Below are 55372 nucleotides of genomic sequence, written 5' to 3'. Positions count from 1 at the left end.
CCGCGCATCGTCACCAGCATCGGCATCGGGCAGCGATGGATGTGACTTAGCGACAGCATGTTGATGCAGTTGCCGACGCCCGAGGACTGCATCAGTAGCACGGCTTTGTCGCCGCCCAGCCAGGCGCCCTGCATCAGGGCGATGCCTTCTTCCTCGGTGGTGAGCGTGGTGACCGTGATCTCGTTGTCGGCCAGGCAGCGCTTGATCAGGCGGGAGTGACCGGCATCCGGCACCAGGCAGACCTGGCGGATCTCATGCTTCTTCAGCAGGTCATAGATCTGGTCGGGCCAGGCGGCGGCTGCGTCCGGCGCCTTGTCGATCGCGTTGGGATCCATTCGTTTCCTCGAAAATCGGCTCCAGAGCATCCTAGGGCGAGGCGAGAGGCTGGCAAGACCGCCACTCGGCGCGGCATCATGGGGCTACCATGCCCTTCACGCAGACCATCGGCGGCACGCGCTTCGTCTTCGACGACCTGAAAACCCTGCTGGCGCGGGCCACGCCGCTGCGTTCGGGCGACGCCCTGGCCGGGGTGGCGGCCGAGAGCGCCGCCGAGCGCATCGCGGCGCAGCGGGCGCTGGCCGACCTGCCACTCGCGCATTTCCTCAACGAGACGGTGATCCCCTATGAGGCCGACGAGGTCACGCGGCTGATCATCGACCGCCACGACGCCGCTTCCTTCGCCCCGGTGCGGCACCTGACCGTGGGCGGCTTCCGCGACTGGCTGCTCGCCGCCGACCCGGCGGCGGTCACCGCCTTGGCGCCGGGATTGATGCCGGAGATGGCGGCGGCCGTGTCCAAGATCATGCGCGTCGCCGACTTGATACAGGTGGCCGCGAAATGCCGCGTCGTCACGCGCTTCCGCAACACCATTGGCCTGCCGGGGACGCTGTCCATCCGCCTGCAGCCGAACCACCCGACCGACGATCCGCACGGCATCGCGGCGGGGGTGCTCGACGGGCTGCTGCTTGGTGCGGGGGATGCGGTGATTGGCATCAACCCCGCCACCGACAATGTCGAGGCGGTGATGCGCGTGCTCGACATGCTCGACCGTGTGCGTGACCGCTACGAGATCCCCACCCAGACCTGCGTGCTGTCGCATGTGACGACGACGATGCTGGCGATGGAACGCGGCGCCCCGGTCGATCTGGTGTTCCAGTCGATCGGCGGCACCGAGGCCACGAACACCTCCTTCGGCGTGTCGCTCTCGGTGCTGAAGGAGGCGCGGGAACAGGCGCTGGCGCTGGGCCGCGGCACGCTGGGCGACAACGTCATGTATTTCGAGACCGGCCAGGGCAGCGCCCTGTCCGCCGAGGCGCATCACGGCGTGGACCAGCAGACCATCGAGGCGCGCGCCTATGCGGTCGCGCGGGAATTCGCGCCGCTGCTGGTCAACACCGTGGTCGGCTTCATCGGCCCGGAATACCTGTTCGACGGCAAGCAGATCCTGCGCGCGGGCCTCGAGGACCACTGCTGCGGCAAGCTGCTCGGCCTGCCGATGGGCGTCGATGTTTGCTACACCAACCATGCCGAGGCCGACCAGGACGACATGGACACGCTACTGACCTGCCTCGCCGTCGCCGGCGTCACCTATGTGATGGGCGTGCCGGGGGCGGATGACGTCATGCTCGCCTACCAATCCACCTCCTTCCATGATGGGCTCACGGCGCGGGCGATGCTGGGCAAGCGCGCGGCGCCGGAGTTCGAGGCGTGGCTCGCGCGCATGGGCATCGGGCTCGACGCGGAACACATCCCCGCGCGACTGTCGCCGGCGCTGATCGGGCTGGCATGAACGCGCGCGACGATGCCGCGTTGAACCGGCCGTCCCACGCGCCCGCCCTCTGGCGCGACCTGCGACGCTTTACCGACGCCCGCGTCGGTTTGGGCCGCGCCGGTACAGCGGTGCCGACCGCGGCGCATCTCGACTTCCAGGAAGCGCATGCGCGGGCACGGGATGCGGTGTGGTCGGCGCTGGACGTGCCGGCGCTGGCGGCCGCGATCGGCCTGCCGGTGACGCTGGTGCACAGCAGCGCGCCGGACCGGCGAACCTATCTGCTGCGACCCGACCTTGGTCGCCGGCTGGCCGATGGCGTGACCTTGCCGCACGCGCCGGGCAGCGTCGCCCTCGTCGTAGCGGACGGCCTGTGCGCCATCGGCGTGCAGCGCCACGCGCCGGCCGTACTGCAACGCCTGCTGCCGATGCTGCCGTTGCCAGCGGGCCCGGTGGTGATCGCCGAACAGGCCCGCGTTGCGCTCGGCGACGACATCGCCGAGCGCATCGGTGCGGCCGCCGTGGTGGTGATGATCGGCGAACGCCCGGGCCTGTCCACCACCGACAGCCTGGGTCTGTACATCACCTGGGCGCCGCGGCGCGGCCGCACTGATGCCGAGCGCAACTGCATCAGCAATGTCCGCCCCGGCGGCATGGGCTATGACGACGCCGCGGCCAAGGCCGCCTGGCTGCTGCGTGCCGCGCAGGGGCTGGGCGCCACCGGTGTCGCACTGAAGGACGAGATGCCCGCCACCGCATTGCCCGCACCATGATGATCCGCGTCACTGCCCGCATCGCCATCGAGGAGGATGAGCTGCAGGAGGATTTCCTGCGCGCTTCTGGCCCCGGCGGTCAGAACGTCAACAAGCTGGAAACCGCAGTGCAGCTGCGGTTCGCGGCCATGGCCTCGCCTAACCTGCCGACGGCGGTGAAGGAACGCCTGGTCACGCTCGCGGGCCGGCGCATGACCAAGGACGGCGTGCTGGTCATCACCGCCCAGCGCCACCGCACGCGCGAACGCAACCGCGAAGATGCGCAGGAACGGCTGCTGGAACTGTTGCGCGAAGCCGCGACGCCGCCGCCGCCGCCACGGCGGGCGACCAAGCCGTCCCGCGCCGCCAAGGCGCGCCGCGTTGACGAAAAGACGCGCCGCGGCACCACCAAGCGCCTGCGCGGCGGCAAGCCAGGAGACGAATGATGCCGACTCGCGACAGCCGCACCCTGACCGTCCGCATCGAACGCGATGCCGGCATCGTCTATGCGTTCGCCTCGCAGCCGGAGAATTTGCCACGCTGGGCGGCCGGCCTGGGCCGTGGGTTGACGCGCGCGGGCGAGGGCTGGCTGGTGGAATCCCCTCTCGGTCGCCTGAAGCTGCGCTTCGCGCCGGCCAATGCCTATGGCGTGCTGGACCACGCCGTCACTTTGCCCGACGGCACGGAAGTCGATGTGCCGATGCGTGTGGTGCCGAACGCGACGGGGGCGGAGGTGATGTTCACCCTGTTCCGCCAGCCCGCCATGTCGGCGGAGGATTTCGAGCGCGATGCAGGCCTGGTCGCCGCCGATCTCAACACCCTGAAAGGCCTGCTGGAGGCCGGCCCTCGCTGACCGGCCATTGCCGCGGCTGCTGCATGAAGCGCTGGTGCTGCCAGTCGTTCATGCTTCGCATTAGGGCTGCGCGCGCCTGTCGCGGCCCTGTCAGCTCAGCATCTGCCCGCCATCTACGATGATGGTCTGCCCGGTCACCCAGCGTGCCAGCGGGGAGGCCAGGAACAGCACCACATCCGCCACTTCCTCCGGCTCGCCGAGCCGGCCGAACGGGATGCCCGCCAGGATGCGGTTGTACAGGGCCGGGTCATCCGTGCGCCGCCTTTCCCAGGACCCGCCGGGGAACTCGATCGAACCGGGCGCCACCGCATTCACGCGGATGCCGTCTGGCGCGTACATCGCCGCCTGCGAGGCGGTGTAGTTGATCACCAGCGCCTTCACCGCCGCATAGGCCGGCGAGCGCGTCGACGGCGCATAGCCCGAGATCGAGGTGGTGTTGACGATGCACCCCTTCGACGCGCGCAGGTACCCCAGCGCGGCGTGCGTCGCACGCACCGTCGCCATCACATCGACATCGATGCCGCGCTTCCAGGCTTCCTCGGTATCCGGCGCGCCGAAGCCCGAGGCGTTGTTGACCAGCACATCGATCCCGCCCAGCGCCTTGGCGGCCGCCTCGACCCAGCTGGCGATCTGGCCGGCATCGGCGAGGTCGGTCGGCTGGACATGGGCAATGCCCTCGGCCTTCAGCGAGGCGAGGCCTTCCGCACCACGCGCGCAGGCCGACACGGTCGCCCCCGCCTGGGTGAAGCCGAGCGCGATCGACCGCCCGATCCCGCGGCTGCCGCCCGCCACCAACACCCGCTTGCCTGCAAAATCGAAGCTCATCGTACACCGTCCCGTATCGTGGAGGCCGGCATCCTGGCCCGTCCCGCCACGCCCGGCCAGGGACCAGGTTGCCTGCCCGCCGGAATGCCGGCATCAAGCGACCAGGCGCGACAACGGGAGACGAGGCGCGTGGTCCAGGCGCTGTTCATCCACCAGAACTTCCCGGGGCAGTACCGGCACCTCGCGCCGCTCATCGCCAAGCGGAAGGGCGCCCGCGTCATCGGCCTCGGGGAACGCGCCAACCAGTCCCCGCCCGGCCCGATCCATATCCGCTATGCCGCGCCGGAAGGGGCGGGGGAGAAGACCCATCGCTACCTCCGCCCGGTCGAGGCGGCGGTGCGGCGCGGTCAGGCTGTCGCGCGCACGCTGGTGGGGCTGAAGCAGAAGGGCTTCGTGCCCGACATCATCTGCTGCCATCCGGGCTGGGGCGAGGGGCTGTTCCTGCGCGACGTGTTTCCCGATGCGAAGCAACTGCAATATTGCGAGTACTACTACCAATCGACCGGCGGCGATGTCGGCTTCGACCCGGCGCAGGAGGTCACGCTCGACGAGATGGCCCGCGTGCGCACATTGAACATGACGCAGACGCAGTCGCTGGAAGCGACGGATTGGGGCATTTCGCCCACGCTGTGGCAGCGCAGCCGGTATCCGGAATTCATCCGCGCCAAGACCTCCGTCGTCCATGAGGGCGTGGATGCGAATTTCGCGACGCCCAACGGCCCGTCCAACGTCAAGCTGCCCGATGGTTTCGTGGCCTCGAAGCAGGAGGAGATCGTCACCTTCGTCTCGCGCAACCTCGAACCCTATCGCGGCTTCGACATCTTCATGCGCGCCCTGCCCGAGATTCTCGCCCGCCGGCCCGGCGCGCATGCGGTGATCGTCGGCGGCGACGAGCGTGGCTATGGCCGCCTGCCCGCCGACGGGAAATCGTGGAAGGCGACAATGATGGCGGAGGTCGGCGACAAGCTCGACATGTCACGCGTTCACTTCACCGGGCGCATCCCGCATGAAGGGCTCGTCGCGCTGTTCCGTCTGACCAAGGCGCATGTCTACTACACCTACCCCTTCGTACTCTCCTGGTCGCTGGTCGAGGCGATGGGCTGCGAGGCGCTGGTCATCGGCTCCGACACGCCGCCGCTCGCCGAGGTCATGCAGCACGAGAAGAACGGCATCATGCTGCCCTTCTTCGACCATGCCCACATGGCCGAGGCGGTGGTCGACGCGCTGGCCAACCCCGATCGCTACATGCCGCTGCGCAAGGCGGCGCGCCGCACCATGCTCGAACGCTTCGACCTGCACGCCCATTGCCTGCCCCAACAGGTCAAACTGTTCGATGCGGTGCTGGAGGGTCGCCCCGGCACCGACGCCATCCCCCTGCCCGAGGCCACGCCATGACCTTCGTCCCCCTCGCCGAGATCCGCCGCGGCGGCATCCTCGAAAGCCTGCATCACGGCGTCGCCGTGGTCGCCGATGCGGATGGACACATCCTGCAATCCTGGGGCGACCCGTCCTTCGTCACCTTCCCGCGCTCCTCGCTCAAGCCGTTCCAGGCGATCCCGCTGGTGGAGACTGGCGCCGCCGATGCGGCGGGGCTGACCGAGGAACACCTGGCCCTCGCCTGCGCCTCCCACAGCGCGGAGGATTTCCAGGTCGCGCTGGTGCGCGGCTGGCTCGACCGCCTGGGCCTGACGGAGTCAGCACTGGTCTGCGGCCCCGACATGCCGCGCAGCCAGGCCGACCAGGCGGCGATCTGGCGCGCCGGCGGCGACCGGTCGCGCGTCTATCACAATTGCTCCGGCAAGCATTGCGGCTTCCTGACGCTGACCAAGCATCTCGGTGCGCCTGTCGCCAGCTACAATGATCCGGCGCATCCGGCGCAGCGCCTGTATCTCGAAGCCTTCTCGGAACTGCTCGGCGAGGATGCGGCGAAGCTGCCGCGCGGCACCGATGGTTGCGGCCTGCCGGCGGTCGCCCTGCCCATGGCGGCGATGGCGAAGGCCGCCGCGCGCTGGGCCGCGGCCAAGGTCGCAACCGAATCCCGCCGTACCGCGATCCGCCGCCTGCAATCCGCCATCCGCGCCTTTCCGGACCATCTGTCCGGACGTGACTCCGCCACGGGGAAGATCGTGCGCGCGACGCAGGGCCGCGTGCTGCTGAAGGGCGGCGCGGAGGGCTTCGTCGTCGGCTTCGTGCCCGAACAGGGCCTCGGCATCGCGGTGAAATTCGCCGACGGCGCATCGCGCGCGAAAATGGGTGTCTTCGCGACGCTGTTGGGCCGCCTTGGCCTGGTGGATGCCGCCGAAGCCCTCGCGCAGGCGGTGGAAGGCGAGATCCGCGACAGCAACGGCAATCCGGTCGGCTCGGTCGTCGCGACACTGCCGGCCTGACGACCCGCTACTCGGCCTCGCGGCCACCCAGTTCGGCGGCCGCGAGTACCTCCATCACCGCCACCACGCGGGGGGAGGGACTGCGGCGCGCCTCCCGCCACACAGCGTCATCGGCATCGAGCCGCATCACGGCTTCCTGCACCTCCGCCGCGGTGGGCCCGATCCGCAGCAGGTCGGCGAGCACGACCTCATCCACCGAGCCCAGGATCTCTCGGATATCCGCCGCGCCGGCGGGGGTGGTTCCCGACATCGTCCGATCCCCTCTCAGTCGTGACCGGCAGCCACGGCATGCACGGCACTGGCCTGCGGGCCCTGCTCGCCCTCGGTGACCGCGAGGCGCACATGGTCGCCAACGCGCAGCTTGCCGAAGGCGTTGTTCGCGACCGCATGGCGGTGGAAGTACACTTCCTCCCCATCGCCGGTCTCGATGAAACCGTAATCCCCGCCGGCGACGAAGCGGGCGACGCGGCCCGTGACGAGTACCGGTTCATGATGCTTCACCGAGCCGCCAAGCTTGCGGACATGGTCCTCGAGCCGCCGTGTCGCGGCGGCGAAGGAATCGCGTATCGCGACATAGGCGTCTTCATGCGCATGGTCCTGCGGGCCCTCATGGCCCGTGACGATGCGCCCCTGCGGGACGTCGAGCTCGACCCTCGCCTGGTACATCCTGCCTTGATGGTGATGCTGGTGCGGGGCCTCCACGGTGACGTGGCACCGCAGGATGAAATCCGCGAAGCGTTCGAGGCGCGCTGCCTTCGTGCGGATGCGCGCCTCCAGCGCCGGCGATGGGTCCATGCCCTTGAATGTGACCTGGAGCGGGATGGCCATTCAGTCCTTCCTCCCGTTGCGGCGCCGCGCGTCGGCTGCGCCATCATGCGATCGGCACACTGGCGCATCCGCCCCGTGCGGGCCTTGCGGAAGGTCAATCGCGCGGGTCAGGCGCCAGCTGAAAGCATCCTGCGGAACAGCGGCACCGCGGCGACGAGGTCCGCTACCGCAACGCATTCATGCGGCGTATGTGCCGTGCCGATGCTGCCCGGGCCGAGCACGATGCACGGCGCGAGTTCCTGCAATTCGCTGGCATCGGTGCCATAGGGCGCCGTGCGCGCCGCTTCGCCCGTCACCGAAACACCGAGGGCGATCAGCGGATGGTCCGCCGGCAGTTCGGGCGGCGTGCCCTCGCGCTTTTCGCTCAGCGTCACGCCGGCGCGCGCGGCGGCGTCCTTCACCGCAGCCTCGATGCCCGAATAATCGATCCGGCGACTGCGGCGGAATTTGATGCGCACGGTGGCCTTGGCGACCGTGACATTCACCGCCGTGCCGTGATTGTCGAGCACCAGGTTGAAGTCGGAAAACGGCGGGTCATAGGCCGCGTCGTGGAAGGCCGCGTCGTGCCGCAGCCGCTCGAACACCGTCTTCATCTCGGCGAGGAACGGGATCAGCGCCCAATTCGCATTCACGCCCTGCCCGGTCGAGGAATGCGCCTGCACCCCGGTCGCGACGGCGGTGTATTCGATATGGCTGCGGTGGCCGCGCACCGGCTTGAGGTTGGTCGGTTCCGCCACCACGATACCCTTCAGCCCCAGCGAGCGCGCAAAATCAGACGCGGCAATCGCGCGCGCCCCCTGCTTGCTGGTCTCCTCATCGGTGGTCAGCAGCAGCGTGACCGGCACATCCGCCGGCATGCCGCGGGCGGCAATGATGCAGGCGGCAACCGGCCCCTTCATGTCCACCGACCCCAACCCGTGCAGCACGCCATCGACCACCCGCGGCGTCCAGGGCGGGTTGGTCCAACTCGTCTCCGGCACCGTGTCCATATGGCCGGACAAGGCATAGCCGGCCTTCGGCCCGCGATGGGCGATCAGCACGCGCTTGGCCACGCCATTGGCGTCGGCATAGTCCACCGGGACGACGTCGAACCCGGTCAGCTCGGCGGCGATGCGCTCGGCCACCGGCAGGTTGGAGACGGAGGAACGGCTGTCGATCGCCACCAGATCGGCGGCGAGACGAAGGACGGCATCGGCATCTGCGTTCATGCCGCGCAGCATCCCTTGCCGTCGGCGCGCGGGCAAGCGAGGCTCCGCCCATCATGACCGACATCGCTTATCTCGACCCCCGCACGGGGCGCACCTATCCGCTCGACACGCCGCGCTGGTGCGGGGATGACCAGGCCCCGCTGCTGCTGACGCCGCTGCCCGGCATCACCCGCGCCGCCATCGTGCCGGAGGAACGCTCGCTGTGGCGTTACGCCGCCACTCTGCCCTTCATCCCCGACGACCCGATCAGCATGGGGGAGGGCTGCACGCCGCTGGTGCCGCGCGTGATCGGCGGCGCCTCGGTGCTGCTGAAATGCGAATGGTTCATGCCGACAGGCTCGTTCAAGGACCGTGGCGCCTCGGTGATGCTCTCGCTGCTGCGCGCGCAGGGTGTCACGGATGTGCTGGAGGATTCCTCGGGCAATGGCGGCGCGGCGGTCTCCGCCTATGCCGCCGCGGGCGGGATGAACGCCACCATCTTCGTCCCCGCTAGCACCTCCCCGGCCAAGACCGTGCAGTCGCGCGCCTCGGGCGCGACGATCCAGCTCATCCCTGGCAGCCGGCAGGATTGCGCGGATGCGGCGCTCGCCGAATCGGCGCGCATTTTCTACGCCAGCCACAACTGGCATCCCTTCTTCCTGCAGGGCACGAAGACGCTGGCCTATGAACTGTGGGAAGACCTCGGCTTCGTCGCCCCGGACAACGTCATCGTGCCCTGTGGTGCGGGCTCGAACGTGCTCGGTTGCGGCATCGGCTTCGCGGAATTGCTCCGCGCCGGGGAGATCACTCGCTTGCCGCGCATCTTCGCCGCCCAGCCGGCGAATTGCGCGCCAATCGCCCGCGCCTTCCTGGGCGAGCCGCCGGTCCCCGCCCAGCCCACCATCGCCGAGGGCACCGCCATCGCCCAACCGTTGCGTACCGCCGAGATCAGCCAGGTGCTGACCGAATGCGGCGGCGGCGTGGTGATGCTGTCCGAGGAGGAAATCGCCGCCTCGACGCTCGAACTGGCCCGCACCGGCATCTATGTCGAACCGACCTGCGCCCAGGCGGCGGCCGCCTTCGCGCGGCTGTTGGTGGCCGGGACCATCCGCGCCGATGAGACGACAGTGGTGGTGCTGACCGGCACCGGGTTGAAATCCACACCGCGCATCGCGGAACTGCTCGGCGTCACGATCTGATGGCGTGACGCTCGAACGCCGCATCGCCGCAGCCTTCCGCATGGATGACGCCACTTGGGCGCGCCATGCAAATCCCTGGTCCGGCTGGACACGGTTGACGGCGCTGCCGCTGCTTGCCCTGGCGGGGTGGAGCCGTGTCTGGATCGGCGGCTGGTGGCTGCTTGCCCTCGCCGCCGCCCTGGCCTGGATCTGGTTCAATCCGCGCCTGTTCCCACCGCCGGCGCGGCAGGATGCCTGGATGACGCGCGGCGTGCTGGGGGAACGCCTCTGGCTCGCCCGCGACACCAGGCCCGTGCCTTCGCATCATCGCCTGCTGCCGAACATCCTGTCGGCCATCGCCGGGGCCGGCGTCCTGCTCGCCATCCTTGGCGTCACCCTGCTGTCGATCTGGCCGACCGTCATGGGCATCGTCGTCGCCATGCTGGCGAAGTTGTGGTTCCTCGACCGCATGGCCTGGCTGCACGCCGAAGCCGCGACGGGCGCGGGGTCGCCCTGACCGGGCCATCGTGGCTATGATCGCGCCATGACCACGCCGCGCATCGCCCTGCTGGGCTTCTCCATCGAATGCAACCGCTTCGCCCCACCCGCCGGACGCGCCGAATTCACCGGCCGCTGCTACCTGCTGGGCGATGAGGTCGTCACCGACGCCCGTAGCCCCGCCCCGCGCGCGCTGGCGGAAATGCCAGGCTTCGTCGCTGACATGGACGCCGCCGGCCCGTGGCATCCCGTGCCGATCCTGCTCGCCATGGCCGAGCCGAACGGACCGGTCGAAGCGCCCTTCTTCGCCGAGATGATGGCGGTCTGGCGCCGTGGCCTGGAGGCCGCGAAGGGCAAGGTCGATGGCGTCTATTGCGTGTTGCACGGTGCGGGATTGACGACCGACGACCTCGACCCCGAAGGCACGCTGCAGGCGCTGATCCGCGAGATCCTCGGCGACATCCCGCTGGTCTGTTCCTACGACTTGCACGCCAATGTCTCGGACCGCATGGTGGCGAGCACGGATGCCTTCGTCGGCTACCGCACCAACCCGCATATGGACATGCGCGAATGCGGCGCGGAGAGCGCCCAGCTGCTACGCCGCCTGTTGGCCGGCGAACATTTCGTCCGCGCCTTCCGCCGCCTGCCGATCGTCGCGCCCACCGTCTCGATGCTGACGGCGCAGGGGCCTTACGCGGAGGTGATCAACCTCGGCCAGGAACTGGCGGCGAAGGATCCGCGCATCGCCAACGTCTCGGTGATGGGCGGTTTCGCCTATGGCGACACGCCATTCAACGGCATGGCGGTGATCGTCACCGCGACCGATGCCGCTGCCGCCGAGGCGCTGGCCGATACGCTGGCCCACGCCGCCTGGGACCGCCGCGCGCGCTTCGTCGCGCATCTGACGCCACTTGACGAGGCGGTGCGCCGCGCCAAGGAAAGCCCGATTCCGCTCGCCTTCGCCGATGTCGCCGACAACCCCGGCGGCGGCGGTCGCGGCAACACCACCTGGATTCTCGAGGCCTTCCATAAGGCGGATGTGCAGGGCGCGCTGATCGGCATGCTGCTCGACGCGCCGCTCGCCGTTGAAGCCCATGGCCTCGGCGTCGGCGCCCGCTTCACCGCCCGCTTCAATACCGACATGGCGCCCGACGACCCCTTCAGCAAACGCTTCGAAGCCGAAGCGGTGGTGCGCGCCGTCTCGGACGGCAAGGTCACCGGCCGGCGCGGCATCTATGCCGGCACGGCGATGACGCTCGGCCGCATGGCCTGCCTGCAGATCGGCGGGCTGTCGGTGGTGGTGGCCGAGGGCCGCGCGCAATGCGCCGACCCGGTGTTCTTCGAACATCTCGGCCTCGACATCGGCGCGGCGCGGGCCGTTGTGGTGAAGTCGCGCGGCCATTTCCGCGGCGGCTTCGACGAATTCTTCGGCCATGACCAGATCGTCGAGGTCGATTGCCCCGGCCTGACCTCCCCCATCCTGTCGCGCTTCGACTGGAAGCACTTGCCGCGCCCGGTGCTGCCCATCGACGCCGAGGCGCGCTGGCCTTAGAGCAGATCGCGCCTGGCTGGAATCAGCCGGGCGCGTGAAGATGCTCGAACAAGAAAAGACTTGGAGCGGTTTGCGTAAGCGCAGTCGAACGCAAACAGTTCCAAGCGGGCCTTGCGCGGCGCGTCGCCGTCGCGCGAGCCTGCCCGCCACCCACCCCTGTCCCGGGAGACGCCCCGTGCGCCGCCACCTGTTCGTCCTGACGCTGCTTGCCAGCCTACCCTTCGAAGCGCAGGCCGACCGCGCCTTCTGCGAGGGGCTGCAAGGCCTCGTCAACGCGGCGCAGAGCCGTTTCGACTGGCTGCCGACCACCGGGCGCAACATCCCTGGTTCCATCAGTGAAAGGCGCGGCGTCGAGGAAACCTCGAGCGGACCGCATGGCGTCTATTACGCCGTAATGTACCGCCACAATGGCCCCTCCGCCGAAGCGCAGCAGCACTTCACGCGCCTGCAGCGCGAGGTCGGTGCCTGCCTGACGGAGGGCAGCTTCCTCGGCGTCAATCCGGGCGGCGGCGGCAGCCAGGCCCGTTGGCAGACCCAATATGCCATCGTCGGGCTGCGCGTTGCCGATGGCGGCGGCGAGGTGCCGGAATCCATGGTGGAACTCTCGATCGCCTCGCGCTGGTAACCGGAATCGCATCATGACTCTCGATGACCTGCCCACCCCCTGCCTGGTGCTCGACCTTGGCATCCTCAAGGCCAATCTCGCCCGCATGCAGGCGGCGGTGGACCGCCACCCGGGGCTGCGGTTGCGCCCACACATGAAGACGGCGAAGTCTATCCCGGTCGCTGACCTGGCCGCCCCCGGCAAGGGCCCGATCACCGTCAGCACGGTCGCCGAGGCGCGGTATTTCGCTGGCGGCGGCTTCCACGACCAGATCTACGCCGTCGGCGTCACGCCGGCGAAGCTCGACGCCATCGCGGCGTTGAACGCGCAGGGCGCCGATGTGAAGGTGATCACCGACGACATCGACGTCGCCGCCGCCATCGCCGCCCATCCCGGCCCGCTGCGTGCCCTGGTCGAGGTAGATTGCGGCGAGGGCCGTGGTGGCGTCTCGCCCGGTTCCAACCTGCTGACCGAGATCGGCGGCCGGCTCGGCGCGCGCTGCGCCGGGGTGATGACCCATGCCGGCCACTCCTATGCCGAGCGCACGCTCGAGGGTGTCGCCGCGGTGGCGGAGGCCGAGCATCGCGGCGCCGTCCTCGCTGCCGAACGCCTGCGCGCGATGGGGGCGACGGTCGAGGTCGTCTCGCTCGGTTCCTCGCCGACGGCGCTGTATGGCCGCGACATGTCGGGCATCACCGACATCCGTGCCGGCGTCTACATGTTCGGCGACCTGTTCCAGGCGCAGATCGGCACCCATGGCATGGGCGATATCGCCGTCACCGTGCTGACCGCCGTCACGGGCCGCAAGCCGGACCGCAATGCGGTACTGGTCGATGCCGGGGCGATCGCCTTGTCGAAGGACCGCTCCACCGAGAAGGCGCCGAAGGATTACGGCTTTGGGCTGATGCTCGATGCCGATGGCAAGCCGAGCTTCGGCGAGGCCATCGTTGCCCGCGTCCATCAGGAACATGGCGAAGTGATTGGCAGCGGTCCCCTGCCTTTCGAGTCACTGCCGATCGGCGCCCTGCTGCGCATCGCGCCCAACCACACCTGCCTGACTGTCGCGGCGCATGACCGGTATTATGTCGTCAATGGCGGGCGTGAGGTGATCGCCACCTGGGAACGCGTCAACGGCTGGTGAGGCTTGGCGCCGGTCAGCGTGCCTGCCCTCCCGTCGATTTCGCAGAAATCGAGCGAAGGTGCAGGAAACTGAGTTTCCTGCCGGGGTGCTCGAGGGGCGGCGCCCCTCGACCTTCACGAACGACTCAAACTGAGTTTCCTGCCGAGATGCTCAAGGGGTGACACTCGCCCCTACCGAATTGTCAACACCAGCACCGCCCCCCCTGCGCTGAGCGCGATCAGCGAGCCGATCCCATAGGATCGCCCATAAGCCCGGTTGCCCAACGCCGCGGCATAGACGGCCTTGGCGATGATGTTGCTCGCCACCGCGACGGCGATCGCGCGCGCCGCGAGGGCCGCCGTGATCACCTCCGGCACCAGCTGCGGCACCGACAGGGTGATGGCATCGACGTCGGTCAGCCCGGTGACCGCCGAGATGACGATGACCGCGGCGCCGCCCAGCCATTCCGCCCCAAGCTTCGCCAGCGCGCCGACGGCGGTCAGCAGCGCGGCCATGCGCAGCACCGAGGCGATCTCGAAGGGATTGTCCGGCGGTTTCGGGGCGTCATCCGCCGTGGTGCCGCGCAGCGAGAGCACCAACGCCATCGCGCCCATCGCCATCGCGGCGGCGAGCAGCGCCGGCCACAGCACCCGAGCGACCTGCGGTGCCACCAGCATCGCCAGCACCACGGTGCGCAGGCAGGACACCGCGCCGGCCACCATCGCCCCGGCCGCCAACCCCCGTGTCGGGCCGCCCTGCATCGAGGCGGCGGCATTGGCCAGCGTCACGGCGGTGGAGGTCACCAGCCCGCCCGCCGCGCCGGCCAGCAGCAGCCCGCGCCGCTCGCCGCCGAGCTTCACCGCCAGGTAGCCGAGGAAGGAAATGCCCGCGAGCAGGATAGCCAGCAGCCAGGCCTTGTGAAGATTGACGCCGGCCAGCCAGCGCACCGGCTCGTCCGGCACCAGCGGCAGCGCCAGCAACGTCATCGACAGCAGCACGATGGCGGAGCGCATCTCCGCCCAGGTGATCCGCGACATCAGCCCATGCAGCGATTCGCGTGCCGCGAGCACCGCGACCATCGCCACCGCCGCCGCCCCGGCGGCTTCCCCTTGGCCCAGGACCGCCAGCGCCCCGAGCGCATAGGTGCCGATGGCGGCGACCAGGCTGGTGGCGCTGAAGCGGTCCTCAGCCTCGGCCTCGCGGAGTTCGAGCGGCAGCAGCACGGCGACCAGCGCCAGCAGGCCAGCAGCCATCAGCAGCGCGCCGCCAAGCGGCCCGCCGGATCCCGCCAAGGCGGCGAAGACGCCCCCGGCCAGGCCGATCAACGCGAAGGTCCGCACTCCGGCGGTGCGCCGGCCCGGCGAGGCGTCACGATCGCGCCAATGGCGCTCCGCGCCCACAAGCAGCCCGATCGCCAGCGCCACGGCCAGCCGGCGGATCAGATCCTCCCCGTTCATCGGTGCATTTCGCGCCACGGGGCGGTGCGCGGCAAGGGGTGCCTTGCGCCGGGTGGCCGGCCGCGCCCATATCCCGGCCATGGAGCTCGACTTCACCGAAGCGGAATTGCACCGCTATTCCCGCCATATCCTGTTGCAGGAGGTGGGGGCCGTTGGCCAGGCGCGGCTGCGCGCGGCGCGCGTGCTGATCGTCGGCGCCGGCGGGTTGGGCTCTCCGCTGGCGCTGTACCTGGCCGCGGCCGGGGTTGGCACCATCGGGCTGATCGATGACGACCGGCTGGAATTGTCGAACCTGCAGCGCCAGGTGGCGCACACCACCGCACGGATCGGCCGCAACAAGGCCGACAGCGCGGCCGAGACGCTGCACGCGCTGAACCCCGACACGCGCGTCGAGATCCATGTCCGGCGCATGGATGCCGACGCCGCGCAGGACCTCATCCCGCGCTACGACATCATCTGCGACGGAACCGACAATTTCGCGACACGCTTCCTGCTCGGCGATGCCTGCCACCTGCTGGGCCGGCCGCTGGTCAGCGCGGCGGTGCTGCGCTTCGAGGGGCAGCTTTCCGTCTTCGCCGGCCATGACGGGACCTGCCCCTGCCATCGCTGCCTGCACCCCGAACCGCCGCCCGAAGGCTTGGTGCCGAGCTGTTCGGAAGCCGGCGTGCTCGGCGCCGTCACCGGCGTGATGGGCACCTTGCAGGCGACCGAGGTGCTGAAGCTGATCATCGGCATCGGCGACCCGCTGAAGGGGCGGCTGCTGTTGTGGGATGCGCTCGATGCGCGCTTCCGCACCGTTCGGCTGAAGCGCGACCCGGCCTGCGCGTTGTGCGGGCCTGAGGCGACGATCCATGACCTCTCGGCGCATCGCGACATGGCCGGGCCCGTCTGCGCCGCCGAATGAGGCGGGCGCTCGTCACCGGCGGCGCCAGTCCCATCGGGGCGGCGATCTGCCGCGCGCTGGCTCGCGACGGCTGCGCGGTGATCGTGCACGCCCACGCCAATGCGACGCGGGCGGCGGCGCTGGCGGCGGAGATCGGCGGCAGCGCGGTAAGTTTCGACATCACCGACCATGACGCCACGCTAGCCGCCTGCGAGGCGCTGCTGGAGGCTGGCCCGATCCAGGTGCTGGTGCACAATGCCGGCGCGCATGACGACGTACCGATGGCGGCGATGACCGAGGCGCAGTGGCGCCGGGTGATGGCCGTCTCGCTCGATGGCTTCTTCCATGTCGCGCGGCCTTTGCTGCTGCCGATGATGGGCACGCGGCAAGGGCGGATCGTCGCGATGTCCTCGGTCTCGGCGATCATGGGCAATCGCGGCCAGGCGAATTACGCCGCCGCCAAGGCCGGGCTGATCGGCGCGGTCCGCGCGCTGTCGCTGGAATGTGCGCCGCGCGGGGTGACGGTGAACGCGGTCGCGCCGGGGCTGATCGACAGCCCGGCGATCACCGCCGCGGTGCCGCCCGAGGCGGTGAAGCAGATAGTGCCCGCCCGGCGGCTCGGTCGGCCGGAGGAGGTGGCGGAACTGGTGGCGTTCCTGTGCTCGGACCGGGCTGCGTATATCAGCGGGCAGACGGTGTCGATCAACGGGGGGATGGCGTAGCGGCGGGCGATCATGGCGGCATCGCGCCAGGGAACTCTCCGACGGTTGTAGCCAGGGAGCAATCGGGCGGCGGCACCGCGCGAAGGGGCCGGCGGCCACGGGATCGCTCGCAGCGCCATTTCCATCACACCAACAACGCCGGGTGCTCGAGATACAGGGGGCAAAGCCCTTCTCCGATGCGCCACCAACACACCGCCGCCCCGTTCAGCGCTGCCCTCGATTGCCAAGGCATTTCCCCAATAGGTTTATCATATCAGCATGATATTCTCGCATCATGCGTTGGCCCGTCCTGCTCTGCCTGCTGCTGCCCACGGCCTGCGGGCCTTTCCTCAGCGATGACATCGTGCCCGCCGCCCTGATGCCGGACGGGCTGACCGAGGCCATCTTCGGCACCAGTGAACCGTTGGCGGAATGGGAGTCCGAGCCAACCGAGGCGCCGCAGGGCGAACCCGCGCTGTCGCTCAGCCTTGGGTCGCGTCGCGGCGTGGCTGTCCTGTTGCAGGAGGAGGGCGAGCGCCGCCTCTGGCGCACCCCAGGCGGCGTCGCGGTCGCGACCGATGGCGCGCGCGTCGTCGCCACCGCCGGGCTGCGCCAGGTGCTCGCCGCCACGCGCTTCGACGGCACCGACCTCCTGGCGCGGCTGCCGGAACTCGGCCAAGGCGAATTCCGCGCCACGCGCGTGGTGGATTTGATGCGCTCGGCCACCAACCCGACCCGCATGCGCTTCGGCGTGCGGCTGAATTGCCGGATGATCGTGGGCCCGGCCGAGGTCGAGGACACGCTGCTGGTCACCGAGATCTGTCGCGGCGACGCCAGCTTCACCAACCGCTTCTGGGCCGATGCGCGCAACTACGCGGTGTTCCGCTCCGAACAATGGGTCGGCGATGACATGCCGCCATTGGTGGTCGAGGTGGTCACCGCCCCCACCTCGCCCGAGATCATCCTGCTGCCCAGGTAAGCCCCGCGCGGCGCACCCGCCGTGCCACATACAGCGCCCAGGCGAATTGCAGCGCCAGTGCCGGCAGCACGATCAGCGGCTTGGTTTCCGGCGTCAGGCGCAGGAACAGCGCGATCAGCGCGCCGTGGAACAGCACGAAGCCCCAATGCGTCGCCGCCACGGCGCGCACGCCGAGGCCGGAACGTTGCGCCATCTGGTACAGATGCGTCCGGTGCGCCGCGGCGACGCGTTCGCCCCGCAGCGCCCGGCGGACCAGGGTGAAGGCGGCATCGAACAACAGCCCGAACAGCAGCAGCGGCACGATCAGGAACGACACCGCGGCGGCATCGAAATGCGCCGCCGCCACGGCGAGCACCGCCATCATGAAACCGAGGAACTGGCTGCCGACATCGCCCATGAAGATGCGCGCCGGATGCAGGTTGAAGGGCAGGAACCCGGCCAGCCCGGCGGCGATCAGCAGGGAGGCCGCATAGACGAACCAGCCGCCCTCATCGCCCGCCACGACGCAGAGGATGACGGCGGCGAGGAACAGCGACCCGCCGACCAGCCCGTCCAGCCCATCCATGAAATTGACCGCATTGGTGCAGCCGACGATCCAGAACAGCGTCAGCGGCACGCCGAGCCAGCCGATCCAGACCTGCCCGACCCAGGGCAACGCCAGGCGGTCGAGCACCAGCCCCGCCGCCACCGCGACCAGTGCCGCCAGTGCCTGCGCGGCGAGCTTCACCGCGAAGCGCAGGTCCGCCACGTCGTCCCACAGCGACACTGCTGCGATCGCCACCGCCGCGCCGATCACGCCGAGGAATTGCGGCGGCGGTAGCCGGGCGTAGTCCGCCCCGACGTACAGCGCCGCCATGCCGGTGACGAAGGCCAGCACCACGCCGACCCCACCGCCGCGCGGCGTCGGCCGGGCATGGGATGACCGCTCATTCGGGTGGTCGAGGATCGGATAGGCGATCATCAGCCGCACCGCAGCCGCGGAGAGCAGCGCGAGACACAGCGCGAAGGCGAGATGCCGTAGGACAGCGTCGATCAGCATGGGGAGGCGGCTATGCCCCGGCCAGGGCAGGGCGTCCAGCGGCGGGGTGCGCCGGACCCGGGCGCGCGACGGTATCGGCTGGTGCTTGGAGAGGGGCGCCGCCCCTCTCCAAGCCTCACCCCGCCAGGGTGCCGAGCACCCTGGACCGCCTGATCGGGTGCCGGGCAAGGCTGCTGTGCCGATAGTGGGATGGCGCGTGCGGCACGGTGCCCGGAGAGATTTCCAGGCGCCGGGCACAGTGCACCCGCCGCCCTGTCCAACATCAGGTATCGGTTTCCAAAGGCCCTTAGGCCTTTGGTGGGGTGAGGTCCGGAGAGGGGCAAAGCCCCTCTCTGGTTCCTCATCGCCAGATAACGCCGCGCGCTCTTCTCACCGCGTGAACCACGCCACCCCGCGCCGCAGCGCTTCTTCCCGCCCATCCCGCGTCACCTCCCAGAGCGGATTCTCCACCGCCAGCCGCTGCCCGCCATCGCGCTGCACCGGACGGATCACCGCGCCGAGGTTCGAGCGCGTCTGCACCCCGAACAGGTCGAGTGGCACACGGATGAAGATCCCCTTGTCAAAGGACCCTTCGCCGAATTGCTCGAAGGACGCGCTGGTCAGCGTCGCGAAGGCGCCGACCTCGATGCCGGAATCGAAGCGCCGCGCCACCTCGATGGTGCCGCCCCAATCGCCCGCCAGGTAGCGCCCGCCACGCAGCGTCGTCGTCAGGTTCCACCACGGCAGGTCGAGGTAGAGCGACACCTGTCCCGTCGTCACCCGGTAGTCCTGCACGCCGAAGCGCTGGTCGAAGTCGCGCTGCGCGACGTAGTTGATGTCGAGCCCGATGGCGAAGGGCCGGTCATGCGGCCGCCACAGCACCTCGCCCGAGACGCCGGCGAACATCGGCTCCAGATACCCCGCCGTCGCCCGCGCGAAGACATCGGGCGCGACTGACCAGATGCGTTCGGCATAGAGCGAGGTGACCGCCAGGTTCTGCCCCTGGTCGGCATAGAGCGCGTAGTCCGAGCGCACCGGCTGCAGCAGCGAGTCCGACGGCGCCGCGCCATCGAGATTCTGCGCCACCACCTGCGCCACCCCGCCGGCGATCGAGAAGCCGGCGCCGAGTTCGACGCGCGCACCGGCCACCACGGCCGCCTGCCACAACACGCTGCGCGACGGATCGCCCAGCACCAGCCGCACGCCGGGCTCGATATGCCAGTCGAAGAACGGGCCGGGGGCATGCACGGCATCCTCGAAGCCGTCCCCCGGCGCCATCAGGATGGCGGTGGCGAATACCTCCTCGGCGCTGCCGTGGCCTTGCGCCGCGGCCTCCATCGCCGAACGCAGCACCAGGATGCGGGCGATCTCCACGCCCGACAGCGACCAGGCGACCACGACGCGCTCCACCTGGCGCGGCAGCAGCGGCTGCGCCGCGCGCAACACCCGCCCGACCACCTGCGCCAAGGTGCGGTACCGCCCGTCACCGACGGCGATGCGCGCCTCGTCCCTTTCGATCGCGACGGCGCGCGGGCTCAACCCGGCCTCGCGCAGCGCGGCGAACAGCCGTGGCGCGATCAGTCGTGCCTGGGGTGAGGCATCATCCGGCCGCGCCGTCATCGCCGGCGGCGGGCGCATCGGCACGCGCGGCGGATCCGCCGGATTCATCCGCACCGAGGCGCGCACCAGAACATCCGTGCCGTTAACATACTGGATGCCGACATCGAGCCAGTCATTCTGCCATTGCAGCCCGGCATTGACCCGCGACGCCGCAAGCCCGCGCAGATTGGTCGTGCTGCCCGGATAGCCGCCGCGTTCGTCGCGCAACTGGTCGCCGCTGAACTCGACCTTGGCGCGCAGCCCGTCCAGCACACCCCAGGGCGTGTCGATCGGCGGCACCGACCACTCGATGCCGCCGAAAAAGGCGATATCCTGGCCGTGAAAATAGGTCCCCCAGCGCGGCGTGCCGCCCTGGCCGACATCGCGCTGGCGGTCGGCGAAGCCGCTCCACACATCGGTCAGCAGGTTGGCGGTATCGGCATAGGTGCCGAGTCGGCCCCAGCCGACGCCGAGGGTGAAGTCGAAATCCCACAGCCGCTTCGAGGCGACGAGGTACTCGCCGCCATAGATGCCGGTGCCGGCGAGGTCCTGGATGCCCAGGGCCAGCGCGGGGCGCCAGTCATTCTCCTCCCACAGCCGGATCTTGATGTCGAAGGAGCGGTCGGTGGTCATCCCCTCGCCGGTGGTGCCGTTCAGCCGTTCGCTTAGCCGGAAGGTGGTCTCCAGCCACGGCAACGCCTGGAAGCTGAGGAACCAGAAATTACGCTGGTGACGCAGGCCGAAGCCGGCCTCCAGCGTGCCATCGGGACGGAACCGCGCATTGCGCATCTCGATCAGGCCGACACCACCCCAGTCGGAGCCGGAGCCCTCGACCATCTGCTCGACATCCTGGGCGCGGGCCGGGGCGCAGAACAGCAGGAGGAGCGCCACCGCAAGGGCGAGACGGCGCGCCGTGGGCTCAAAGAATGGAGGGGCTTTGCCCCTCCAAACCACCCCACCAAAGGCCGAAAGGCCTCTGGACACCGATACTTGGTGCTCGGCGCCACAGATAGGATCAGGGCCGGGATTCGCCTCCGTGCCCAATGCGCCCGTTGTCTCCGACCAGGCCCACCCGCCCAACACCAGGTATTGGTGTCCAGAGGTCCTTAGAGGCTGTTTGGAAAGTCCGGCACCGGCCCGCACCCCCGCCCGGCCACCCACGTCAGTATCCTGGAATGGGTGGCCGGGTGCGGGCCGGTGCCGGACCCGGAAACACGCCGGAAGGCCTGTTTCCAAACGGACTCTTAGGCCTTTGGTGCGGGGCGTGAGGCACTGCCTCACGCGGAGGGGGCAAAGCCCTCTCCGGTTCCACCCGCCGCGCACACCGCCCGGCAACCGCGCCCAAAGCCCGCATACGGCATTCCAAAGGCCCCGGGCCTTTGGTGGGGTGGCCTGGAGGGGCGACGCCCCTCCAACCTTCATCGGCGCCACCCCTACTGCCCGGCCTCGCGCGCGATCACGGCCAGGGCGGCGGCGGAGACGGAGATCTGGCCGAGCACCTGGGTCAGGTCGCGCACGAAGCCCCATGTCTCATAGGGGCTGGGGTCCTGCGGCACGACCACCAGGGATCCTGGCGGGATCGGTGGCCCGCCCTGCTGCCAGGCCGACAGACCCGCTGCGGTGGATTGCCCGTTGGGCAGCACGATGAAGGCGCGCGACGGGTCGGCGAAACGCTGCGTGCCGCCCGAGGCGCGCACGTAATCCGAGGCCCGCCAGCCCGAGCGGAACTGCAGCGACCCCGGGTTCAAGATGGAGCCCACCACGGTCACCTCGTTCGGCCGCTTCGGGATGGCGATGATGTCGCCCGGTTCCAGCAGCACGTCGAGTTCGGGCCGGGCGGCGAGCAGCACCGGATTGGCCTCCACCACCATGCGCCCGGCCGCCCGCGCCTCGCGCAGCGAATTGGCCAGCTCCCGCCCGGCGGAGATGGCGGAACCGAGGTCCGCGCGGGTGCCGCGCGACCCGGCCACCGCTTGGCCCGAGGCGACCTGGATCAGGCTGGTCTCCAGCTCCCGCGCGGTGCGGGAGAAGCCTTCCTGCTGCCGCTCCCGGACCGAGGCGCGGGTGAAGACGGCGCCATAGGGGTAGGCCTGCGGCGTCATCCCGCCGGCGCGGCCGATGATCTCCGAGAGCCGCTCGCCGCGCCGGATGTCGTAGCTGCCGGGGCGGAGGAACTCGCCGACCAGGATGACCGGCCCGGTGTCGCGGTCGCCGAAGCTGCGCGGGATGCGGATGGTGTCGCGCGGGGAGAGCCGCACCGCGGCGAAGTTGCGGCTGGACAGGTCGAGCCTGGTGCGCGCCAGCGGGATCGCCCCGCCGGCATCGGTCGGTTCGCGGGCGAATTCCACCACGCGCAGATCGGCCGCATCCGACAGCCCGCCGGCGGCGGCGATCACCTGGTCGAGCCCGGTATTGTCGGTGATGGGAAACACGCCGGGCACGCGCGCTTCCCCGGTCAACACGATCGACTGGTCGAGCAGGAAGGTCGGCAGGTCCGGGTAGTCGAGATAGACCTGCGGGCAGGCGGCGCTACCCAATTCGGGGAAGCCGGCGCCCTTCACATAGGCATAGCGCTGCGACGAGGCGCGTGAGGCCAGCGCCAGCGCGGTCATCGCCGGGCAGTCCACGGCGGCGACACCATTGGGCGCGGCCTCGGCCGCCTCGCCGCGCAACGCCCGCTGCACCGCCGGGGAGGTCAGGAACACGATGTCCGACCGGGCGAAGACGATGACCTCGTCGCCCTCCTGCAGCGCCAGGTTGGCCTGGCCTTCCAGCACGCGGCCGAGGTCGAAGCCGACGAAGTTGCGCTGCCCGGTGCGCCGGTCCGCCCGCCACACCACGCCGAGCCGCACATAGGGGTCGTTGCGCAGCAATCGCCGGTCGGAGATCAGGCCGCGCAAGGTCTGCGCCTGCCGCCCGCCGCTCGCCGCGCGGGTCACCGGGATCGCGACATGGCCCATCAGCCGCACGGTATTGGCGACGACATCGGCGCCGGGCTGCACCAGCACCGCATCGCCGCGCCGCACCGTCGAATTCGGCGCGAGTTCGGCGAAGGACCGCCGCCCGGCGCTGTCGCTCTGCTGCACCAGCAGGCGGTTGCCGCCCTGGCGGATGGTGCCGCCGGCCAGCGCCAGCAGCTCCGCCAGCGGTGCGGCGGCCTGACGGGCCGGCAGTTCATAGATTGCCGGCCGCGCCACATCCCCGGCGACGGCGACGGTGCCGCCCACCGGCGGGACGATGATGCGGTCGCCCTCGCGCAGTGAAAGGTCGGCATCGCCGGGCGCATCGGCGATCACGGTGTAGAGGTCCAGCACCCGCCGCCCGCGCGGCCCCTCGATGCGGATGGCGCGCAGCGAGCCGGTCTTGCGCACGCCCCCTGCGGCCGAGAGCGCATCGAGTACGGTGGACAGCGCATTGAGCGGCTGGAAACCCGGATGCAGCACCTCGCCGGCGATGAAGATGTTCATCTGCCGCACCTGGCCGATCGAGACAAAGACCTCCGAGCCGCCCAGGTCGCGCGTGGCGATGCCCTCGAGTTGCGCCCGCAGATCCTTCAGGCTGCGTCCGGCAGCGGGGATCGGCGCCAGGTCCGGCAGCAGCAGCGTGCCGTCGCGCCCCACCCGCAGCGTTAGAGTCTGGCGGGCGCGGCCGCGGAAGGCGACGATCAGCTCGTCATCGGGGCCCAGGACATAATCTTCCGGCAGGGCGCCAAATCCCTGCGCCGCGCCGGTACCGCCGCTCCGGAAGGTCTCGTAGCCGAATTGGCGCAGCGGCGGCGGGTCGAGCCGGGCGGCGAAGAAGGCCTCGGCCGAGGAGAGTGGGTCCTCCGGCGTGGTCGGCGCGGGCAGCGGCTGGGTGGCGAAGGCCGGGGCGATGATTGGCGCGCTGCGCGGCATGCCCGGCGGCGGCCCGCGCGTCGCCCCGCCATCGAGCAGCCGTTGCAGCAGGTCCTGCTGGGTGCCCGGCGGCAGGTTCGGCAGCGGCGTGCCGTTGGGCATGATGGGGGGCAGGGTGGGCGGCGCCAGGAACGACGACCCGCCCGGCCCGGTCTGGCCGAAAGCCGCCGCCGACAGGCCGAAATAGCTGGCTACCAGCACCGCCATGATCCGGCGGAGGCCCATCATACGCACAGCGGGCATCGGGCTTAGTGGCACAGGGTGACGAACGCCTAGCGACAGTTTGGAAAAGTATTATACAACTTACAGGCGATTGTTAACCTGTGGATTGCCCGCCCTGACCGAGAGCGTCACCCTGGCCGAGGCTGCCGTGCCCGCCGTTCGCGGTGACGGTGCTTGGGTGCGGGTCTCCCCGCGGTTTTGGCTGCTCGCCGATGCCGCCTGGCGGCTGGGGCCGCGCGCCTGCCTGTTGGCGGGGTGGCATCGGGCCTGGCGGCGCAGCGGGCTCGCCGCGCGGGCGCTGCGGGACGTGGCGCTGCCGGATGGGCCATTCCTGCCGCACCGTCTCTCCGAGGCGGTGGGGCAGGGCGACGCTGCCGCGCTGGCCGCCGCCGCCGAGGTTGCCCTGGCGCCCGGCTGGCATGGCGCCTTCCCCGCCGATGTGCCGTCGCTGGGGCTCGACCTGTTCTCGGCCGGCGACATCCGTCCGGTCTGGGAGGCGAACCGGCTGCTGGCGCTGCCCTTGCTGGCCAAGGCGGCGCGGCTGGCGCCGGGCGGCGGGCATCTGGCGCGGGCCGAGGCGGTGCTGCGCGACTGGGCCGAGGCCAACCCGTCCTATCGTGGCCCGGCCTGGGCCTGTGGGCAGGAAGCCGCCTTGCGGGCGGTGCATCTGTGCTTGGCGCTGGCGTTGCTGGAGGCGGACCGTGCCCCCGCGCCGGCGATGCGGGCGCTGCTGGGCGTCCATGCACGACGGATCGCGGCGACGCGCGCCTATGCCGCCGCGCAGGACAACAACCATGTGATCAGCGAGTTGGCCGGCCTGTTCGTTATCGGCCTGGTGCTGGGCGATGCGGCGCTGGCGCGGCGAGGTGCGCGGGGCTTGGCGCGGGCGGTGACGCGGCTGGTGGCGCCGGATGGCGCCTTCGCGCAGGCCTCGCCGGGCTATCATCGGCTGCTGCTGGACACGCTGGTGGTCGCCGAATGGTTCCGCCGCCGCCATGGCGCGCCGGCGTTCGCCGCCCCCTTCGCCGACCGCGCGGCGGCGGCGACGCGGTGGCTGGATCGCGTGATGGACCCCCGGACGGGCGCACTGCCGCGCTGCGGGCCGGTGGATGATTCAGCCCTGGCGGACCTGTCGCTGCATGGCGCCCTGGACGCGCGCGGCAGTGTCGGCCGCGCGGCGGCATTGTTCCTTCCCGATGTGGGTTTTGACGACGCCGATGCTCCGCCCCGCTTGGCGCCAGGAGGCGTAAGCGAGAGCCCCACCGTCGCGCTCGATGTGGGTCGCGACGACGCGGACGCCCCGCCCTGCCCAAGGCCAACAGGAGGTGTCCAGAGGCCTTTAGGCCTTTGGTGGGGAGGTCCGGAGGGGCGACGCCCCTCTGGTGGTGCCCCGCTCGCCTGGCGCAGCGAAGGCTGGCTCGGCCTCCGCACCCCACGCTTCCAGGCCCTGCTGCGTACCGGCGCCCCCCTGCGCTTCCGCCCGTCCCAGGCCGACCTGCTGCATCTTGACCTCGCCCTCGATGGCGCCCCGCTACTGACCGATGGCGGCACCGGCGCCTACAACCCGCCATCCGGCTTCAGCTGGTGGACCGAGGTGCTGGCCGGGACCGCCGGCCACAACACGGTGCAATTCGACGACGAAGACCAGATGCCGCGCGTCGGCCGCTTCCTCTTCGCGCGCTGGCCGCGCTGCGTGGCGGTGCCCGGTGGCGCGACGATGCGTGATGCGCGGAGCCGGCGGCATGAACGGCGGCTGCACGCCACGACGCACAGCGTGGTCATTGAGGACGAGGTCGCCGGCCCCTTCGCGGGGTTGGTGCTCCGCTGGCGCCTTGCGCCCGGGGCATGGCGCGTGACGGCCGATGGCGCGCAAGGTCCGCGCGCGCGGCTGCGCCTGGCGGCCGATGCACCCTGCCGCATCCGGCTGGCGTCAGGCTGGCACAGCCCGGCCTATGGGCGCGTCGACCCGGCGACGGTGCTGGAACTCGCCGCCGTCGCGCCGGTCTCGCGCTTGACCACCGTGGTCGAGGCCGGCTGATGCCCCTGCCGATGCTCCTGGCCGGGCTGTGGCGGTGGCGCTGGCGGCTGTTCGGCATCATCGCCGCGGTGTGGGTCGGCGGCGTGACGGTGGTGATGGTGATGCCGCGCGCCTTCGTGGCGCAGGCGGTGGTGGCGCCGGCCGAGACCACCTCCTTCGCCGTCTCCTCGCTGCTCTCGCCCTCGCCCTTCGCGCCGGCGGGCCTGCTCGACACCCGGCCGAACGGGAACTTCGCCGTCTATCTCGGGGCGCTGCGCTCGCCCGAAGCCGCGGCGATGCTGGTGCGCGAGACGGCGATCGCCGCCGCGCTGACGCAACGCCGCCGCGCCGGGCCCGGCGGTGCCCTGCGCGAGTTGTTCGGCCTGGACCGCGAGGTCGACGCCGATGACGTGCTCGACTGGCTGACGCGCAACCTGGCGGTGACGCAGTCGCTCGCCTCGGTGACCTGGACGCTGGAGATCGGGCAGCAGGACGCAGGCCTGGCGCTTTCCATGCTGCGCCACCTGCATGCCTTCGCCGAGGCCAAGGTGCGCGCCGACCTCGCCGAACAGGCCGGCCGCCGCGTCGCCGCGCTGGAGCGGCGCATCGCGCGCGAGACCGACATCTTCCTCCGCAACAGCCTGTACGAGTTGCTGGCCCAACAGCAACGCGCCGGGCTGGTGGTGGCGGCCGACGAGGTGGTGGCGGCGCGGCTGGTCTCGGCGCCGATGGTCGAGGCACGGCCCTCCCTGCCCAACCGCCCGCTGCTGGTGGCGCTGCTGTGCGTGACGGTGCCGATGGCGGTGCTGCTGGGGGCGATGGCGCTGCTGCTGATGCGCTACGACCCGACTGCGGCGCTGCTCACCACCGCCGAGCGGGTGCGGCGGGAGCCGGAGCTGGTGGTGGACCGGCCGCGCCGCGCCACCCGGCGGTCGCCGGAGGTGGCCAATGGGGATTGAACGGGGATGGCATTCCCCCGCCCGCGCGAAGATTGGAGGGGCTTTGCCCCTCCAAGCCAACCCGCCAAAGGCCCGAGGCCTTTGGACACCATTGCGGGGCGCAGGGCATGACCGTCAGGGTCGGGACCCGAAGGACCTGCCGTGCCCGCCGTGGCGCGTATTGGTGGGGCCGCCCCTGCTGCCCAACGCCAGGGATCGGGCAAGGCAGGCATGCCGGCAAGACCGAGGATGCCCGACGCCCGGAGCCTGGGAATCCTTGGCGCCGTTATGCCCGCAGCGCGTGTCGTCGCAGCATCCAAACCTTGATGCCTGGCGCTCGGTTCCGGCGGTCCAGGGTGCCGGGCACCCTGTGGGACCCCATCGGCATTGCAGGGCAATGTCGATGGGAGCCCGTGGTGAGGTGAGGTCTGGAGAGGGGCGGCGCCCCTCTCCATTCGCCAGCGCCGCCCCGCCATGACCGCGCTCGCTGGCCTCTTCGCCGCTATCCTGCAATTCGCCGGCACCCTGAAATCCACCCCCCTCGGCACGGCCCTGCCGGTCGACCTGACCGCCGTCGCCGCCCTCGGGTTGCTGGCCGCGCTGGTGCTGGTGGCGGCCGGCTGCGCGTGGCGGGCGGACCCGCTGCTTGGCCTGCCGCTGGCCGCCTGTGGTGCCTTGTGGCTGTGGATGGTGGTCGCCGGCGCCTGGAGCCCCTCGCGCGGCATCCTCGCCGCCAAGCTGCCGGACGCCGTGCTGATGGGTCCGGCGATGCTGGCGGCCGGCATGGCGGTGGCCGCGCGGGACCGCGCCCTGGCGTGGTGCGCCGATGCCACCGTAGTGATCGGCGTCGTCGTCGCCACCGCCATCGTCTGGGGCTTGGCGCATGACAGCATCGTGCTCGGCGGCCTGCCGGGGGCGAGCCCCGACCAGCTCCGCGTGCAGTACCAGATCGCCGGGTTGACCATCGCCTCGGCCGCGGCGGTGGCGGCGATCCGGGCGTCTGAGACCGCGCGCCTGCCGGCCCGGCTCGGCTGGGTGGGGCTGACGGCGCTGCTCTCGGCCGCCTCGCTGATGCCGGGCGGGCGGGCGGCGCTGGCGGCGCTGGCTCTCGCCGTGTCAGTCGCGCCGGCCATTGCCCTGTGGCGCGGTGGTCGGCGCGGCGTCGCACTGCTCTGGCCGCTGGCCGTGGTGTTGGGGGTGGCGGCGGTGCTGACGGCGGTGCTGTCGGACCCGCCGCTCGCCGCCGGGCTGCGCACGCTGGAACGACTGTCGGAAGGTGAAGTGGCGCAATCCTCCGGCCGCCTGCCGCTGTGGCGCGCCGCCGCCGAACAGGGCGGCGCGGCCACGCCCTGGGGGCTGGGCACGGGCGGCTTCACCATCGCCGCCGGGCATGGCGAACGGCGCGGCCTCTACCCCCACAACCATTTGCTGGAGGCCCTGGCCGAGGGCGGCTTGCCGGGCCTGACGCTGTGGCTGTTCGCCTTCGGCGGCGGCGCGCTGGTGGCACTGCGGCTCGGCGCGCGGGCGGCGCCCGGCGATGCGGCGCGGGTGGCGGCGCTGGCCTTGCCGGTGGCGCTCTCGGTCATGGTCTCGACCGACCTCGGCAACCGCATGGCCTGGTTCGCGCTGGGGCTCGCCCTCGGCCTCGGCATCACGGCGACACCGCGACATGTACCGGCGCTTCGGCAAGCGGAGCTTTGACGTTATCGCCGCGGCGCTGCTGCTCGCGGCGCTGGTGCCCGTGATGATTGGGCTGGCGCTGCTTGTGCGGCTGGCGCTCGGTCGGCCGGTGTTGTTCCGCCAGACCCGCGCCGGCCGCGACGGCGTACCCTTCACCCTGCTGAAATTCCGCAGCCTGCGGGACGGCCCCGGCGACGATGCCGCCCGCATGACGCGCACCGGCCGCGCGCTGCGGGCTGTGGCACTCGACGAATTGCCGCAGCTCGTCAATGTCTTGCGCGGCGAGATGAGCCTGGTCGGCCCGCGCCCCCTGCCGCTCGACTACTTGCCGCGCTTTACCGCCCGCCAGGCGCAGCGGCTGACGGTGCGGCCGGGCCTTGCCGGCCTGGCGCAGGCGGCTGGGCGCAATGCGGTGCCATGGGAGGCGCGGCTCGAACTCGATGCGCGTTACGCCGAGGCACCGCCACGCCTGACGCGCGACGTATGGCTGCTGCTGCGCTGCGCGGCGCTCGCCGCCACGGCGCGCGGCGCGACCGCACCGGGCCACGCCACCATGCCGGCGCTGCAAACGAAAAAAACAATATAACCCCTGGTTGATTTACGAATCATTGCATAACGTATCCAGGTGACATATCTCGCGCCGTTTCGCCCCGCCGCCCGGTCCCTCGATGGCCTGACCGCCGAGGCTTCGCCGCGCCGGATTCACCTCTCCCCGCCACATCTGACCGGGCGTGAGGCAGCGGCGGTGCAGGGCGTGCTGGACAGCGGCTGGGTCGCCCCCGCCGGGCCCGCCATCACCGGCTTCGAGGCCGCCGTCACCGCCGCGACCGGCTTTCCGCATGTGCTCGCCACCGCCTCCGGCACGGCGGCGCTGCACCTGGCCTTCCGGGTGCTCGACATCGCGCCGGGCGACGAGGTGTGGGCGCCGGGCTTTACCTTCATCGCCACCATCGCGCCGGCGGTGCAGATGGGCGCGGTGCCGCGCTTCCTCGATGTCGACCCGGCCTCCTGGACGCTGGACCCCGGCCTGCTGCGGCGGGAATTGCATGCGGCCGCGGGGCGCCGGCAACTGCCGCGCGCGGTGGTCGCGGTGGATATCTACGGGCAGAGCGCCGAACTCGATGCCATCCTCGCCGCCTGCGGGCGCTGGGGCGTGCCGGTGATCAGCGACAGCGCCGAGGGTCTCGGCGCCAGCCTGCATGGCCGGCACGCCGGGCGCGGCGCGCTGCTCGCCGCGCTCTCCTTCAACGGCAACAAGATCGTCACGGCGGGCGGCGGCGGCGCGCTGGTCGCCGATGACCCGCTGCTGGTCGCCCGTGCCCGCCACCTCGCCCACCAGGCCAAGGACCCCGCGCCGCATTACCAGCATTCGACGAGTGGGCATTCCTACGGGCTGTCGTCGCTGCTGGCGGCGGTGGGCACGGTGCAACTCGCCGAACTCGGCCGCCGCGTGGCAGGCCGCCGCGCCATTTTCGACCGCTATGCCGCCGCGTTCGCCGACCTGCCGGGCATCGGCTTCATGCCCGAGGCGCCCTGGGGCCTGGCAACGCGCTGGCTGACCGCCATGCTGGTCGACCCCGTCCGCTTCGGCATGGACCGCGAGACGCTGCGCCAGACGCTCGACGCCGCCGGGATCGAGAGCCGGCCGGTCTGGAAGCCGTTGCCCGACCAGCCGGTGTTCCGCGACGCGCCGGGCGCCGGCGGCGCCGTGGCGGCGGCGTTGTTCGCACGCGGCCTGTGTCTGCCTTCCGGCACCGGCATGACCGAGGCGGAACAGGACCGCATCATCGCCACGATCCGGGGGGCGTGCCGGGCATGAGCCTGCGCGTCCTGTACCTGCACCAGCACTATTCCTCGCCATCCGGCAGCACCGCGACGCGAAGCCATGCCTTCGCCCAGGCGCTGGCGACGCGCGGCCACGCGGTGACGATCGCCTGCGGTCGCTATGACGGCGCGACGACCGGCCTGGGCGGCCCATTCCGCCGGGGCTGCCGTGCCGGCCGGGTCGGCGGCGTCGAGATCATGGAATTCGACATCCCCTGCGCCAATGCGATGGGCCTGCGGGCGCGCACGACGGCCTTCCTGCGCTATGCGGCGGCGGCGACGCGGCTGGCGCTGACGCGGCGCTTCGACGTGGTGGTCGCCTCCTCCACGCCGCTGACCGTGGCGGTGCCGGCGCTCGCGGCGCGCGCGCTGCGCGGAACGCCCTTCATCTTCGAGATCCGGGACCCCTGGCCCGAACTGCCCCGCGCCCTGGGCGGCGTACCGGGCCCGGCGCTGGCGGCGATGGAGCACCTCGCCAATGCCGCCTGCCGCCGCGCCGCCGCCGTCGTCGCGCTGACCGACGGCATGGCCGAGACCGCCCTGGCCCGCGGCACCGACCCCGCGCGCGTCCATGTCGTGCCGAATGGCTGCGACCTCGGCCTGTTCGGCCCGCATGTCGCCGGCTGGCGGCCGGAACAGGCAGGCCCGACCGAATGCCTCGCCCTCTATGCCGGGGCGCATGGGCGGGCGAACGGGCTAAGCACGTTGCTCGATGCCGCCGCGATGCTGCGCGCGCGGGGCGAGACGCGGCTGCGCCTCCTGCTGGTCGGCGAGGGCGCCGAGAAGCCGGCGCTCATCGCCCGCGCCCAGGCCGAGCGGCTGATCAACGTCACCTTCCTCGATCCCATGCCGCGCCCGGCCCTCGGCGCGCTGCATGCCGGCTGCCAGGTCGCGCTGCACCTGTTGGCCGATGTACCAGCCTTCGCCGAATGGACCGCACCCAACAAGCTGATGGACGGCCTCGCCGCCGGCCGGCCGGTGGTGACCAACCAGCCGGGCCGCGCCGCGCGGCTGGTGCAGGACGGGCCTTCGGGCATCGCCGTGCCGCCGGGCGATGCACCGGCGCTGGCCGATGCTCTGCAGTGCCTCGCCGGCAACCCGGCACAGCGAACGGCGATGGGCATCGCCGGGCGGCGCCAGGCTGTGACGCGCTGGGACCGCCGCCTGCTCGCCGAACAATTCTGCGCCGTCGTGGAAGCCGCGGCATCGCGACCATCCAGCCGGCCCAGCCCCGCGGGCGGTGGAGCGGATCCCATTCGGATTGAATCATCCGGATGGGCGAAGATGCTCGCCCGGACCACACCGGAGGGGTTCAACGCTCAGGGGAACCGCTCGCGCGCGCCTTCCGATCCCTCGGATTCGGCCGTGGCCCGCGCAGCCACCCACCCGCCCAGCGAGGATACGGCCGTCAGACGGCCGGGTAGGGTGCGCGCCGGTGCCGCCTGATCGGAAGCCGCTCCGAGGGAGCCGACCTGCCATGAGTCTGCCGGAAATCCACCTTGTCGCCGCGGCGCGGCCGAACCTGCCTAAGCTCGCCGCACTGTGGCATGCGCTCGCCGAGGCTAGGCCGATCTGCACCCCCGTCCTGCTGCACACCGGCCAGCACCACGACGCGGCGATGTTCGGCGACCTGCTGGAGGATCTCGGCCTGCCGGCGCCGGAGATCGCGCTCGGCATCGCGGGCGGCAGCCATGCCGAGTTGACCGGGCGGACGATGATCGCCGCTGAGGCCGCCTGGCAGCGGCGCCGCCCTGCCCTGGTGGTGGTCGCCGGGGATGTCGATGGCGCGCTGGCGGCCGGCCTCGCCGCGCGCAAGCTCGGCATCCGCGTCGCGCATCTGGAGGCCGGGCTGCGCTGCGACGACCGCGACATGCCCGAGGAGATCAACCGTCGCGCCCTCGATGCCATCAGTGACCTGCTCTGGGCGCCGGACCGCGAGGCGGCGATGCGCCTGGTGGCCGACGGCTTCGGCGCCCATCGCGTGCGCGCCGTCGGCAATGCCATGGTCGATACCGTGCTGCGCCACCTGCCGCAGGCGCGGGAACGCGCCCTACCGCAGGCCCTGGTGCCGGGCGGCTACGGCGTCGTCACGCTGCACCGGCCGGCCAATGTGGATGAGCGGCGCGCCCTATCGTCCCTGTTGAACGGACTGGCCGCAGCGGCACGGCACATGCCCTTCGCCTGGCCGATACATCCGCGCACCGCGGCGCGGATGCGCGACTTCGCCTGCACCCCGCCCGAGGGTGTCATCATGCTGCCGCCGCTGCGCTACCTCGATTTCCTCTCGCTGATGGCGCAAGCCCGACTGGTCGCCACCGACAGCGGCGGCGTGCAGGAGGAAGCCTCGGCGATTGGCCTGCCCTGCCTGACGCTGCGCCCCTCCACCGAGCGGCCGGCCACCATCGCGGCCGGCGGCAACCGGCTGGTGACGCCTGAGACCCTGTCGCGCGCCGTGCTTGACCCGCCCGGCCGGGCGCGGCCGATCCCGCTGTGGGACGGCGAGGCGGGCACGCGGATGCGCCAGCATCTGGCCGAGGTGCTGGCGGCGTGACAGATCCGGTCGAGACGCGCCGCACCGGCCCATGGTCCTGGCATGACTGGCCGGGTGAGCGGCGGGCCGCATGGCCGGATGGCGGATGCTTGAACGGGCACTGACCGCGAGGCCACGCCTCGCGCCGGATGGCGCCGGGCGGCTTTGCCCCGACGACGCGAGTCTGGCGGCACCGCGCCCGGTGTTGCTGCTCTCGGCGGCGCATCCGCCGGGCGACACGCGGGTGGTCCGCAAGGAGGGCGCGGCGCTGGCCGCCGCCGGTTGGCGCGTCGTGCATCTGTGCCCCGGCGAGGCCCGCACGCTCATCGACGGGGTCGAGATCCTGCCGCACCGTCACCGTCGCCTGCGAGGCCTGTGGGCGCTGGCGCGCGACGCGGCGGCGCTGCGCCCCGCGGCGATCCACGCCTCCGAGCCCGATGCCTGGCTGGCGGCGCTGATCGCCGCCCGTCGCTGCGGCGCGCACGCCGTGCTGGACGTGCATGAACACTACCCCTCGCGGCTCGATGCGCGGCTGCCGGCGATGCTGCGGCCGCCGGTACGCGCCGCGATCGCCGCCGCCTGCCATGTGATGGGTCGGCTGGCCGATGCGGTGGTGGTGGCGAAGGACGGGCTCGACGGTCCCTTTGGCGGTACCCGGGTCGTCGCCGTGCGCAACTACGCTCCGGCGCCGGTCGCCCCGCCGCGCGCGCATGGGCCGGGGCCGCTGCTGCTCGGGCATCTCGGGGCCGTCACGCGGGCGCGGGGCTGGCCGTGCATGCTCGATGTGCTGGCGCGCGCCGACCCGGCGACGCGGTTGCTGCTGATCGGCCGCTTCACCGATGGCAGCGAGGCCGAGTTCCATGCCCGCGCCGCGGTGCTGGGCTTGGCCCACCGGGTCGAGGTGACTGGCTGGCTGCCGCAGGCCGAGGCGTTGCGCCGGCTGCGGGGATGTGATGTCGCGCTGGTGCTGTTCCAGCGGGGCGAGGAAAACCATCGCCTGGCGCTGCCGCACAAGCTGTTCGACGCGATGGCGGCCGGGCTGCCGGTGATCGCGCCGGATTTCGCCGAGGAGGTCGCCGCGGTGGTGCGCGCGGCCGGCTGCGGGCTGCTGGTGGACAGCGGCGATGCGGCAGCCGTCGCCGAGGCCGTGGCGACGCTGGCCGACCCGGCCCGGCGCCGCGCGCTGGGCGAGGCGGGCTGGCGCGCCGCGCGGGCCGATTATGCCTGGGAGAGCGAGGCGGCCCGGCTGGTGGCGCTGTACCACTCGCTGCGGATCGGCACCGGCGGTGGTTGAAGGGCTTCCGTCGTGGCGGATGCGGCGCCGGCTGGCACCCTCATGCGGCCACCCGTCCCGGATACGGTCGCCGTGACAGGCGTTGCGGGCCGGTGCCGCCCGATCGTCGACGGCCCGGATCGGGGTCGCGAGGGGCGGCGGCCCCACGTCCATCCCGTGCCGGCCGGCGCATGGTCGGCTCGCGCGGCCATCGCGCCCCAGCCCTGTGCGCAGGACGTCTTGCGACCGGGGCCCCGCGCAGCCATTTTGGGTGCGCCGCAACCACGAGCACCGGGGGCTCTCTGCCCGTGACCTACGTCGTCACCGAGAACTGCATCAAGTGTAAGTACATGGACTGCGTCGAAGTCTGTCCGGTGGACTGCTTCTACGTCGGCGAGAACATGCTGGTCATCCATCCGGATGAATGCATCGACTGCGGCGTGTGCGAGCCGGAATGCCCGGCCGAAGCCATCGTTCCCGACAGCGACGACAAGGGGACCGCCTGGCTTGAACTGAACCGCACCTATGCGACGCAATGGCCCAACATCACCCGCAAGGGTGAGGCGCCGGCCGATGCGGATGAGTGGAAGGACAAGCCGGGCAAGAAGGAATTGTTCAGCCCCAACCCGGGCTGAACGAGGCGTCCGCACGGAGGCGGGGGCCGCCCCGCCGGCACAGCCGCGCCCGCGGGGTGACGGGGGGCGTTTTTTCTGCTATGGTTTCAAATGGATGGCCGTGCTGCGCCATACGGCGTGTCGCGGTCATGGCATTTTCGGCTCGGGCCTGACCGGTCCGGGCTCGGCCGCAACGCCGGCGGGCGTTGCGGGAGCAGGAGCGACTCCGCGATGAAGGCAACGGCTCGCCCGACGGCGCCGACCAAGTCCCGCACCACTGCCAAGGCGGCAACCGCCACCAAGCCGAAAGCCAAGATACCGACGCCGCCCACCAAGACCAAGGCCGCCGCCAAGGCGGTGAAAGTGCCCACCAAGACCGCGGCGAAGCCCGCGGCCAACACCAAGGCCACCCCGATACCAATGCAAAAGACCAAGGCGCCCACCAAGGCAGCCCCAGCGGCAAAGACGGCCGCCCCGCAGCCCGTGGCGGCGGAACCGAAGCCCGTGGCGCCGCGCGCTCCGGCCCCGCCGGCGGTCACCACGCCGGTCGCGCCGCTGGCGCCGTCGCGCACGCCGATCCCGCCGCCGCCCTCGCGCGCGATCGTCTCCCCGCCGCCGCCGCACCGCCCGCCGCAGCGGCCTTCCGCCTCGCCGGCGATGGTCGCCGCCGCGGCCAAGGCGCCGCCGCGCCAGAAGGAGGACTTCAAGGCCGGCGACCACGTGGTCTACCCGACCCATGGCGTCGGCCAGGTCCAGGGCATCGAGACGGTGGAAGCCGCCGGCTATTCCCTGCAGGTCATCGTCGTGACCTTCGAGGAAAACCGGATGACGCTGCGCGTCCCGGTCAACAAGGCGGCCTCCTCCGGCCTGCGCAAGCTGGCCGCCGGGGCGGCGATGCAGGTGGCGCTCGACACGCTGAAGGGCCGCGCGCGCATCAAGCGCACCATGTGGTCCCGCCGCGCCCAGGAATATGAGGCGAAGATCAACTCCGGCGACCCGCTGCAGATCGCCGAGGTCGTGCGCGACCTGCACCGCAATGCCGGCCAGCCGGACCAGTCCTTCTCGGAACGGCAGATCTACGAACAGGCGCTCGACCGCCTGGCGGCCGAGGTCGCGGCGATCGACGCCACCGACAAGCAGGGCGCGATCGACAAGATCCTGATCTACCTCGGCAAGGCGGATAAGGGTGACAAGGGCGGCAAGGCCGACGCCGCCGACAAGGAAGCGGACGACGTCGAGGACTGAATCGGCCCACAGGGTCGGACACGAAAAAGGCCCCGGGGATCGCTCCCCGGGGCCTTTCCTTTGGCCGGCCTGTCGGGCCGGGCCGGATCAGTTCTGGCGCTGGCCCATGAAGGACAACAGCAGCTGGAACAGGTTCACGAAGTTCAGGTACAGCGCCAGCGCGTCGAGCACGCTGCGCTTGCCGGCTTCCTCGGTGCCTTCCGCATAGGCGTAGGACAGGTAGTCCGCCTTGATGCGCTGCGTGTCATAGGCCGTCAGGCCGACGAACACGACCACGCCGATGACGCTGATGGCGAAGGCCAGCGCGCTCGAGGCGAGGAAGATATTGACCACGCCCGCGATGATGATGCCGATCAGGCCCATCATCATGAAGCTGCCCATCTTCGTCAGGTCAGCCTTCGTGGTGTAGCCATACAGGCTGATGCCCGCGAACATCGCCGAGGTGATGAAGAAGGTGCTGGCGATCGACTGCCCGGTGTAGCGCAGGAAGATGTTCGACAGGCTCGCGCCCATCGCTGCGGCGAAGGCCCAGAACAGTAGCTGCGCCGTGCTCTTGCTCATGCGGTTGATGCCGAAGGAGAGCACCAGCACGAAGGCGAGCGGCGAGAGCATCGCGGCCCAGCCGAGCAGCGTGGGGCTGACCACGCGCATGCCGTTCGCCGCGTAGCCGACCGACCAGAACAGGTTCATCAGCGCCGGGGTCGAGGCGACGACATAGGCAACGATGCCCGTCAGCAGCAGCCCCGACGCCATCCAGTTGTAGACCCGGAGCATGTAGGACCGCAGGCCGGCATCGACGGCGGCGGCGTCGGCGGTCGCGCTGCGACCCCAGCCGGGCGCACCCGTCGTGTATCGAGTGTCGGGACCTAAGGCCATGGTGTGGAAAACTCCTCCGAAGGGGATGATTCCCCGCTATGCAGAATATGGACACTTTTTCATCTGGATCAACGGGAGACCGTGGGCCCCGTCGGTCACCGATGATTGGCGCCGGCATTGAGATGGGATGCGGCTTGCCCGGCTGCATCCCCCGCCATGCCTCCCTTACAGGATCGCATGGCGGCGGTAGTCATTCGGTAAAGACCGGGACCGTTGCCGAGCGGCGACGGTCCCGGCCCGTCACTCAGCCCTCGGCCGGCTCGACCGAGAGGGCGACCGCCTCGGAGATCGCAACATTCACGCGTTGACCCGGGCGGATCGTGCGGATGAAGGCCTGCATCTCGGGCGAGCGGACCGGCAGAGTCCGGCGCACGCCGCGCGAGGAGGTGAAGGTCACCGTGTTCGCCGTGGTGTCGACCGCGTTGATGGTCACGGTGTCACGCACGGTGGTCACGACGGCGCCAGCCGGACGCTCGCCAGGGGCGGCGCGGGCGGCGCCGACATCCACCTCCGCCGGCAGGTTGGTGCCGCGCGGGGTCAGCTGCACCGCCACCGCTTCCTCGAAGCGCAGGCGGACACGGTTGCCACGGCGGATCTGCGCGAAGTTCTGAACCTCGGGGCCGGCGACGACAGTGACCGTCTCGTTGCTCGGGGTGCGGATCGCGATCTGCCGGGTGCGCGGGTTCACGCTGCGGACGACGCCGACAGCTTCCTTGGCGGTGGAGACGACGACCGGCGCCGGCGGCGTCACGGGCTGCGGCGGCGTGGTGGCGCAGGCGCCGAGCAGCGGCAGCAGAACGAACGCGGCCAGCTTCAGGCGCGAGCGGGTGGTGTACGACATGGCAGATCCTCGATGGAAATTCGGGGCCGGTTGAATTCGACCGGGGCGACCTTACAGGAAGGATTGCGCGCGTGGTAGGGATCGCCACCGGTCCATTCCGGCAATTTTGCGCGGTTTTCAGCCGATTCCGCCGGACCCTCCCTACCTACTCATTACGCAGCAGTGGTGCCGGCCGCACCCGCAGCGCCAGCGCCGTCCCGACATAGCCGAAGGCCAGCGTCAGCGCCGTGCAGGCGAGCACCGTCACGGCCAGCGTCCAGGGCAGGAATACCCAATCCGCCCCCATGACGAAGCGCACCACGCCCCAGGCCGCCGCGGTGCCAATGCCGGCCGCGATGACCCCGGCGGTCGCCCCCAGCAGCCCGAATTCGACCAGGAAGGCCCGGCGGATCTGCGCGCGCGTGGCACCGACGACCTTCAGCACCACCGCGTCGCGCACCCGCCGCCGCTGCCCGGCCGCCACCGCCCCGGCCAGCACCAGCGCCCCGGCGGCCAGCGTCAGGGAGGCGGTGGCGGTCAGCGCCGTGCCGATCTTCCCGAGCAACTCGGCCACCTGTTCCAGAGCATCGCGTACCCGGATGCCGGAGACATTGGGGAAGGCCTCGCTGATCGCGCGCAGCACCGCGCCTTCCTCCGCCGTGCCCGATCGCACCGTGGCGATGTGCGTGTGCGGCGCGGCCGACAGCAGCCCCGGCGAGGCGACCAGCACGAAGTTCAGCCCCAGCCCGCGCCATTCGATGTCGCGCAGATTGGCGATGCGCAGCGGAATGTCGCGGCCGAGCACGTTCACCGTGATGGTGTCACCGATCCCCACCCCCCAGCCGCGCGCCAGGGTCTGGTCGAAGGAGACCAGCGGCGGCCCGCTGTAGTCGGCCGGCCACCATGCGCCCCGGACGATCCGCGTGCCCTCCGGCGGCCTCGCCGCATAGGTCAGGCCACGATCCCCGCGCAGCGCCCAGGCGGTCTCCGGCGTGGTCTGCACCTGTTCGACCGGCACACCGTTCAGCGCGACGATCCGTGCGCGCATCGAGGGCACATGCTGGACCTCGCTGACGCTGGGCTGGGCGGCGGCGACGCGGTCGAACGCCGCCACCTGGTCGGACTGGATGTCGATGAAATAGAAATTCGGCGCCGCCGCCGGCAATTGGTCTCCGATCTGGCGGCGTAGATTGCCCTCGATCAGCGCCACCGCGGCGAGCGTGGTCAGCCCGATGCCGAGCGAGACGAGAATGAGCGGCGTCGGCGCCCCCGGCCGGTGCAGATTGGCCAGCCCCAGCCGCAGCGACGGCCGGCGCACCGTGCGGAAGCGCCGGGCGGCCGCCATCAGCGCCACGGCGCCGAGGCGGAAGACCACCAGCGTCGCCACCGCGCCGCCAACGAAATACGCGGCGAAGGCCCGGTTCTCGGCCGTGCCGATGATCAGCACCGCCAGCGCCAGCCCGGCGGCCACCGTGCCCGCCACCAGGGTGAGGCGCGGCCGCACCCCGGCCGGCTGCAGCGTGTCGCGGAACAGCGCCGCGCCGGGGATCTCCATCGCGCGCCCGAGCGGCCACAGCGCAAAGGCCAGCGCCGTCAGCAGCCCATAGAGCGAGGCCAGCCCCAGCACCGCCGGATAGAAGCCGAGCCGCGGCGGCACCGGCAGGGAATCGGCCAGGACCGTCGCCGCCACGGTGGTCAGCCCGAAGCCCGCCACCAGCCCGATGGCGATGCCGAGGACCGCCAGGGCGAGCACCTGCATCAGGTAGGTCACGAAAATCACCCGCGCCGAGGCACCGAGGCAGCGCAAGGTTGCGATGGTGCGCGCCCGCTGGTCGAGCCAGGCGCGTACTCCCGTCGCCACGCCGATGCCGCCCACCAGCAGGGCCGTCAGGCTGGCCAGCGTTAAAAAGAAGGCGGCGCGATCAACGAAGCGGTTGACCGAGGGCGCGGCCGCGTCGGCCGTGCGGATGCGCCAGCCATTCTGCGGGAAGGCGGCGCGCAGCGCCTCGGCGAAGGCGCGGCGGTCTGCCCCTTCCGGCAGGGCGAGGCGGTATTCGAAGGAGACCAGGCTGCCCGGCTGCAACAGCCCCGTCGTCGCCAGGTCCGCCATGCCGATCATCACGCGCGGCCCGAAGATCGCCGGGCGGGCGACCTTGTCGGGTTCCGTCGCGATGGTGCCGCGCAGGGTCAGGCGCGCCTCGCCGATGCGGATGACAGCCCCCGGCGCCAGGCCGAGCCGGTCGAGCACGACGCGTTCCACCGCCGCCTCGCCGGGCGCCAGTTGGCCCGGCGGGTCGAGCACCAACTCGCCGAACAACGGATAGGCGTCGTCCACCGCCTTGAGTTCGACGAGGGTGCGCTCACCGTCAGGGGCGACGGCCATCGCCCGCATGGTGGTGACGCGCGACAGCCGCGCCCGTTGCGTGGTGACCCAGTCGATCGCTTCCTGCGGCAGCGGTCCCTGCTGGGAGGCGATCTCGACCTCACCACCCAGGATGCGGGCCCCATCGGCGGCGATGCCGGCCTCGACACCCGCTCGCAGCGTACCGACGGCGGTGATGGCGGCGACGCCAAGCGCCAGGCAGGCGAGCACGATGCGCAGGCCCTTCACGCCACCGCGCAAGTCGCGGCGCGCGAAGCGGAGGGCGAGGGAGAGGGTGTTCATGACGCGGGAAGGCCCCGGAAGGTCGCCGGTGAGGGGCGCCACCCCATAGGCGCGATCCTTACGGTGGTCGTGGCCTCGGAGAGCGGCGCTGCCCCTCTCCGAACCTCACCCCGCCAAAGGCCTAAGGGCCTCTGGACACCTTGACCTTGGAGCGAGGTCCAGCGGTGTTGTCGACGTTGAGACGCCGCGCCGGACACCGGGCGCGGCGCCTGTCCCGCTTGCGGGAAGGCCCCCGCTCGCCCAACGCCCGGTATCGGTGTCCAAAGTCCACGGGCCTTTGGTGGGGAGAGGTCCGGAGAGGGGCAAAGGCCCTTTCCGGTCACCATTGCCGCCCAGGCGTGCATCACCGCACCCCGTCCGACACGATCCGCCCATCCTCGATCCTGACCTGCCGTTCGCAGCGTTCGGCGAGCAGCGTGTCGTGCGTGATCAGCAGCAGCGTGGTGCCGAACCGCTCGCGCAGCCCGAACAGCAGGTCCATCACCTGCCCGCCGGTGGCGCGGTCGAGGTTGCCGGTCGGCTCATCCGCCAGCAGCAGCTTCGGCTCGGCGACGAAGGCGCGCGCCAAGGCAACGCGCTGCTGCTCGCCGCCGGAAAGCTGGCCGGGGTAATGCGTCATCCGATGCCCAAGGCCGACCGAGCGCAGCGCGACCTCAGCCCGGTCAAAGGCGTCCGCTCGGCCGGCGAATTCGAGCGGCACGGCGACATTCTCGATCGCCGTCATGGTCGGCACCAGGTGGAAGGCCTGGAAGACGATGCCCACCGTCTCGCGCCGGAACACCGCCAGCGCGTCCTCATCCATGCGCGTCAGGTCGTGGCCGGCGACCGACAGCGTGCCGCCGGTCGGCCGGTCGAGCCCGGCCAGCAGCATCAGCAGCGAGGTCTTTCCCGACCCTGACGGGCCGACGATGCCCACCGCCTCCCCGCCGCCCACGGCGAGGTCGATGCCGTGCAGGATATTGATCTCGCCGGAGGGGGCCCTCACCTTGAAGTGCAGGTCGGTGGCGAGAATCAGCGACGCGCCGGCCTGGCGCCCCGGGGCGTTCGGGGTGGTGTTGAGAAGGGCATCCATGTCGTTCAGATTTCCGCGGCTTTCGAACCGATATGGGCGCCGGTCGGTCATCCGCAAACTTTCGGCCTGTTTCGGAGTGTTGCCGCTGCTGGCCGCCATGCCGGCCCGCGCTGCCGAGTCCCGGTTGTTGATGCTGGGCGATTCGATCACCGCGGCCTATGGGCTGGCGCGCGGGCAGGGGCTGCCGGCACAGCTCGAGGCCGCGCTGCGCGCCAAGGGGCACACGGTGCGTGTGATCGACGCGGGCGTGTCGGGCGACACCACGGCGGGCGGCCGCGCGCGGCTCGACTGGGCGCTCGCGGAGGCGCCCCAGGCGGTGATCGTCGCCCTCGGCGGCAATGACGGGCTGCGCGGCATCGAACCGCGCGCGACCGAGGCGAACCTCGCCGCCATCCTCGATGCGCTGGCCGCGCGCGGCCTGCCGGTGATGCTGGCGGGCATGTTGGCGCCGCCCAATCTCGGCGCCGATTACGGGCGGGAATTCGCCGGCACCTTCACGCGATTGTCGGAGGCACGTCCCGATGTCGTGTTCTATCCCTTCCTTCTGGAGGGCGTGGCGGGCAACCCGGCGTTGAACCAGCCGGACCGCATTCATCCGAATGAGGCTGGCGTCGCGGAACTGGTCCGTCGCATGCTTCCATCAGTCGAGTCGTTGCTGGGGCGGGTGCCCGCGGGCTGACCCGTTCCCCGGCCAGAATGGGGGCGAGAGATGCTGCGCCTGTTCGTTGCCCTGGGTCTGCCCGCCGAGTGCCGCGCCGACCTCTCCGCCTTGGCCGGCGGCATTCCCGGAGCGAAATGGATTCCGCCCGACAATTACCACCTGACGCTCCGCTTCATCGGCGCCATCGAGAACTGGCGCGCGCAGGAGGTCGATGACGCGCTCGCCGCCATCCGTGGCACGGCGTTCGAATTGTCGCTGCGCGGCGTCGGCACCTTCGAGAAGGCGGGGCGCATCCATTCGTTGTGGGTGGGCGCGGAACGCAACGATGCGCTGACGCATCTGCAGAACAAGGTGGAGACGGCATTGCAGCGCATCGGCCTCGCCCCCGAACGCAAGCGGTTCTCCCCGCATGTGTCGATCGCGCGGACCGACCGGGCGCCGCCCGAGAAGGTCATCGCCTATGTCCAGGCGCATAACCTGTTCCGCGCGGCACCGTTGCAGGTGGAGTACTTCACGCTGTTCTCCTCGCGGCTGGGCAAGGAGGCATCGGTCTATACGCCGGAGGTCGAATACGACCTGATGGCGCGCAAGGCGGCGTGAAGAGGGGCGGCCCGCGCGCCGCTTCACGCTAAGTCCTGGTTTGCCTCAAGCGCCGGCACCGGCATCCGCCGGCTTGGCTGGCGCGCCTCGCCCAGGCGCATGGGCGGCAATTGACGGCCTGGGCGCGGTCGCGCTGTGCGCTCGCGGCCCGATGCCGGTGCATCCGGCCAAGGAACGGGTTGGCGGGTCGCGCGCTTGCCCGCCGCGCCCGACCGCGTTACGCCTTGAGCGTGATCAACGTCTTTCGCCCCGTCGCGCGCCTGATCGCGCTCGTCCTGCTTCTGCAGGTCGTGTTGGCGCCGGCGCATTGCCTGGCGATGGTCACCACCCCCGCCGGCTTTGACACGGTGGTCTGCTCGCCCGACGGGGTGCGCACGCTGCATCTCGGGCCGGATGGCAAGGCGGTGCCGGCCCCCGAAACCTCGGGCGGCTTCTGCCCGGCCTGCCACGCCCTGCCACAAGCCTTCCTGCCGGTGGCGCCTGTCCTGGCCACCCCGGCCTGGGTCACCGTCGCCTTCAACTGGCACATCGCGCCGTCGCACGGGTTGAAGCAGGCCGCGCGCGCCCCGCCCTTCGCACCCAGGGCCCCACCCACCTTCGCCTGACGACACCCGCCCGCCGCGCCGCCGCGCGCGCGGATCTTTTTGTTCGTCCCGACGAAGGTCCTTTCCATGTCCAGGCTTCCCGCCGCCGCGCGTGCCCCCGCACGCGCCGCGCGTCGCGTCCCGCATCGCCGCGATGACGCCGCCACCATCCGCATTGCCCCGCCCCGGCCGCACAGCGTGTTCACCACGCCCGCCGCCCGGTGAACCGTCTCAAGGATACAGCCATGACCATCATCACCCGTCGCAGCCTCCTCGGCGCCACCCTCGCCATCATCGCCCTGCCTGTCGCGGCGCATGACTACACCGCCGGCGACATCACCATCGGCCATCCCTGGACGCGCGCCGCGGGCGCCCGTGGCACCGGCGCGGGCTTCCTGAAGCTGACCAACACCGGCACCCAGCCGGACCGGCTGCTCTCCGCCACATCGCCGGTCGCGCCCGTGGTCGAACTGCACAGCATGGTCCGCGACGGCGACGTGATGCGCATGCGCCCGGTGCAGGACATCACCATCGCACCCGGCCAGACGGTCGAACTGCGCCCGGGCGGATTCCACATCATGATGATCGGGCTGACCGCCGCGATGGATCAGGGCAGCCGCGTGCCATTGATCCTGCGCTTCGAACGCGCCGGCGAGGTCCGGGTGGAACTCGCCGTCGAGTCAGCCGGCGCGCGCGGCCCCGCTGCCCCCCACCATCACTGACGGGCGGCGCCGTTGTGACCCGACCCATCCTCGGCCGGCGGGCGCTGCTCGCCGCCGCGGCGCTGCTGCCGGCCGCCCCGGCGCTCGCCCAGACCCGCACCATCACCGATGCGCTGGGGCGCGAGGTGGTGGTCAAGCAGCGCCCGGAACGCGTGGTGACCTGCTTCAACTACGAGGAGTTCACCGCCATCGCCGGCCTCAATGGCTGGCAGCGCGTGGTCGGCATGAACCGCGTGGTGTGGGAGGGCTGGCGCCCGGCTATCTTCTCCCGCTATCGCGCGTTGATCCCGGCACTGGCGACGCTGCCCGATGTCGGCAACACCGACGAAGGCACCTTCGCCGCCGAGAAGGTGATCGGCCTGCGCCCCGACCTGGTGATGATGCCGGCCTGGACCTGGGCGGCGGCCGAGACGGCGCGCAACCAGATCGCCGCCGCCGGCATTCCCATCCTCGTCTTCGACTACAACGCGCAGACGCTGGAACGGCATCTGTCCTCGACGCGGGCGATCGGCGCCGCCATGGGCGAGACGGATCGCGCCGAACAACTCGCGCAACGCTACCAGCGCAACATCGAGGACATCCTCAACCGCTCGGCGCAGGCCGGCGGGCCGAAGCCGCGCGCCTACATCGAACTCGGCCAGGGCGGCGCCGCGGTGATCGGCAACAGCTATCCGCCGGTGACCATGTGGGGGCGCATCTTCGAGATGCTCGGCGCACAGAACATCGCCGCCGGCCGCATCCCCGGCAATTACGGGCCGATCCCGGCCGAGGCGGTGCTCGCCTCCGACCCGCAATTCGTCTTCATCGGCGCCTCGTCCTGGACCGGCCGGCCGAACGCCGTGCGCACCGGCTACGACGTGCCGCCGGAAGTGACGCGCGCCAGCCTCGGCCCGTACGCGCAACGCCCGGGCTGGGCCGGGCTCAGCGCCATCCGAGCCGGCGAACTGCACGCGATGGAACACGGCCTGTGCCGCACCCTGTTCGACGATACGGCGGCGCTCTATATGGCCCGCCGCTTCCACCCCGGCGCCTTCGCCGATGACGACCCGGTGGCGGTGCTGGCCGACTACCACGCGCGCTTCCTGCCGGTACCCTTCTCCGGCACCTGGATGCTGCCGTGGCGGACATAGACGCGACCTCGCCGGAAGCGATCTGGCATCGCCTCTCGGCACGGCGAGGCGCTGCGATCGCCACTGGCCTAGCCGTCCTGCTGGTCTGCGTCACGCTCGATACCGCGACGGGGCCGGCGATGCTCGCGCCTTCCGTTGTCGCGAGCGCGGTCATGCGCCTGGCGGAGGACCCGATGGTGGACGCCATCGTCTGGTCCATCCGCCTGCCGGTGGCGCTGATGGCGGTGGCCGTCGGCGCCGCGCTCGGCGCCACAGGCGCGGTGATGCAGACGGTGCTGAACAATCCGCTGGCCTCCTCCTACACCGTCGGCATCTCGGCGGGCGCGGGGTTCGGGGCGGCGCTGGTGATCGTGCTCGGCGCCGCGCTGCCGGTGCCCGAGGCCTTCGCCGTGCCGGTCTCGGCCTTCCTCTTCGCGGCACTCGCCTGTTCCTGCGTCTGGCTGCTCGGCGGGCCGCGCGGTGCGACGGCGGAGACGCTGGTGCTGGCCGGCATCGCGTTGATGTTCCTGTTCCAGGCGATGCTCGCGGCACTGCAATTCATCGCCTCGCCCGAGGCGCTGCAACAGGTGGTGTTCTGGCTGTTCGGCAGCCTGCAGCGCGCGACCTGGACCAAGCTCGCCGTGGTGGCCGGCATCCTGTTGGCGATGGCGCCGATGATCATGCGCGACGCCTGGTCGCTCACCGCGCTGCGGCTCGGCGAGGATCGCGCGGCCGCCCTCGGCATCGGGCTGCTCGGGCTGCGGCTGCGCGCGCTGGTGTTCGTGGCGCTGGCCACCGGCGCAGCGGTCGCCTTCGTCGGCACCATCGGTTTCGTCGGGCTGGTCGCGCCACATCTCGCCCGCATGCTGCTCGGCGAGGACCAGCGCTGGCTGCTGCCGGGCTCGGCGCTGGCCGGGGCGCTGCTGCTCTCGGCCGCCTCGGTGGCGAGCAAGACCATCATGCCCGGCGCGCTCATCCCGATCGGCATCGTCACCGCGCTGGTGGGCGTGCCGTTCTTCGCCTGGCTCGTGCTCAGCACGCGGCGGGTACTGTCGTGATGCGGCTCTCGTTGCGGGACCTGACCGTCCACTATGGCAAGCGGGTCGCCCTCGAAGGCGTGAAGTTCGATGCGCGCGGCGGCGAGGTCGTGGCGCTGATCGGGCCGAATGGCTCGGGCAAATCCACCCTGCTGCGCGCCATCGCCGGGCTGCAACGCCATGCCGGCGGCGTCGTCGTGCTGGAGGGCGCAACACGCGAGGCGATCGGCTTCATGCCGCAGGACACCGGCGCGCGCGCCGCGCTGACGGTGCTGGAGACGGTGTTGCTCGGCCGTCGCCGCGCGCTGGGCTGGCGCGTGCCCGGCGCCGAGTTGGCGCGCGCCGCCGAGGTGCTGCGCCAGCTTGGCATCGCCACCCTCGCCGGGCGCCTGCTCGGCGAACTCAGCGGCGGGCAGCGGCAACTGGTGTTCCTCGCGCAACTGCTCGCCGCCGAACCGCGCGTGCTGCTGCTGGACGAACCGACCAGCGCGCTCGACATCCGCCACACGCTGTCGCTGCTCGCTTTGGTGCGGGAACTGACGCGCGGGCGCGGCCTGGTGACCATCATCGCCATCCACGACCTCAACGCCGCGGCGCGCTTCGCCGACCGCGTCGCGCTGCTGTGCGAGGGCCGGCTTCTGGCCGAGGGCCGGCCGGATGGCGTGCTGACCGAAGCCACCATCGCCCGGGCCTATGGCGTGCATGCGCATGTCCATGCGGCGCCTGACGGGCACATCGCCATTTCCCCCAGCCACGCCCTGGGCGCGGCCTGACGCATCGGCCCTGCGCGCCAGGCCGTTCGCCCGCAGGCGTCAGTCGAAGGGCTGGCTCGACACGTCGACTCGCGCTTCCGACCGCCACAGCGAGAAGGCGAACCCCACCACCAGGGACCCGTTCCATTGGCTGCGGTACAGCGGGCTGTCGGCATTGGTGGCACCGGAGAAATTCTCGACCCGGCCGCCGGCGACGACCGACAGCCGCTCGGTGATGGGCAGCCGGTAGGAGACCGTCAGCCGCGCGCCGACATAGCCGGCCTGCGCGTGGTAGTCTGGGCGCCACGGCGTCGCGTATTCGGGGTCCACGCCGTAGAAATAGTCGCTGTACTGGTTGGTCCCGAACAGCACCCCGGCCGAGACGCGCAACCGCGCATAGGGCGCCAGGACATTCAGTCGCTCATAGGCGATGTCGGGCGCGAAGGTGAAGCCGCGGAAGGAGATCGACGACCAGTCGGTCGAGAACACCGCGCGCACTGGCGTGTCGACCACCAGCCGCGCCGGCGATGCTTCATTCTCCCCGCGCCATACCGTGAAGCGCAGATTGGGCCCGATCTCGCCCAGCCAGTCGAGGTCCGGCATGCCCTGCCGCACCGTCACATCCGAGGAGGCGGCGTGGAAGCCGCCCGAGGCGCTGACCGACAATTCGATGTCGTCGGCCAGGCTGGCCCGCGCGCGCAGGCCTGAATCATCGGAGCGCAGCACGTTGCCGCGATAGATCATGTAGGGAACGACCAGCCCGCGCGTCTGGTTCTGGCTGGAAGCCGGATAGGCCGGCACCGTGCCGCCACCGCCGGCGACGCCGACCTCGAAGACCGGCAATTGCTGCGCGCGCGCCGGCAGGGCGGCGAGGGCGCAGAACAACAAGGGGGCAATGATGCGGGTCATGATTGTTGCGCGAGCATGAGCACATTCGGCAGCGGCGTGCCAGCCCAGCAGGGCGTGACGGCCGCGCGGTAGCCGGCGCCTTCGACGATGGCGGCGAGCTCGCGCAGCGGCATCGGCGCGACCCTGCCGGCTCGACCGAGGTCGGCGCCAAGCCAGCGGCGCAGATGTTCGGCGACGACGCCGATCGTGCTGCGCCAGCCACGATCGGGGTCGGCCGTGCGGATGATGACGCGTGTCGGCGCGGTGGCGAGGATGCGCGCGAGAAGGTCGCGCTGCTCGGCCGGCGGCATCTGGTACAGCAGGTCGATCAGCAGGACCGTGTCGGCGGGTGGGATCGGCGCCGTGGCGAGATCGGCGACGGCGAAGCGTGCCGGCAGGCCCTCGGCCGCCGCCGCGGCGCGCGCGATCTTGGCGGCGTCGAGGTCAAAGCCGGTGATGCTCGCCGCCCGCCCCGCCAGCAGCAACGCGACCGCGAGCACGCCACGCCCGCAGCCGAGGTCGAGCACGTTACCGAGCGGCGGTAGCGCGAGCAGCGCTGGCAGCACCGGGTCCGCGCGCAGCTTGCCGCGCACGAAGCCCTGGGTGACGCGGCCGCGATGGCGCGCGGCGACCGCCTCGGCGAGGTCGCGCGCCGTGGCCGTCACAGATCCTTCAACACCGCCCAGAGATCGTTCTTCGCCTCGAAGCCGATACCCGGCACGTCGGGCATGCGGATGCGGCCATCGACCACCGGCGTGTCGGTGGCGAAGCCGCCGAAGGGCGCGAAGACCTCCGGGTAGGATTCGTTGCCGCCGAGGCCCAGCCCGACGGCGATGTTCAACGCGAACTGATGCCCGCCATGCGGCACGCAGCGCCGCGGTGACCAGCCGTGCTGCACCAGCATCTCGAGCGTGCGGAAATACTCCACCAGCCCGTAGGACAGCGCCGGGTCGAATTGCAGGATGTCGCGGTCCGAGCGCAGCCCGCCATGGCGGATCAGGTTGCGCGCATCGAGCATGGAGAACAGGTTCTCGCCGGTCGCCAGCGGCGGCGCGTAATGCTCGGCGAGCGTCGCATGTGTCGCGTAGTCCAGCGGGTCGAGCGGTTCCTCGTACCAGCGCAGCTTGTATGGCTCCAGCGCCGCGCCATAGGCCAGCGCCGCATGCAGCCCGAAGCGGCCATTCACATCGACGGCGAGGCGCGACCCGTCGCCATCGAGCAGCTTCACCACCGCCTCGATGCGCGCGACATCCTCACGCAGCGCGTCCTTGATCGGTGTGCCCGGCGCGCCGCCGATCTTCATCTTCACCGTGGTGTAGCCGAGGCCGAGGTAGCGCTTCATCTCCTCGACCAGCGCGTCCACGCCCTTGCCCGGGTAGTAATAACCACCCGCCGCATAAACCCAGGCCGCGTCATCGGCCTCGCCGCCGCGATGGCGGTCGGCGAGCAGGCGCCACAGCGGCTCGCCTTCCAGCTTCGCCGCCGCATCCCACAGCGCCATGTCGAGCACGCCGACCGCGACGGAGCGGTCGCCATGGCCGCCCGGCTTCTCGTTCTTCATCATCGCCGCCCAGGCGCCGGCGACGTTCAGGCTGCCATCGGCGGCGGTGAGCATCGCCTCCGTGCAGGCTTCCAGCCGCGGCACGAAGCGTTCGGCGAGCAACCCCGGCTGCGCATAGCGACCATTGGAATTGAAACCATAGCCGGTGGCGCGCTTGCCCGCGCCATCCTCGACCGTGACGGCGACGACGCTCGCCGTCATCTTGGAAAAGTCGATATAGGCGTTGGCGATGGCGCTGCTGATGGGCATCACGCCCTGGCGGATGGAGGCGATGCGCATGGACGGCTTCCTCGGGTCGTTCGGGGCAGGATTCCTAGCCGCGCATGGCCTTGTGCGCAAACGCCGCCCGGCCTAGCAACCAGCAGGATTCATTCCGGGTGCCGCCATGCCTGTGCCGCGTCGTCTGATCATCGGGATACTCGCCGCCGCGGCCGTCGTCGCGTTGGCCGTGCTGGTCGTGCTGTGGCGCGGCCGCGACAATGACCGCCGCATCGAGGCCGAACTCAGCGAGGCGGTGGATGCGCTGCGCCCCTTCCCGCGCCGCATCGACGAAGCGACCGAGATCCTCGAAGCCCGCGCCGAAGGGCGGCGCATGATCTACGTCTATCGCGTCACGCGGGACGCACCGCTCGACATCGAGCAGCAAGGCCTCCGGCTGCGGCGGATCGTCTGCGGCAGCGAGGCGATGCGGCGCTCGATCGGGCAGGGGGTGACCTTCATCTACGAATATCGCGGGCCCGGCGACGCGCAGCCGGTGCTGGGGCGGGTCGAGGTTGGCGCGTGCGAATGATGGCGGATGGAGAGGGGCGCTTCCCCTCTCCAAGTCTCACCCCGCCAAATGACGTGTCATTTGGCATGCCATGTTCTGGCATGGGGCAGTCATCACTTGCTGCCTCCGCGAGCGCGCGCCGTCGCGGATCTTGGCACCAGATATCCGTGTCCAGAGGCCCTTAGGCCTTTGGCGGAGTGAGGTCCGGAGAGGGGCAGAGCCCCTCGCCGTTTCGGCCCTCACACTGCCTTCGCCACCTTCAACGCCGCGATCTCCTCCGCGCTGAACCCGAATTCCGCCAGCACCGCGTCGGTATGCTCGCCGCGTTCCGGCGTCGGGTTCTTTGCGCACTCCACGCCGCCGATCTGCATCGGTGCGCGCACCACGTTCAACGCGCCGAGCCGCGCATGCTGCAGCGTCATCTCGATGCCGAGGTGCTTCACCTGCTCATCGGCGAAGACCTGGTCCATCGAATAGATCGGCCCGCAGGGCACGCCTTCCTTGTTGAACTTCGCGACCCAGTTGGCGGAGGTGTCGGTCAGCGTCACCTTCTCCAGCAGCGCATTCACCTTCGCGCGGTTCTTGCTGCGCAGGGCGTCGGTGGCGATGTCCGGGTCCTTCGCCTCTTCCGCGATGCCGAGCACCTTGACGATGCGTTCCCACATCACCTGCCCGCCGCCGGCGATGTTCATCACGCCATCGGACGTCTTGAACAACCCGGTTGGGATGGTGGTCGGGTGGTCGTTGCCAGCCTGCTTCGGCACCTCGTGCTTCATGGTCCAGCGCGTCGCCTGGAAATCCATCATCGCGATCATCGCTTCGAGCAGCGACACATGCACCCAGCGTCCCTTGCCCGTGACCTCGCGCTCCAGCAACGCCACCATGATGCCGAGCGCGCAATACAGCCCCGCCGTCAGGTCGGCGACCGGAATGCCGGCGCGCACGGGGCCCTGCCCCGGCAGGCCGGTGACCGACATCAGCCCACCCATCCCCTGCGCGATCTGGTCGAAGCCCGGCCGCTTCGCATAAGGCCCGTCCTGCCCGAAGCCGGAAATCGAGCCCAGCACGATGCGCGGATTGATCGCCGCCAGCGCGTCGAAATCGATGCCGAGGCGCGTCTTCACATCGGGGCGGAAATTCTCCACCACGACATCGGCCTTCGCCACCATCCGCTTGAAGACCGCGAGGCCCTCCGGTGATTTCAGGTTCAGCGTCATCGCCCGCTTGTTGCGATGGACGTGCTGGAAATCCGGCCCGTCGCGCTCGCCGCCCAACCCCTTGCCGGTATCGACCTCGTCCGTCGCCTCGATCTTGATGACGTTCGCCCCCCAATCGGCAAGCTGGCGCACGCAGGTCGGGCCGGACCGCACGCGGGTCAGGTCAAGCACGGTGAAACGGGACAACGGCATCATGGGCAAGGTCCTCCTGGCGCCGTTGTGTTCGCACCGGCGGGCCGGCTCGGCAAGACACCGGCTTGACGCCCCGGCCCGGCACGCTACGCCTTGGGGGAAACCCACCGGGGACGGAACACCATGAGCGACGACATTCTGCACGAGGTCCGCGAGGGCGGCATCGCCTGGACCACCTTCAATCGGCCGCAGGCGCGCAACGCCATGCTGTTCCCGATGTACCAGCGCCTCCAGGAGCTGGCCGCCGAGATCAGCGACGATCCCGCCATCCGCGTCTGGGTGCTGACCGGCGCCGGGGGCAAGGCCTTCGCCTCGGGCACCGACATCTCCCAGTTCCGCGAGTTCAAGACCGCCGAGGACGCGCTCGGCTACGAGGCGCGGATCGACAAGGTCCTCGGCGCGCTCGAGAATTGCAACAAGCCGATCATCGCGGCGATCCCCGGCGCCTGCACCGGCGGCGGCCTCGGCATCGCCGGCTGCTGCGACATCCGCATCTGCGATACCGCCGCGCGCTTCGGCCTGCCGATCGCGAAGACGCTCGGCAACATCCTCAACATGAACAACTTCGCGCGCTTCTACGCGCTGGTCGGCCCGGCGGCGATCGCCGAGATGATCATGACCTCGCGGCTGTTCTCCTCCGCCGAGGCGAAGCATATCGGCCTGGTCTCGGAAGTGCTGGACACGCCCGACGCCGTCGCCGCCCGCGCGATGGAACTGGCGACGACGATGTCCACCCTCGCACCGCTGACGCTGAAGGCGACCAAGATCGCGCTGCGCCGCCTGCGCCACGCGACCAGCGAGGTCGAGGGCGACGACCTGGTGACGATGTGCTTCACCAGCGCCGACTTCCAGGAAGGCGTGGATGCGTTCCTGAACAAGCGGGCGCCGAACTTCCAGGGGAAGTGAAGGCGGCGGGTTTCCTCCGCGCTGAGGGCGGGACCGGAGAGGGCTTTGCCCCCTCCGGGCCTCCCCCACCAAAGGCCTAAGGGCCTTTGGAAACCTCCTTTTAGCGTTGGGCAGAGGGATGGTTTCCTGGTGGTGGAAGGCGCGTCGCGCCCAGGACCCGGCATCGTTCCGGGCATCATGCCCAGCCGACCGCCCTCCGCGCCTGGTACCACGTTGAGGTGTCCAAAGGCCCTTAGGCCGATGGGCTCCCATTGGCGTTGCTACGCAACGTCAATGGGTACCCGTGGCGGGGTGAGGTCCGGAGAGGGGCAGAGCCGCTCTCCGCGCAACTCAGCCAACGGCCAGCGCGGCCGCGGATTATGGTCCATCGGATCCGTCAGCCCCGCGCGCAGCCGCTCGATCCCCGCCCAGGCCACCATCACCGCATTGTCGGTGCACAGCCGCAGCGGCGGCGCCAGCATCGGCACCCCCACGCTCGCCGCCGCGCCGGCCAGCGCCGCCCGTACCGCGCCATTCGCCGCCACGCCGCCGGCGACCACCACCGCCGTGGCGTCCGGCACCATCAGCAGCGCATGCTGCGCCCGGTCCGCCAGCACCGCCGCCACCGAGGCCTGGAACGACGCCGCCACATCAGCATGCCGCGCACCCTGCGTCAGCGCCCGCGCCACGGCCGTCTTCAAGCCGCTGAACGAGAAATCGCACCCCGGCCGGCCATACAGCGGCCGCGGCAACGGCACCGCCTTCGCATTGCCGCCCACCGCGAGCCGTTCCAGATGCGGCCCGCCGGGCCAGGGCAGCCCCATCAGCTTGGCCGCCTTGTCGAAGGCCTCGCCCACCGCGTCGTCCAGCGTGGTGCCGAGCCGGCGATACCGCCCCAACCCCTCCACCGCCACGCATTGGCAATGCCCGCCCGAGACCAGCAGCAGCAGGTACGGGAATGCTGGCGCCCCTTCCGGCAACAGCCCCGGCAACCGTGCCGTCAGCGCATGCGCCTCAAGCTGGTTCACCGCCACGAAGGGCAGCCCCCGCGCGATCGCCACCCCCTTGCCGAAGGAAGCGCCGACGATCAGCCCGCCGATCAGCCCGGGGCCGGAGGTCGCCGCCACCGCGCCGAGGTCGCCATAGCCCAGCCCCGCCCGCTCCAGCACCGCCGCCGCCAACCCCGGCATGGCGGCCAGATGCGCCCGCGCGGCGATCTCCGGCACCACCCCGCCGAAGATGGCATGCTCTTTCTCCTGGCTCAGCACCGCCTCGGCCAGGATGGTGCCGTCGGGGGCGAGCACCGCGGCGGCGGTCTCGTCGCAGCTGCTCTCCAGCCCCAGCACGGGGCCACCGAGGGGGGCAGGCGTCGTGATGCCATGGTCCGCATTCATGGGCGGGGTTCTTAGAGCAGATCCCGGCCGGGTGAAATCACCTGATCGGCTGAAGATGCCCGCAAAAACAATAAGCTAGGGCAGGGACCGTGACGCGGAGCGAACGGGTTCCGCCGCGGGGCGCACCGCCGGGGCCGTCACCGCCGCCGCTGTCACTCGCCGGGCATCGGCCACCCCGTCACCGACTGCGGAATCCGTCACGGCGGGCCGGCCTTGCCGTTTCCGGCGGCGTCGAAAACGCCTAATGACACACCCATGGCCCTTGCCCATCCCGTCGCCGTGTCCAAGCACCGGCAGCCCCTGCCGCTGCGCGTCGGCACCCGCGCCTCGCCGCTCGCCTTGTGGCAGACGCGGGATTTCCTTGACCGCGTCACCCATTTCTGCCCGGTGCTGCGTGACGCCAAGGCCTTCGAGGAACACGCGATCAGCACCTCGGGCGACCAGATCCAGGACCGCAAGCTGGCCGATATCGGCGGCAAGGGCCTCTTCGCCAAGGAAATCCACGAGGCCCTGCTTGATGGCCGCGTCGATTTCGCGGTGCATTCGCTCAAGGACCTCGAAACCGAGATGCCCCCCGGCATCGTCCTCGCCTGCACCCTGAAGCGGGAGGATGCGCGCGACTGCCTGCTGCCCGGCCCGGCCCTGCCGGCCTGCGACCCGGCCGACCCGCTCGCCGCCCTGCCGCCCGGCGCGGTGATCGGCACCTCCTCGGTCCGCCGCCAGTCGCAACTGCTGCATCTGCGCCCGGACCTGCGGCTGGTGATGTTCCGCGGCAATGTCGCGACGCGCATGCGCAAGCTGGCCGAAGGCGAAGCGGCGGCGACCCTGCTCGCCTTGGCCGGCCTGCGCCGCCTCGGCCTTGAACCGGCCGGCAGCGTCGCCCTCGACCCCGAGCTGATGGTGCCGGCCGCCGGCCAGGGCATCGTCGGTGTCACCGTCCGCGCCGACAATACCGAGCTGCACGAACTTCTCGCGGCCATCGAGGATCCCGAGGCGCGCGCCGTCTCCGCCGCCGAACGCGCCCTGCTGGCGGCGCTGGACGGGTCGTGCCGGACGCCGATCGGCGGGCATGCGCGGTTGCTGCCGGATGGGCGGCTGCGGCTGACCGGCCTCGTCGCCCGGACGGACGGGTCCTTCCTG

General features: G+C 71.0%; 53 protein-coding genes (2 of these 53 cut by a window edge). 35 read left to right on the top strand and 18 right to left on the bottom strand.

Annotated features, from left to right (window positions below):
• Positions 1–335 carry the 5' portion of a thiamine pyrophosphate-binding protein gene (locus IEY36_RS23755; protein ID WP_188971550.1) on the bottom strand. 217 nt of this gene lie to the left of the window's left edge, so 335 of the gene's 552 nt are visible here — the first part of the coding sequence; its start codon is at positions 333–335; its stop codon lies off the left edge, out of view.
• 89 nt (positions 336–424) lie between these two features.
• On the opposite strand from IEY36_RS23755, the gene IEY36_RS23750 reads away from it, so the two are divergent.
• Genes IEY36_RS23750 through IEY36_RS23735 form a run of 4 tightly spaced genes read left to right on the top strand, consistent with a single transcriptional unit; the run spans position 425 to position 3373 of the window.
• Positions 425–1789, top strand: coding sequence for an ethanolamine ammonia-lyase subunit EutB (locus IEY36_RS23750; protein ID WP_188971548.1), 1365 nt, complete (start codon positions 425–427; stop codon positions 1787–1789).
• Positions 1786–2541 carry an ethanolamine ammonia-lyase subunit EutC gene (gene eutC, locus IEY36_RS23745; protein ID WP_188971546.1) on the top strand — a complete coding sequence of 252 codons (756 nt, stop codon included), beginning with the start codon at positions 1786–1788 and terminating at the stop codon, positions 2539–2541. The genes IEY36_RS23750 and eutC overlap by 4 nt, the downstream gene beginning before the upstream one ends.
• Positions 2538–2966, top strand: a complete 429-nt coding sequence (arfB, locus tag IEY36_RS23740; protein ID WP_373290343.1) for an alternative ribosome rescue aminoacyl-tRNA hydrolase ArfB — start codon at positions 2538–2540, stop codon at positions 2964–2966. Before eutC ends, arfB begins: the two co-directional genes overlap by 4 nt.
• Positions 2963–3373 (top strand): SRPBCC family protein, encoded by a 411-nt coding sequence (locus IEY36_RS23735; protein WP_229681535.1) that lies wholly within the window; start codon positions 2963–2965, stop codon positions 3371–3373. The genes arfB and IEY36_RS23735 overlap by 4 nt, the downstream gene beginning before the upstream one ends.
• A 90-nt stretch (positions 3374–3463) precedes the next feature.
• Here the strand turns inward: IEY36_RS23735 and IEY36_RS23730 are convergent, their stop codons facing one another.
• Positions 3464–4198 (bottom strand): SDR family NAD(P)-dependent oxidoreductase, encoded by a 735-nt coding sequence (locus IEY36_RS23730; RefSeq protein ID WP_188971544.1) that lies wholly within the window; start codon positions 4196–4198, stop codon positions 3464–3466.
• Between the two features lie 129 nt (positions 4199–4327).
• Here IEY36_RS23730 and IEY36_RS23725 point away from each other — a divergent pair, with 129 nt between their 5' ends.
• Together IEY36_RS23725 and IEY36_RS23720 are read left to right on the top strand one after the other, a co-directional pair.
• On the top strand, positions 4328–5593 hold the full coding sequence (locus IEY36_RS23725; protein ID WP_188971542.1) for a glycosyltransferase family 4 protein: 1266 nt from the start codon (positions 4328–4330) through the stop codon (positions 5591–5593).
• Positions 5590–6585 carry an asparaginase gene (locus IEY36_RS23720; protein WP_188971540.1) on the top strand — a complete coding sequence of 332 codons (996 nt, stop codon included), beginning with the start codon at positions 5590–5592 and terminating at the stop codon, positions 6583–6585. Before IEY36_RS23725 ends, IEY36_RS23720 begins: the two co-directional genes overlap by 4 nt.
• A gap of 7 nt (positions 6586–6592) precedes the next feature.
• Here the strand turns inward: IEY36_RS23720 and IEY36_RS23715 are convergent, their stop codons facing one another.
• The 3 genes from IEY36_RS23715 to IEY36_RS23705 all read right to left on the bottom strand — a co-directional run bounded on the left by IEY36_RS23715 (position 6593) and on the right by IEY36_RS23705 (position 8621).
• Complete coding sequence (locus tag IEY36_RS23715) at positions 6593–6835, bottom strand: hypothetical protein (protein ID WP_188971538.1); 243 nt, start codon at positions 6833–6835, stop codon at positions 6593–6595.
• Positions 6836–6849: 14 nt separating this feature from the next.
• Positions 6850–7413, bottom strand: coding sequence for an HPF/RaiA family ribosome-associated protein (locus IEY36_RS23710; RefSeq protein WP_188971536.1), 564 nt, complete (start codon positions 7411–7413; stop codon positions 6850–6852).
• A 107-nt stretch (positions 7414–7520) separates the two neighbouring features.
• Positions 7521–8621, bottom strand: a complete 1101-nt coding sequence (locus IEY36_RS23705; protein WP_188971534.1) for a M20/M25/M40 family metallo-hydrolase — start codon at positions 8619–8621, stop codon at positions 7521–7523.
• A 53-nt stretch (positions 8622–8674) separates the two neighbouring features.
• On the opposite strand from IEY36_RS23705, the gene IEY36_RS23700 reads away from it, so the two are divergent.
• The 5 genes from IEY36_RS23700 to IEY36_RS23680 all read left to right on the top strand — a co-directional run bounded on the left by IEY36_RS23700 (position 8675) and on the right by IEY36_RS23680 (position 13573).
• A complete protein-coding gene (locus IEY36_RS23700) occupies positions 8675–9799 on the top strand; it encodes a pyridoxal-phosphate dependent enzyme (protein ID WP_188971532.1) in 1125 nt (374 codons plus the stop codon).
• 4 nt (positions 9800–9803) lie between these two features.
• Positions 9804–10295: a DUF6653 family protein gene (locus IEY36_RS23695; RefSeq protein ID WP_188971530.1), complete on the top strand. Its 492-nt coding sequence runs from the start codon at positions 9804–9806 to the stop codon at positions 10293–10295.
• Positions 10296–10322: 27 nt separating this feature from the next.
• Positions 10323–11828 carry a M81 family metallopeptidase gene (locus IEY36_RS23690; RefSeq protein WP_188971528.1) on the top strand — a complete coding sequence of 502 codons (1506 nt, stop codon included), beginning with the start codon at positions 10323–10325 and terminating at the stop codon, positions 11826–11828.
• 175 nt (positions 11829–12003) lie between these two features.
• A complete protein-coding gene (locus IEY36_RS23685) occupies positions 12004–12453 on the top strand; it encodes a hypothetical protein (protein WP_188971526.1) in 450 nt (149 codons plus the stop codon).
• Positions 12454–12466: 13 nt separating this feature from the next.
• The gene (locus IEY36_RS23680; RefSeq protein WP_188971524.1) at positions 12467–13573 is read left to right on the top strand and encodes an alanine racemase; all 1107 of its coding nucleotides are present in this window, start codon (positions 12467–12469) and stop codon (positions 13571–13573) included.
• Positions 13574–13743: 170 nt separating this feature from the next.
• On the opposite strand, the gene IEY36_RS23675 is transcribed toward IEY36_RS23680, so the two are convergent.
• Positions 13744–15009 (bottom strand): MgtC/SapB family protein, encoded by a 1266-nt coding sequence (locus IEY36_RS23675; protein ID WP_188971522.1) that lies wholly within the window; start codon positions 15007–15009, stop codon positions 13744–13746.
• Positions 15010–15088: 79 nt separating this feature from the next.
• Here IEY36_RS23675 and IEY36_RS23670 point away from each other — a divergent pair, with 79 nt between their 5' ends.
• From IEY36_RS23670 to IEY36_RS23660, 3 genes are all read left to right on the top strand, one after another.
• Positions 15089–15913 carry a HesA/MoeB/ThiF family protein gene (locus IEY36_RS23670; RefSeq protein ID WP_188971697.1) on the top strand — a complete coding sequence of 275 codons (825 nt, stop codon included), beginning with the start codon at positions 15089–15091 and terminating at the stop codon, positions 15911–15913.
• The gene (gene fabG, locus IEY36_RS23665) at positions 15910–16614 is read left to right on the top strand and encodes a 3-oxoacyl-ACP reductase FabG (protein WP_188971520.1); all 705 of its coding nucleotides are present in this window, start codon (positions 15910–15912) and stop codon (positions 16612–16614) included. Before IEY36_RS23670 ends, fabG begins: the two co-directional genes overlap by 4 nt.
• A gap of 274 nt (positions 16615–16888) precedes the next feature.
• Positions 16889–17572 (top strand): YjbF family lipoprotein, encoded by a 684-nt coding sequence (locus tag IEY36_RS23660; protein WP_188971518.1) that lies wholly within the window; start codon positions 16889–16891, stop codon positions 17570–17572.
• Here IEY36_RS23660 and IEY36_RS23655 read toward each other — a convergent pair.
• The 3 genes from IEY36_RS23655 to IEY36_RS23645 all read right to left on the bottom strand — a co-directional run bounded on the left by IEY36_RS23655 (position 17553) and on the right by IEY36_RS23645 (position 24328).
• Positions 17553–18611: a glycosyltransferase family 4 protein gene (locus IEY36_RS23655; RefSeq protein ID WP_188971516.1), complete on the bottom strand. Its 1059-nt coding sequence runs from the start codon at positions 18609–18611 to the stop codon at positions 17553–17555. The genes IEY36_RS23660 and IEY36_RS23655 overlap by 20 nt on opposite strands.
• 369 nt (positions 18612–18980) lie before the next feature.
• Complete coding sequence (locus IEY36_RS23650) at positions 18981–21080, bottom strand: YjbH domain-containing protein (RefSeq protein ID WP_229681534.1); 2100 nt, start codon at positions 21078–21080, stop codon at positions 18981–18983.
• Between the two features lie 542 nt (positions 21081–21622).
• Complete coding sequence (locus tag IEY36_RS23645) at positions 21623–24328, bottom strand: SLBB domain-containing protein (RefSeq protein WP_229681533.1); 2706 nt, start codon at positions 24326–24328, stop codon at positions 21623–21625.
• Between the two features lie 85 nt (positions 24329–24413).
• On the opposite strand from IEY36_RS23645, the gene IEY36_RS23640 reads away from it, so the two are divergent.
• The 10 genes from IEY36_RS23640 to IEY36_RS31145 all read left to right on the top strand — a co-directional run bounded on the left by IEY36_RS23640 (position 24414) and on the right by IEY36_RS31145 (position 36428).
• On the top strand, positions 24414–26345 hold the full coding sequence (locus IEY36_RS23640; protein ID WP_229681532.1) for a heparinase II/III domain-containing protein: 1932 nt from the start codon (positions 24414–24416) through the stop codon (positions 26343–26345).
• Positions 26345–27283: a hypothetical protein gene (locus IEY36_RS23635; RefSeq protein ID WP_188971514.1), complete on the top strand. Its 939-nt coding sequence runs from the start codon at positions 26345–26347 to the stop codon at positions 27281–27283. Before IEY36_RS23640 ends, IEY36_RS23635 begins: the two co-directional genes overlap by 1 nt.
• A 453-nt stretch (positions 27284–27736) precedes the next feature.
• A complete protein-coding gene (locus tag IEY36_RS23630) occupies positions 27737–28963 on the top strand; it encodes an O-antigen ligase family protein (RefSeq protein WP_188971512.1) in 1227 nt (408 codons plus the stop codon).
• Complete coding sequence (locus IEY36_RS23625; protein ID WP_188971510.1) at positions 28932–29528, top strand: sugar transferase; 597 nt, start codon at positions 28932–28934, stop codon at positions 29526–29528. Before IEY36_RS23630 ends, IEY36_RS23625 begins: the two co-directional genes overlap by 32 nt.
• A 39-nt stretch (positions 29529–29567) precedes the next feature.
• Positions 29568–30761, top strand: coding sequence for a DegT/DnrJ/EryC1/StrS family aminotransferase (locus IEY36_RS23620; protein ID WP_229681531.1), 1194 nt, complete (start codon positions 29568–29570; stop codon positions 30759–30761).
• Positions 30758–32212, top strand: coding sequence for a glycosyltransferase family 4 protein (locus IEY36_RS23615; protein ID WP_188971508.1), 1455 nt, complete (start codon positions 30758–30760; stop codon positions 32210–32212). The genes IEY36_RS23620 and IEY36_RS23615 overlap by 4 nt, the downstream gene beginning before the upstream one ends.
• Before the next feature lie 31 nt (positions 32213–32243).
• On the top strand, positions 32244–33317 hold the full coding sequence (gene wecB, locus IEY36_RS23610) for a non-hydrolyzing UDP-N-acetylglucosamine 2-epimerase (protein WP_188971506.1): 1074 nt from the start codon (positions 32244–32246) through the stop codon (positions 33315–33317).
• Positions 33318–33402: 85 nt separating this feature from the next.
• Positions 33403–34590, top strand: coding sequence for a glycosyltransferase (locus tag IEY36_RS23605; RefSeq protein ID WP_188971504.1), 1188 nt, complete (start codon positions 33403–33405; stop codon positions 34588–34590).
• A gap of 287 nt (positions 34591–34877) precedes the next feature.
• On the top strand, positions 34878–35204 hold the full coding sequence (fdxA, locus tag IEY36_RS23600; RefSeq protein ID WP_188971502.1) for a ferredoxin FdxA: 327 nt from the start codon (positions 34878–34880) through the stop codon (positions 35202–35204).
• Positions 35205–35414: 210 nt separating this feature from the next.
• The gene (locus IEY36_RS31145) at positions 35415–36428 is read left to right on the top strand and encodes a CarD family transcriptional regulator (protein ID WP_268238180.1); all 1014 of its coding nucleotides are present in this window, start codon (positions 35415–35417) and stop codon (positions 36426–36428) included.
• Positions 36429–36515: 87 nt separating this feature from the next.
• Here the strand turns inward: IEY36_RS31145 and IEY36_RS23590 are convergent, their stop codons facing one another.
• The 4 genes from IEY36_RS23590 to IEY36_RS23575 form a co-directional block, all read right to left on the bottom strand.
• The gene (locus IEY36_RS23590; RefSeq protein ID WP_188971501.1) at positions 36516–37304 is read right to left on the bottom strand and encodes a Bax inhibitor-1/YccA family protein; all 789 of its coding nucleotides are present in this window, start codon (positions 37302–37304) and stop codon (positions 36516–36518) included.
• Between the two features lie 244 nt (positions 37305–37548).
• Positions 37549–38145 (bottom strand): hypothetical protein, encoded by a 597-nt coding sequence (locus IEY36_RS23585; protein ID WP_188971499.1) that lies wholly within the window; start codon positions 38143–38145, stop codon positions 37549–37551.
• 145 nt (positions 38146–38290) lie between these two features.
• Positions 38291–40789, bottom strand: a complete 2499-nt coding sequence (locus tag IEY36_RS23580; protein WP_188971497.1) for an ABC transporter permease — start codon at positions 40787–40789, stop codon at positions 38291–38293.
• Between the two features lie 343 nt (positions 40790–41132).
• On the bottom strand, positions 41133–41861 hold the full coding sequence (locus IEY36_RS23575; protein WP_188971495.1) for an ABC transporter ATP-binding protein: 729 nt from the start codon (positions 41859–41861) through the stop codon (positions 41133–41135).
• Between IEY36_RS23575 and IEY36_RS23570 the strand changes: the two genes are divergently transcribed.
• The 8 genes from IEY36_RS23570 to IEY36_RS23535 all read left to right on the top strand — a co-directional run bounded on the left by IEY36_RS23570 (position 41860) and on the right by IEY36_RS23535 (position 47347).
• Complete coding sequence (locus IEY36_RS23570; protein WP_188971493.1) at positions 41860–42540, top strand: arylesterase; 681 nt, start codon at positions 41860–41862, stop codon at positions 42538–42540. The genes IEY36_RS23575 and IEY36_RS23570 overlap by 2 nt on opposite strands.
• Before the next feature lie 30 nt (positions 42541–42570).
• Positions 42571–43122: an RNA 2',3'-cyclic phosphodiesterase gene (gene thpR, locus IEY36_RS23565; protein WP_188971491.1), complete on the top strand. Its 552-nt coding sequence runs from the start codon at positions 42571–42573 to the stop codon at positions 43120–43122.
• A gap of 224 nt (positions 43123–43346) precedes the next feature.
• Entirely contained in the window at positions 43347–43727 is a 381-nt protein-coding gene (locus IEY36_RS23560; protein WP_188971489.1) for a hypothetical protein, read from the top strand.
• A gap of 66 nt (positions 43728–43793) precedes the next feature.
• On the top strand, positions 43794–43931 hold the full coding sequence (locus IEY36_RS23555; RefSeq protein WP_188971487.1) for a hypothetical protein: 138 nt from the start codon (positions 43794–43796) through the stop codon (positions 43929–43931).
• A 20-nt stretch (positions 43932–43951) separates the two neighbouring features.
• Positions 43952–44428 (top strand): copper chaperone PCu(A)C, encoded by a 477-nt coding sequence (locus tag IEY36_RS23550; RefSeq protein WP_188971485.1) that lies wholly within the window; start codon positions 43952–43954, stop codon positions 44426–44428.
• A gap of 14 nt (positions 44429–44442) precedes the next feature.
• On the top strand, positions 44443–45558 hold the full coding sequence (locus IEY36_RS23545; protein ID WP_188971483.1) for an ABC transporter substrate-binding protein: 1116 nt from the start codon (positions 44443–44445) through the stop codon (positions 45556–45558).
• On the top strand, positions 45546–46595 hold the full coding sequence (locus tag IEY36_RS23540) for a FecCD family ABC transporter permease (protein ID WP_229681530.1): 1050 nt from the start codon (positions 45546–45548) through the stop codon (positions 46593–46595). Before IEY36_RS23545 ends, IEY36_RS23540 begins: the two co-directional genes overlap by 13 nt.
• The gene (locus IEY36_RS23535) at positions 46595–47347 is read left to right on the top strand and encodes an ABC transporter ATP-binding protein (protein WP_188971481.1); all 753 of its coding nucleotides are present in this window, start codon (positions 46595–46597) and stop codon (positions 47345–47347) included. Before IEY36_RS23540 ends, IEY36_RS23535 begins: the two co-directional genes overlap by 1 nt.
• Before the next feature lie 39 nt (positions 47348–47386).
• Here the strand turns inward: IEY36_RS23535 and IEY36_RS23530 are convergent, their stop codons facing one another.
• Genes IEY36_RS23530 through IEY36_RS23520 form a run of 3 tightly spaced genes read right to left on the bottom strand, consistent with a single transcriptional unit; the run spans position 47387 to position 50054 of the window.
• A complete protein-coding gene (locus IEY36_RS23530) occupies positions 47387–48235 on the bottom strand; it encodes a MipA/OmpV family protein (RefSeq protein ID WP_188971479.1) in 849 nt (282 codons plus the stop codon).
• Complete coding sequence (locus tag IEY36_RS23525; RefSeq protein WP_188971477.1) at positions 48232–48879, bottom strand: class I SAM-dependent methyltransferase; 648 nt, start codon at positions 48877–48879, stop codon at positions 48232–48234. The genes IEY36_RS23530 and IEY36_RS23525 overlap by 4 nt, the downstream gene beginning before the upstream one ends.
• Complete coding sequence (locus IEY36_RS23520) at positions 48876–50054, bottom strand: enolase C-terminal domain-like protein (protein ID WP_188971475.1); 1179 nt, start codon at positions 50052–50054, stop codon at positions 48876–48878. The genes IEY36_RS23525 and IEY36_RS23520 overlap by 4 nt, the downstream gene beginning before the upstream one ends.
• A 106-nt stretch (positions 50055–50160) precedes the next feature.
• Between IEY36_RS23520 and IEY36_RS23515 the strand changes: the two genes are divergently transcribed.
• On the top strand, positions 50161–50565 hold the full coding sequence (locus IEY36_RS23515) for a hypothetical protein (RefSeq protein ID WP_188971473.1): 405 nt from the start codon (positions 50161–50163) through the stop codon (positions 50563–50565).
• A 218-nt stretch (positions 50566–50783) separates the two neighbouring features.
• Here IEY36_RS23515 and IEY36_RS23510 read toward each other — a convergent pair whose 3' ends face one another.
• Entirely contained in the window at positions 50784–51956 is a 1173-nt protein-coding gene (locus IEY36_RS23510) for a CaiB/BaiF CoA transferase family protein (protein WP_188971471.1), read from the bottom strand.
• 120 nt (positions 51957–52076) lie between these two features.
• Between IEY36_RS23510 and IEY36_RS23505 the strand changes: the two genes are divergently transcribed.
• Positions 52077–52859 carry an enoyl-CoA hydratase/isomerase family protein gene (locus IEY36_RS23505; protein ID WP_188971469.1) on the top strand — a complete coding sequence of 261 codons (783 nt, stop codon included), beginning with the start codon at positions 52077–52079 and terminating at the stop codon, positions 52857–52859.
• A gap of 260 nt (positions 52860–53119) precedes the next feature.
• Here IEY36_RS23505 and tsaD read toward each other — a convergent pair whose 3' ends face one another.
• Complete coding sequence (gene tsaD / locus IEY36_RS23500; protein WP_188971467.1) at positions 53120–54232, bottom strand: tRNA (adenosine(37)-N6)-threonylcarbamoyltransferase complex transferase subunit TsaD; 1113 nt, start codon at positions 54230–54232, stop codon at positions 53120–53122.
• Positions 54233–54487: 255 nt separating this feature from the next.
• Between tsaD and hemC the strand changes: the two genes are divergently transcribed.
• Positions 54488–55372, top strand: the 5' portion of a protein-coding gene (hemC, locus tag IEY36_RS23495; protein WP_188971465.1) for a hydroxymethylbilane synthase. The gene runs 102 nt beyond the window's last position; only the first 885 of its 987 coding nucleotides appear in the window; its start codon is at positions 54488–54490; its stop codon lies beyond the right edge, outside the window.

Origin of the sequence: Neoroseomonas lacus (genome assembly GCF_014644535.1) — a bacterium.
Taxonomy (GTDB): Bacteria; Pseudomonadota; Alphaproteobacteria; order Acetobacterales; family Acetobacteraceae; genus Neoroseomonas; species Neoroseomonas lacus.
The sequence above is the reverse complement of the archived record's forward strand: the minus strand, read 5'-3'. Positions and strand labels throughout refer to the sequence as shown.

Excerpts from the sequence above, each read along its gene's own strand:
- IEY36_RS23750 (WP_188971548.1), top strand. The coding sequence starts at position 425 with ATGCCCTTCACGCAGACCATCGGCGGCACGCGCTTCGTCTTCGACGAC.
- eutC (WP_188971546.1), top strand. The coding sequence starts at position 1,786 with ATGAACGCGCGCGACGATGCCGCGTTGAACCGGCCGTCCCACGCGCCC.
- arfB (WP_373290343.1), top strand. The coding sequence starts at position 2,538 with ATGATGATCCGCGTCACTGCCCGCATCGCCATCGAGGAGGATGAGCTG.
- IEY36_RS23735 (WP_229681535.1), top strand. The coding sequence starts at position 2,963 with ATGATGCCGACTCGCGACAGCCGCACCCTGACCGTCCGCATCGAACGC.
- IEY36_RS23730 (WP_188971544.1), bottom strand. The coding sequence starts at position 4,198 with ATGAGCTTCGATTTTGCAGGCAAGCGGGTGTTGGTGGCGGGCGGCAGC.
- IEY36_RS23720 (WP_188971540.1), top strand. The coding sequence starts at position 5,590 with ATGACCTTCGTCCCCCTCGCCGAGATCCGCCGCGGCGGCATCCTCGAA.
- IEY36_RS23715 (WP_188971538.1), bottom strand. The coding sequence starts at position 6,835 with ATGTCGGGAACCACCCCCGCCGGCGCGGCGGATATCCGAGAGATCCTG.
- IEY36_RS23710 (WP_188971536.1), bottom strand. The coding sequence starts at position 7,413 with ATGGCCATCCCGCTCCAGGTCACATTCAAGGGCATGGACCCATCGCCG.
- IEY36_RS23705 (WP_188971534.1), bottom strand. The coding sequence starts at position 8,621 with ATGAACGCAGATGCCGATGCCGTCCTTCGTCTCGCCGCCGATCTGGTG.
- IEY36_RS23700 (WP_188971532.1), top strand. The coding sequence starts at position 8,675 with ATGACCGACATCGCTTATCTCGACCCCCGCACGGGGCGCACCTATCCG.
- IEY36_RS23690 (WP_188971528.1), top strand. The coding sequence starts at position 10,323 with ATGACCACGCCGCGCATCGCCCTGCTGGGCTTCTCCATCGAATGCAAC.
- IEY36_RS23680 (WP_188971524.1), top strand. The coding sequence starts at position 12,467 with ATGACTCTCGATGACCTGCCCACCCCCTGCCTGGTGCTCGACCTTGGC.
- IEY36_RS23675 (WP_188971522.1), bottom strand. The coding sequence starts at position 15,009 with ATGAACGGGGAGGATCTGATCCGCCGGCTGGCCGTGGCGCTGGCGATC.
- IEY36_RS23670 (WP_188971697.1), top strand. The coding sequence starts at position 15,089 with ATGGAGCTCGACTTCACCGAAGCGGAATTGCACCGCTATTCCCGCCAT.
- fabG (WP_188971520.1), top strand. The coding sequence starts at position 15,910 with ATGAGGCGGGCGCTCGTCACCGGCGGCGCCAGTCCCATCGGGGCGGCG.
- IEY36_RS23660 (WP_188971518.1), top strand. The coding sequence starts at position 16,889 with ATGCGTTGGCCCGTCCTGCTCTGCCTGCTGCTGCCCACGGCCTGCGGG.
- IEY36_RS23655 (WP_188971516.1), bottom strand. The coding sequence starts at position 18,611 with ATGCTGATCGACGCTGTCCTACGGCATCTCGCCTTCGCGCTGTGTCTC.
- IEY36_RS23645 (WP_229681533.1), bottom strand. The coding sequence starts at position 24,328 with ATGCCCGCTGTGCGTATGATGGGCCTCCGCCGGATCATGGCGGTGCTG.
- IEY36_RS23635 (WP_188971514.1), top strand. The coding sequence starts at position 26,345 with ATGCCCCTGCCGATGCTCCTGGCCGGGCTGTGGCGGTGGCGCTGGCGG.
- IEY36_RS23630 (WP_188971512.1), top strand. The coding sequence starts at position 27,737 with ATGACCGCGCTCGCTGGCCTCTTCGCCGCTATCCTGCAATTCGCCGGC.
- IEY36_RS23625 (WP_188971510.1), top strand. The coding sequence starts at position 28,932 with ATGTACCGGCGCTTCGGCAAGCGGAGCTTTGACGTTATCGCCGCGGCG.
- IEY36_RS23615 (WP_188971508.1), top strand. The coding sequence starts at position 30,758 with ATGAGCCTGCGCGTCCTGTACCTGCACCAGCACTATTCCTCGCCATCC.
- wecB (WP_188971506.1), top strand. The coding sequence starts at position 32,244 with ATGAGTCTGCCGGAAATCCACCTTGTCGCCGCGGCGCGGCCGAACCTG.
- IEY36_RS23605 (WP_188971504.1), top strand. The coding sequence starts at position 33,403 with ATGCTTGAACGGGCACTGACCGCGAGGCCACGCCTCGCGCCGGATGGC.
- IEY36_RS31145 (WP_268238180.1), top strand. The coding sequence starts at position 35,415 with ATGAAGGCAACGGCTCGCCCGACGGCGCCGACCAAGTCCCGCACCACT.
- IEY36_RS23590 (WP_188971501.1), bottom strand. The coding sequence starts at position 37,304 with ATGGCCTTAGGTCCCGACACTCGATACACGACGGGTGCGCCCGGCTGG.
- IEY36_RS23585 (WP_188971499.1), bottom strand. The coding sequence starts at position 38,145 with ATGTCGTACACCACCCGCTCGCGCCTGAAGCTGGCCGCGTTCGTTCTG.
- IEY36_RS23580 (WP_188971497.1), bottom strand. The coding sequence starts at position 40,789 with ATGAACACCCTCTCCCTCGCCCTCCGCTTCGCGCGCCGCGACTTGCGC.
- IEY36_RS23570 (WP_188971493.1), top strand. The coding sequence starts at position 41,860 with ATGTCGTTCAGATTTCCGCGGCTTTCGAACCGATATGGGCGCCGGTCG.
- IEY36_RS23575 (WP_188971495.1), bottom strand. The coding sequence starts at position 41,861 with ATGGATGCCCTTCTCAACACCACCCCGAACGCCCCGGGGCGCCAGGCC.
- thpR (WP_188971491.1), top strand. The coding sequence starts at position 42,571 with ATGCTGCGCCTGTTCGTTGCCCTGGGTCTGCCCGCCGAGTGCCGCGCC.
- IEY36_RS23555 (WP_188971487.1), top strand. The coding sequence starts at position 43,794 with ATGTCCAGGCTTCCCGCCGCCGCGCGTGCCCCCGCACGCGCCGCGCGT.
- IEY36_RS23550 (WP_188971485.1), top strand. The coding sequence starts at position 43,952 with ATGACCATCATCACCCGTCGCAGCCTCCTCGGCGCCACCCTCGCCATC.
- IEY36_RS23535 (WP_188971481.1), top strand. The coding sequence starts at position 46,595 with ATGCGGCTCTCGTTGCGGGACCTGACCGTCCACTATGGCAAGCGGGTC.
- IEY36_RS23530 (WP_188971479.1), bottom strand. The coding sequence starts at position 48,235 with ATGACCCGCATCATTGCCCCCTTGTTGTTCTGCGCCCTCGCCGCCCTG.
- IEY36_RS23520 (WP_188971475.1), bottom strand. The coding sequence starts at position 50,054 with ATGCGCATCGCCTCCATCCGCCAGGGCGTGATGCCCATCAGCAGCGCC.
- IEY36_RS23515 (WP_188971473.1), top strand. The coding sequence starts at position 50,161 with ATGCCTGTGCCGCGTCGTCTGATCATCGGGATACTCGCCGCCGCGGCC.
- IEY36_RS23510 (WP_188971471.1), bottom strand. The coding sequence starts at position 51,956 with ATGATGCCGTTGTCCCGTTTCACCGTGCTTGACCTGACCCGCGTGCGG.
- IEY36_RS23505 (WP_188971469.1), top strand. The coding sequence starts at position 52,077 with ATGAGCGACGACATTCTGCACGAGGTCCGCGAGGGCGGCATCGCCTGG.
- tsaD (WP_188971467.1), bottom strand. The coding sequence starts at position 54,232 with ATGAATGCGGACCATGGCATCACGACGCCTGCCCCCCTCGGTGGCCCC.